Annotated in this window: 56 protein-coding genes (2 of these 56 running past the window's edge); 24 read left to right on the forward strand and 32 right to left on the reverse strand. The window is 37.0% G+C overall.

The genetic code is table 11. The features are described from left to right. Together ACMAWV_RS15160 and ACMAWV_RS15165 are read right to left on the reverse strand one after the other, a co-directional pair. A protein-coding gene (locus ACMAWV_RS15160; RefSeq protein WP_412470076.1) for a hypothetical protein crosses the window boundary here: on the reverse strand, positions 1-592 show its 5' portion. It extends 35 nt beyond the left edge of the window; 592 of the gene's 627 nt are visible here — the first part of the coding sequence; it begins with the start codon at positions 590-592; the stop codon falls past the left edge of the window. A 133-nt stretch (positions 593-725) separates the two neighbouring features. Further along, entirely contained in the window at positions 726-1,199 is a 474-nt protein-coding gene (locus tag ACMAWV_RS15165; protein ID WP_103219175.1) for a CBS domain-containing protein, read from the reverse strand. 97 nt (positions 1,200-1,296) lie between these two features. Here ACMAWV_RS15165 and ACMAWV_RS15170 point away from each other — a divergent pair, with 97 nt between their 5' ends. From ACMAWV_RS15170 to ACMAWV_RS15195, 6 genes are all read left to right on the forward strand, one after another. Next, on the forward strand, positions 1,297-1,734 hold the full coding sequence (locus ACMAWV_RS15170) for a YqaA family protein (protein ID WP_412470075.1): 438 nt from the start codon (positions 1,297-1,299) through the stop codon (positions 1,732-1,734). Positions 1,735-1,812: 78 nt separating this feature from the next. After that, complete coding sequence (gene dnaE / locus ACMAWV_RS15175; RefSeq protein WP_103219177.1) at positions 1,813-5,433, forward strand: DNA polymerase III subunit alpha; 3,621 nt, start codon at positions 1,813-1,815, stop codon at positions 5,431-5,433. A gap of 36 nt (positions 5,434-5,469) precedes the next feature. Further along, positions 5,470-6,867, forward strand: coding sequence for a hypothetical protein (locus tag ACMAWV_RS15180; protein ID WP_412470074.1), 1,398 nt, complete (start codon positions 5,470-5,472; stop codon positions 6,865-6,867). Further along, on the forward strand, positions 6,864-7,787 hold the full coding sequence (locus ACMAWV_RS15185; RefSeq protein ID WP_412470073.1) for a hypothetical protein: 924 nt from the start codon (positions 6,864-6,866) through the stop codon (positions 7,785-7,787). The genes ACMAWV_RS15180 and ACMAWV_RS15185 overlap by 4 nt, the downstream gene beginning before the upstream one ends. Next, the gene (locus ACMAWV_RS15190; protein WP_412470072.1) at positions 7,787-8,827 is read left to right on the forward strand and encodes a quinone-dependent dihydroorotate dehydrogenase; all 1,041 of its coding nucleotides are present in this window, start codon (positions 7,787-7,789) and stop codon (positions 8,825-8,827) included. Before ACMAWV_RS15185 ends, ACMAWV_RS15190 begins: the two co-directional genes overlap by 1 nt. Positions 8,828-8,924: 97 nt before the next feature. Beyond that, the gene (locus ACMAWV_RS15195; protein WP_103219090.1) at positions 8,925-9,746 is read left to right on the forward strand and encodes a hypothetical protein; all 822 of its coding nucleotides are present in this window, start codon (positions 8,925-8,927) and stop codon (positions 9,744-9,746) included. Here ACMAWV_RS15195 and sfsA read toward each other — a convergent pair. Further along, on the reverse strand, positions 9,741-10,493 hold the full coding sequence (gene sfsA, locus ACMAWV_RS15200; RefSeq protein WP_412470071.1) for a DNA/RNA nuclease SfsA: 753 nt from the start codon (positions 10,491-10,493) through the stop codon (positions 9,741-9,743). The two genes, ACMAWV_RS15195 and sfsA, sit on opposite strands and share 6 nt — an antisense overlap. Before the next feature lie 81 nt (positions 10,494-10,574). Here sfsA and ACMAWV_RS15205 point away from each other — a divergent pair, with 81 nt between their 5' ends. Continuing rightward, positions 10,575-11,927, forward strand: a complete 1,353-nt coding sequence (locus ACMAWV_RS15205) for a hypothetical protein (RefSeq protein ID WP_103219088.1) — start codon at positions 10,575-10,577, stop codon at positions 11,925-11,927. On the opposite strand, the gene ACMAWV_RS15210 is transcribed toward ACMAWV_RS15205, so the two are convergent. From ACMAWV_RS15210 to ACMAWV_RS15225, 4 genes are all read right to left on the reverse strand, one after another. After that, a complete protein-coding gene (locus ACMAWV_RS15210; RefSeq protein ID WP_103219087.1) occupies positions 11,924-12,202 on the reverse strand; it encodes a hypothetical protein in 279 nt (92 codons plus the stop codon). The genes ACMAWV_RS15205 and ACMAWV_RS15210 overlap by 4 nt on opposite strands. A 62-nt stretch (positions 12,203-12,264) precedes the next feature. After that, positions 12,265-14,127 (reverse strand): DUF4105 domain-containing protein, encoded by a 1,863-nt coding sequence (locus ACMAWV_RS15215; RefSeq protein ID WP_412470070.1) that lies wholly within the window; start codon positions 14,125-14,127, stop codon positions 12,265-12,267. A gap of 62 nt (positions 14,128-14,189) precedes the next feature. Next, positions 14,190-14,621 carry a DUF3015 family protein gene (locus ACMAWV_RS15220; RefSeq protein WP_103219085.1) on the reverse strand — a complete coding sequence of 144 codons (432 nt, stop codon included), beginning with the start codon at positions 14,619-14,621 and terminating at the stop codon, positions 14,190-14,192. A 130-nt stretch (positions 14,622-14,751) separates the two neighbouring features. Then, entirely contained in the window at positions 14,752-16,116 is a 1,365-nt protein-coding gene (locus tag ACMAWV_RS15225; RefSeq protein ID WP_103219084.1) for a hypothetical protein, read from the reverse strand. Positions 16,117-16,294: 178 nt separating this feature from the next. Here ACMAWV_RS15225 and pyrE point away from each other — a divergent pair, with 178 nt between their 5' ends. The 3 genes from pyrE (at position 16,295) to ACMAWV_RS15240 (ending at position 19,431) form a co-directional block, all read left to right on the forward strand. Continuing rightward, on the forward strand, positions 16,295-16,927 hold the full coding sequence (pyrE, locus tag ACMAWV_RS15230) for an orotate phosphoribosyltransferase (protein WP_103219083.1): 633 nt from the start codon (positions 16,295-16,297) through the stop codon (positions 16,925-16,927). A gap of 130 nt (positions 16,928-17,057) precedes the next feature. After that, entirely contained in the window at positions 17,058-18,329 is a 1,272-nt protein-coding gene (locus ACMAWV_RS15235; protein WP_103219082.1) for a citrate synthase, read from the forward strand. Between the two features lie 70 nt (positions 18,330-18,399). Beyond that, positions 18,400-19,431, forward strand: a complete 1,032-nt coding sequence (locus ACMAWV_RS15240; RefSeq protein WP_103219081.1) for a small ribosomal subunit Rsm22 family protein — start codon at positions 18,400-18,402, stop codon at positions 19,429-19,431. A gap of 25 nt (positions 19,432-19,456) precedes the next feature. Here the strand turns inward: ACMAWV_RS15240 and ACMAWV_RS15245 are convergent, their stop codons facing one another. From ACMAWV_RS15245 to ACMAWV_RS15260, 4 genes are all read right to left on the reverse strand, one after another. Next, the gene (locus ACMAWV_RS15245; RefSeq protein ID WP_103219080.1) at positions 19,457-19,966 is read right to left on the reverse strand and encodes a hypothetical protein; all 510 of its coding nucleotides are present in this window, start codon (positions 19,964-19,966) and stop codon (positions 19,457-19,459) included. A gap of 189 nt (positions 19,967-20,155) precedes the next feature. Beyond that, positions 20,156-20,572 (reverse strand): hypothetical protein, encoded by a 417-nt coding sequence (locus ACMAWV_RS15250; RefSeq protein WP_103219079.1) that lies wholly within the window; start codon positions 20,570-20,572, stop codon positions 20,156-20,158. A 71-nt stretch (positions 20,573-20,643) separates the two neighbouring features. Next, positions 20,644-20,910: a type B 50S ribosomal protein L31 gene (locus ACMAWV_RS15255; RefSeq protein WP_021268340.1), complete on the reverse strand. Its 267-nt coding sequence runs from the start codon at positions 20,908-20,910 to the stop codon at positions 20,644-20,646. 134 nt (positions 20,911-21,044) lie between these two features. Next, positions 21,045-21,341 (reverse strand): hypothetical protein, encoded by a 297-nt coding sequence (locus tag ACMAWV_RS15260; protein ID WP_103219078.1) that lies wholly within the window; start codon positions 21,339-21,341, stop codon positions 21,045-21,047. A 126-nt stretch (positions 21,342-21,467) separates the two neighbouring features. Between ACMAWV_RS15260 and rpmG the strand changes: the two genes are divergently transcribed. Beyond that, on the forward strand, positions 21,468-21,644 hold the full coding sequence (gene rpmG, locus ACMAWV_RS15265) for a 50S ribosomal protein L33 (protein ID WP_021268365.1): 177 nt from the start codon (positions 21,468-21,470) through the stop codon (positions 21,642-21,644). Positions 21,645-21,703: 59 nt separating this feature from the next. On the opposite strand, the gene ACMAWV_RS15270 is transcribed toward rpmG, so the two are convergent. From ACMAWV_RS15270 to ACMAWV_RS15310, 9 genes are all read right to left on the reverse strand, one after another. Further along, positions 21,704-22,207, reverse strand: a complete 504-nt coding sequence (locus ACMAWV_RS15270) for a hypothetical protein (protein ID WP_412470069.1) — start codon at positions 22,205-22,207, stop codon at positions 21,704-21,706. Positions 22,208-22,317: 110 nt separating this feature from the next. After that, the gene (locus ACMAWV_RS15275) at positions 22,318-23,259 is read right to left on the reverse strand and encodes an ABC transporter ATP-binding protein (protein ID WP_392992352.1); all 942 of its coding nucleotides are present in this window, start codon (positions 23,257-23,259) and stop codon (positions 22,318-22,320) included. Positions 23,260-23,274: 15 nt separating this feature from the next. Continuing rightward, the gene (locus tag ACMAWV_RS15280; protein WP_103219075.1) at positions 23,275-24,237 is read right to left on the reverse strand and encodes an ABC transporter ATP-binding protein; all 963 of its coding nucleotides are present in this window, start codon (positions 24,235-24,237) and stop codon (positions 23,275-23,277) included. Between the two features lie 11 nt (positions 24,238-24,248). After that, positions 24,249-25,136, reverse strand: a complete 888-nt coding sequence (locus tag ACMAWV_RS15285; RefSeq protein WP_412470068.1) for an ABC transporter permease — start codon at positions 25,134-25,136, stop codon at positions 24,249-24,251. Next, positions 25,136-26,161 (reverse strand): ABC transporter permease, encoded by a 1,026-nt coding sequence (locus ACMAWV_RS15290; RefSeq protein WP_103219073.1) that lies wholly within the window; start codon positions 26,159-26,161, stop codon positions 25,136-25,138. Before ACMAWV_RS15290 ends, ACMAWV_RS15285 begins: the two co-directional genes overlap by 1 nt. A gap of 3 nt (positions 26,162-26,164) precedes the next feature. Continuing rightward, positions 26,165-27,766, reverse strand: a complete 1,602-nt coding sequence (locus ACMAWV_RS15295; protein ID WP_103219072.1) for an ABC transporter substrate-binding protein — start codon at positions 27,764-27,766, stop codon at positions 26,165-26,167. A 245-nt stretch (positions 27,767-28,011) separates the two neighbouring features. Beyond that, complete coding sequence (locus ACMAWV_RS15300) at positions 28,012-29,253, reverse strand: hypothetical protein (protein WP_103219071.1); 1,242 nt, start codon at positions 29,251-29,253, stop codon at positions 28,012-28,014. Between the two features lie 199 nt (positions 29,254-29,452). Then, entirely contained in the window at positions 29,453-30,562 is a 1,110-nt protein-coding gene (gene ald / locus ACMAWV_RS15305) for an alanine dehydrogenase (protein WP_103219070.1), read from the reverse strand. Positions 30,563-30,647: 85 nt separating this feature from the next. After that, positions 30,648-31,436, reverse strand: coding sequence for an MBL fold metallo-hydrolase (locus tag ACMAWV_RS15310; RefSeq protein WP_412470067.1), 789 nt, complete (start codon positions 31,434-31,436; stop codon positions 30,648-30,650). Positions 31,437-31,502: 66 nt separating this feature from the next. Between ACMAWV_RS15310 and ACMAWV_RS15315 the strand changes: the two genes are divergently transcribed. Together ACMAWV_RS15315 and ACMAWV_RS15320 are read left to right on the forward strand one after the other, a co-directional pair. Then, positions 31,503-32,894, forward strand: a complete 1,392-nt coding sequence (locus ACMAWV_RS15315) for a M16 family metallopeptidase (protein ID WP_103219068.1) — start codon at positions 31,503-31,505, stop codon at positions 32,892-32,894. Positions 32,895-32,913: 19 nt separating this feature from the next. After that, the gene (locus tag ACMAWV_RS15320) at positions 32,914-34,293 is read left to right on the forward strand and encodes a M16 family metallopeptidase (RefSeq protein WP_412470066.1); all 1,380 of its coding nucleotides are present in this window, start codon (positions 32,914-32,916) and stop codon (positions 34,291-34,293) included. Here the strand turns inward: ACMAWV_RS15320 and ACMAWV_RS15325 are convergent, their stop codons facing one another. After that, the gene (locus ACMAWV_RS15325; RefSeq protein WP_412470065.1) at positions 34,294-35,235 is read right to left on the reverse strand and encodes a hypothetical protein; all 942 of its coding nucleotides are present in this window, start codon (positions 35,233-35,235) and stop codon (positions 34,294-34,296) included. It abuts the gene before it with no gap. A 134-nt stretch (positions 35,236-35,369) separates the two neighbouring features. Between ACMAWV_RS15325 and ACMAWV_RS15330 the strand changes: the two genes are divergently transcribed. Continuing rightward, the gene (locus ACMAWV_RS15330; RefSeq protein ID WP_412470064.1) at positions 35,370-35,972 is read left to right on the forward strand and encodes a hypothetical protein; all 603 of its coding nucleotides are present in this window, start codon (positions 35,370-35,372) and stop codon (positions 35,970-35,972) included. 15 nt (positions 35,973-35,987) lie between these two features. Here ACMAWV_RS15330 and ACMAWV_RS15335 read toward each other — a convergent pair whose 3' ends face one another. Genes ACMAWV_RS15335 through ACMAWV_RS15345 form a run of 3 tightly spaced genes read right to left on the reverse strand, consistent with a single transcriptional unit; the run spans position 35,988 to position 38,146 of the window. Beyond that, positions 35,988-36,326, reverse strand: a complete 339-nt coding sequence (locus ACMAWV_RS15335; protein WP_103219064.1) for a bactofilin family protein — start codon at positions 36,324-36,326, stop codon at positions 35,988-35,990. Between the two features lie 9 nt (positions 36,327-36,335). Continuing rightward, positions 36,336-37,073: a hypothetical protein gene (locus ACMAWV_RS15340; RefSeq protein ID WP_103219063.1), complete on the reverse strand. Its 738-nt coding sequence runs from the start codon at positions 37,071-37,073 to the stop codon at positions 36,336-36,338. A gap of 11 nt (positions 37,074-37,084) precedes the next feature. Further along, positions 37,085-38,146, reverse strand: a complete 1,062-nt coding sequence (locus ACMAWV_RS15345; RefSeq protein ID WP_103219062.1) for a L,D-transpeptidase family protein — start codon at positions 38,144-38,146, stop codon at positions 37,085-37,087. 226 nt (positions 38,147-38,372) lie between these two features. Here ACMAWV_RS15345 and ACMAWV_RS15350 point away from each other — a divergent pair, with 226 nt between their 5' ends. The 4 genes from ACMAWV_RS15350 (at position 38,373) to ACMAWV_RS15365 (ending at position 43,056) form a co-directional block, all read left to right on the forward strand. After that, positions 38,373-40,019 (forward strand): hypothetical protein, encoded by a 1,647-nt coding sequence (locus tag ACMAWV_RS15350; protein ID WP_412470063.1) that lies wholly within the window; start codon positions 38,373-38,375, stop codon positions 40,017-40,019. An 8-nt stretch (positions 40,020-40,027) separates the two neighbouring features. Then, on the forward strand, positions 40,028-40,990 hold the full coding sequence (locus tag ACMAWV_RS15355; RefSeq protein ID WP_103219060.1) for a GGDEF domain-containing protein: 963 nt from the start codon (positions 40,028-40,030) through the stop codon (positions 40,988-40,990). 2 nt (positions 40,991-40,992) lie between these two features. After that, a complete protein-coding gene (locus ACMAWV_RS15360; RefSeq protein WP_103219059.1) occupies positions 40,993-42,072 on the forward strand; it encodes a metallophosphoesterase in 1,080 nt (359 codons plus the stop codon). 375 nt (positions 42,073-42,447) lie between these two features. Then, positions 42,448-43,056: a sterol desaturase family protein gene (locus tag ACMAWV_RS15365; RefSeq protein ID WP_103219058.1), complete on the forward strand. Its 609-nt coding sequence runs from the start codon at positions 42,448-42,450 to the stop codon at positions 43,054-43,056. Position 43,057: 1 nt separating this feature from the next. Here the strand turns inward: ACMAWV_RS15365 and ACMAWV_RS15370 are convergent, their stop codons facing one another. The 3 genes from ACMAWV_RS15370 to spt are packed head-to-tail and all read right to left on the reverse strand — an operon-like array spanning position 43,058 to position 46,392. Further along, positions 43,058-44,032: an NAD-dependent epimerase/dehydratase family protein gene (locus ACMAWV_RS15370; protein ID WP_103219057.1), complete on the reverse strand. Its 975-nt coding sequence runs from the start codon at positions 44,030-44,032 to the stop codon at positions 43,058-43,060. Then, positions 44,032-45,159 carry an N-acetyltransferase gene (locus ACMAWV_RS15375; RefSeq protein ID WP_103219056.1) on the reverse strand — a complete coding sequence of 376 codons (1,128 nt, stop codon included), beginning with the start codon at positions 45,157-45,159 and terminating at the stop codon, positions 44,032-44,034. Before ACMAWV_RS15375 ends, ACMAWV_RS15370 begins: the two co-directional genes overlap by 1 nt. Positions 45,160-45,183: 24 nt before the next feature. Next, complete coding sequence (spt, locus tag ACMAWV_RS15380) at positions 45,184-46,392, reverse strand: serine palmitoyltransferase (RefSeq protein WP_103219055.1); 1,209 nt, start codon at positions 46,390-46,392, stop codon at positions 45,184-45,186. Positions 46,393-46,529: 137 nt separating this feature from the next. On the opposite strand from spt, the gene ACMAWV_RS15385 reads away from it, so the two are divergent. Next, positions 46,530-47,468, forward strand: coding sequence for a hypothetical protein (locus ACMAWV_RS15385; RefSeq protein WP_412470062.1), 939 nt, complete (start codon positions 46,530-46,532; stop codon positions 47,466-47,468). On the opposite strand, the gene ACMAWV_RS15390 is transcribed toward ACMAWV_RS15385, so the two are convergent. Further along, positions 47,434-48,165, reverse strand: coding sequence for a PilZ domain-containing protein (locus ACMAWV_RS15390; protein WP_103219053.1), 732 nt, complete (start codon positions 48,163-48,165; stop codon positions 47,434-47,436). The genes ACMAWV_RS15385 and ACMAWV_RS15390 overlap by 35 nt on opposite strands. 139 nt (positions 48,166-48,304) lie before the next feature. Between ACMAWV_RS15390 and pepN the strand changes: the two genes are divergently transcribed. Further along, positions 48,305-50,920, forward strand: coding sequence for an aminopeptidase N (gene pepN / locus ACMAWV_RS15395; protein WP_412470061.1), 2,616 nt, complete (start codon positions 48,305-48,307; stop codon positions 50,918-50,920). A 19-nt stretch (positions 50,921-50,939) separates the two neighbouring features. Then, positions 50,940-51,725, forward strand: a complete 786-nt coding sequence (locus ACMAWV_RS15400; protein WP_412470060.1) for a nitroreductase family protein — start codon at positions 50,940-50,942, stop codon at positions 51,723-51,725. A gap of 3 nt (positions 51,726-51,728) precedes the next feature. Here ACMAWV_RS15400 and ACMAWV_RS15405 read toward each other — a convergent pair whose 3' ends face one another. Beyond that, positions 51,729-51,914 carry a hypothetical protein gene (locus ACMAWV_RS15405; RefSeq protein WP_412470059.1) on the reverse strand — a complete coding sequence of 62 codons (186 nt, stop codon included), beginning with the start codon at positions 51,912-51,914 and terminating at the stop codon, positions 51,729-51,731. 185 nt (positions 51,915-52,099) lie between these two features. Between ACMAWV_RS15405 and ACMAWV_RS15410 the strand changes: the two genes are divergently transcribed. After that, positions 52,100-52,612, forward strand: coding sequence for a hypothetical protein (locus ACMAWV_RS15410; RefSeq protein ID WP_103219049.1), 513 nt, complete (start codon positions 52,100-52,102; stop codon positions 52,610-52,612). On the opposite strand, the gene ACMAWV_RS15415 is transcribed toward ACMAWV_RS15410, so the two are convergent. From ACMAWV_RS15415 to fbaA, 3 genes are all read right to left on the reverse strand, one after another. After that, complete coding sequence (locus ACMAWV_RS15415) at positions 52,599-53,369, reverse strand: sulfite exporter TauE/SafE family protein (protein ID WP_103219048.1); 771 nt, start codon at positions 53,367-53,369, stop codon at positions 52,599-52,601. The genes ACMAWV_RS15410 and ACMAWV_RS15415 overlap by 14 nt on opposite strands. Before the next feature lie 49 nt (positions 53,370-53,418). Continuing rightward, the gene (locus tag ACMAWV_RS15420) at positions 53,419-54,351 is read right to left on the reverse strand and encodes a TIGR01777 family oxidoreductase (RefSeq protein ID WP_103219047.1); all 933 of its coding nucleotides are present in this window, start codon (positions 54,349-54,351) and stop codon (positions 53,419-53,421) included. Between the two features lie 94 nt (positions 54,352-54,445). Beyond that, positions 54,446-55,471: a class II fructose-bisphosphate aldolase gene (gene fbaA, locus ACMAWV_RS15425; protein WP_103219046.1), complete on the reverse strand. Its 1,026-nt coding sequence runs from the start codon at positions 55,469-55,471 to the stop codon at positions 54,446-54,448. A gap of 58 nt (positions 55,472-55,529) precedes the next feature. Here fbaA and adeD point away from each other — a divergent pair, with 58 nt between their 5' ends. Together adeD and ACMAWV_RS15435 are read left to right on the forward strand one after the other, a co-directional pair. Then, on the forward strand, positions 55,530-57,293 hold the full coding sequence (adeD, locus tag ACMAWV_RS15430) for an adenine deaminase (protein ID WP_412470058.1): 1,764 nt from the start codon (positions 55,530-55,532) through the stop codon (positions 57,291-57,293). Next, positions 57,280-57,671, forward strand: partial view of a hypothetical protein gene (locus ACMAWV_RS15435; protein WP_412470057.1) — the 5' portion only. The gene runs 115 nt beyond the window's last position; only the first 392 of its 507 coding nucleotides appear in the window; it begins with the start codon at positions 57,280-57,282; its stop codon lies off the right edge, out of view. The genes adeD and ACMAWV_RS15435 overlap by 14 nt, the downstream gene beginning before the upstream one ends.

A 57,671-nucleotide genomic window follows, 5' to 3' on the forward strand; every position in this document is an offset into this window, starting at 1 on the left:
CGCTTAAAACATTTCTTCTCTTGCTTGATACATCATTCGTTTGAAGAACAAATGTTAAACTCTTCTTTGCACACTCATAATTTCTAGAGAATGTACTTTCTTCGATTAACTCAATAGCAAGTCCTGCTACACGATTTAGCACTGCAATTTCTGTTTCATCATTCTTTGATCTTTCGCCCTCTGTAAGACCTCTTGAAAGAATGTCTTGAACATACTCTCTGTGATTTCCATAACACCAAAGACAAAGTCTTCTAGTAAGTCTGTCGTGAAATTTATTAAGATCACCAATTGCATCTCTTAAGTGTCTTCTTAGGAAGAGAACCTTATGTTCAGGTGAATCGTAAACTTCAGTGCCCTTAATTGCACTTGCAAGAGTTGTGTAAAAATAGAAGAAGTTCTTTTTTGGAGTGCTATCTAGAACAAAGTGTGAGGCATCTAAAAGGATTTCTAATTCCTCTTCATAAGTCACGCTTTCAAAACCTGATACAATTGCGTTCTCTAAAATAAAACTCGTATCTTTACACCACTTGCTAACTTCAGCGTTAGTTGTCAGTGCCAAAAATGTACAAATAAAAACTAATAACTTTCTCATCGAATCCTCCCAGATCGTTTCCAATGGAGGTGTTGTATCGATTTAAAAGTCAAAGTTGAACGCATTTGTACACAAACTGTATCAAAAATGTAAACAGCTCATTTGAATGTCAGTAAGATTTATGTAGTCAGGACTACCAGTTGGTTCCTTTCATATTGTGAATCACTTCAAAAACAGTCGTTCTTTCAATGATTCCAACTACTTTCTCGTTCTCTACAACAGGAAATGCATGGAAAGGATAGTGGAGAAAGAGTTCAACGATGAAGGTGAGGTTGGACTTTGAAGGAATGGTTACAACATTCTCGCTCATATAGTGTTCAACGAGTGAAGAAGGGTGGTTGTAGTATTTTGCATCGAGGCTATATTTGAGGCAGTCTTTTTGCGAGAGAAAACCAACAATATTTTCAAACTCATTAACGACAGGAAGACCTGTAATATTGTGTTTTATGAAGTATTCGCCAGCTTCTTGCATATCCATACTTGTGTGAAGTGGAACGAAAGCTTTGATAACTCGATTTATAATATTATAGCTTGATGTAAAGTGTTCTTCTTTTTCTCTTTGTCTTGGGGCCTTATCGCGTTCGATAGGTGGAGTGTAGTTAACCATTATGCATCCCTTTTTTGTTTAAACCTATCTCAAATTGTATTGTTAAAAGTTGAAAAGATTTTGATTAAATGTAGAGAAATCATCATAATAATTAATAATGGAATTCATTCAAGGCTATGGCATCGTAGGGCTTTTCTTTATAAGCTTTGCCGCCGCAACTATTCTCCCATTCAGCTCTGAAGCATTCTTATTTGGTGCTGTAAAAGCAGGACTTTCAAGAATTGATATTTTCTGGGCCGCAAGCCTTGGCAATTTTCTTGGAGGGGTAAGCTGCTTTTATCTTGGTCACTTGGGCAAGATAAGCTGGTGTGAAAAATACTTAAAGATTAGTAAAGAGCAGATCGTACGTTGGCAAAATCTTATTCAGCGCTTTGGGCCGGCCCTTGCTTTTTTGACATGGCTTCCCATCGTTGGTGATCCCTTGGCCGTAGCACTCGGCTACTTTCGTTGTCGCCCTGCGTATGTTTTCTTATCGATGTATATCGGTAAAGCGTTGCGTTATGTCTTTGTAATTTGGTTAGCAAATAAGTTCTAAGAATATGACAAAACGCCTTGAAAATGGGATACTTAAATAGCACGACACACTGATTAAATAAGACATTTTGAGGACTCCATGGAACAAGATAGTAACGTCGAATCTAGCGAAACGAAATCACTAAAAGAAACTCACCCAGATAGCTTTGTACACCTTCACTTACATACACAGTATTCACTACTGGATGGAGCGATTCGTTTAAAGGATTTAATTCCACAGGCAAAGGAATTAGGTGTTCCGGCAATTGCACAAACTGACCATGGGAATATGTTTGGTGCTATTGATTTTTACACTCGCTGTAAAGCTGCAGGGATAAAACCAATACTAGGTTCAGAAATTTACTTCACACCTGGGTCACGCTTTGATCGTCGTGCGGCCAAGAAGTCTGCTAGTGTTAGTTCACAGGATGCTGAAGAGTCTTCAAGACAAATTCACCATTTGATTCTTCTTGCAAAGAATAATACTGGTTACCAAAACTTATGTAAGCTCCTTTCAAAAGCTTATCTTGAAGGTTTTTACTATAAGCCACGTGCAGACGTGGAACTTCTTCGCGAATATAGCGAAGGGCTAATTTGTACGACAGCATGTCTTAAAGGTGAGGTTGGTTATAACTTCTTTACTGGACAAGATGAGCGTGCCATTCGTGCAATTGAAAAACTAAGAGATATCTTTGGTCCTGATGACTTCTATCTTGAGATTCAAGAAAATGGAATTCCTGAACAGAGAATTGTAAACGAGAAAGTTATCGACTTTGCAAAGAAGAACGATATCAAACTAGTTGCAACAAATGATTCGCACTATATGACACCTGAGGATGCGACAGCTCAGGAAGTCCTTCTTTGTATTCAAACAGGAAAGACATACGCTGACGAAAATAGAATGCGTATGACGTCGCAAGAATTTTATTACAAGTCACCTGAAGAGATGAGAGCTGCATTTCACTATGCACCTGAAGCTTGTGATAACACTCTTGAAATTGCAGATAAGTGTAATGTTGAACTTTCGTGGACTGATGAAAAAGGAAATCAAATTTATCATCTTCCAGACTATGAAATTGATACAGATGAAACTCTTGAAGAATACTTTGATCGTGTAACAAAAGAAGGTCTTCAAGCACGTTTTGATGGACCGCAATTTAGAAATATTGTTAACCAACCGGATTGGGAAGAGCAGAAACCAAAGTATTACGAGCGTCTTCAATATGAGATGGATCTTATTAAGCAGATGGGATTCGTTGGATACTTCCTTATCGTTGCTGACTTCATTCAGTGGTCAAAAGATAATGGGATTCCGGTAGGTCCTGGACGTGGTTCTGGAGCTGGTTCTCTTGTTGCTTATGCTTTAACAATTACCAATATTAACCCTCTACCATACAACCTACTTTTTGAGCGCTTCATTAACCCTGAGCGTATCTCGATGCCAGACTTTGACGTCGACTTCTGCCAGGCGGGACGTCAGCGAGTTATTGAGTACGTAACGCAAAAGTACGGTGAAGATAAGGTAGGGCAGATTATCACTTTTGGTAAGCTTCAGGCCAAGGCCGTTGTAAAAGACGTTGCTCGTGTTTATGACTTAACATTTGCTGAAGCCAATATGATATCAAAACTGATTCCTGATGAAATTGGAATCACATTAGATAAAGCAATTGAAATGGAGCCGAAGCTTCAGGAGCTTATTGAAACTGATCCTAAGATTCGCCAAATCTTCACTATTTCAAAAAGGCTTGAAGGACTTTATCGCCACGCTGGTATTCACGCGGCCGGAGTAATCATTACCTCTGAACCGCTTGTAAACTATTGTCCACTTTTTAAAGGGGCAAAAGGTGAAAAGGTTGTTCAATTTGATAAGGACTTCTCTGAGCTAATTGGACTTGTAAAATTCGACTTCCTTGGACTTAAAACTCTAACGGTAATTGATTACGCTTCTGATTTTATTAAGCGTGACTACGATCCAAATTTTGATATTGAAGCAATCGATTACGAAGATAAGAAAGTATATGACCTGGTTTCTGAAGGGGATACAATTGGTGTTTTCCAGCTGGAATCTTCTGGGATGCAGGATCTTTGTCGTCGTATTTCACCGGATACTCTCGATGATATTACGGCCATCAACGCTCTTTATCGTCCAGGTCCTATGGGATCGGGAATGCACGATGAATTCGTTGAAATCAAGCACGGGCGCAAAGAAGAAAGTTATCCATTCGAATCTCTTAAGCCAATCCTAAACGATACATACGGAATCATTATCTACCAAGAGCAGGTTATGAACATCGCCCGTATTATTGCTGGATATTCTCTTGGTCAAGCGGATATGCTTCGTAAGGCGATGGGGAAAAAGAAAATTTCGGAGATGGAAAGACACAAGCAGATCTTCCTCGATGGTGCAAAAGAGAGAAATTACGATTTAAAAATTGCTGAGACTCTCTATGATCAGATGGCGAAATTTGCGGAATATGGTTTCAACAAGTCTCACGCCGTTGCCTACTCATATATTGCGTATCAAACAGCATACTTAAAAACTTATTATCCGCCAGAGTTCTATGCAGGACTCCTGAGTACGGAACTTTCAAATACAGATAAGATCACAACAATCATTAACGATGCAAGAAATCATGATATTCAAGTTCTTGCTCCTTGTGTGAATGAGTCGCTTTGGCTATTTAACGTTGTTGATGGAAACCTACGCTTTGGTATGGGTGCCATTAAAGGTGTTGGTGAAGGTGGTGTTGAAGAGATGATCCGTGAAAGAACGGAGAATGGCCCATTCGTTGGCTTCATCGACTTCTGTGAAAGAGTAAATCTTAAGAATGTTAACAAGCGAGTTATTGAATCACTTATTCGCGTAGGTGCTTTTGATGGTTGTGAAACAAATCTTAATCGTCGAACAATGCTTGAGAATATGGAAATGGTTGTGGCCTACGCGCAAAAGCGCCAAAGAGAAAAAGAGATGGGACAAACGAATCTCTTTGATATGGCCGAGGCAACAGAAGATACTGGTGCTAATCAGCTTGATATTCAATTTGTTGCTGACTGGGATGACCGTGAAAAACTTTTATATGAAGCAGAGCTAATTGGGGTTTATGTTTCAGGTCACCCGCTAGATCGTTACCAAGGTGTTATTGAACAAATGGCCTCGATGCCAATTGGACAAATCCAAGATATCGATGGAACTTCAAAGAGAGATATGGTTCTTGCGGGGATGATCGTTGAGAGAAAAAATATCATGACGAAGAAAGGGGATCGCATGTGTTTTGCTACCCTAGAAGATTTGTCAGGTAAAATTGAATGTATCATTTTTCCAAAAACATTCGTTCAATACGAAGAGATCCTTGCTACTGATGACCCAATCATTATGACTGGACAGGTAAATTTGGCCGAGGAACCGCGAAAATTCTTCCCTTCAAAGATTCAAAAGCTCAAGGAGCAGGCGGAGGAAAGGGTATCTTCTGTTCGTTTGAATGTTCCAATGACATCTCTAAATGAGGGACGTCTGAACCGTCTTAAGCAGACGATTTTAGGTCACAGAGGAACAGTTCCACTACATATTATTTTTGAACATGATTCAGGTAGAGCAAGAATGCCACTTGGAAATGACTATCTGGTAAACCCAACACCACAAATGGCAGCAAAAATTAATGAGATTTTTGATGCTGATGCGGTGAAGTTTATTATTGATGGAAAAATCAGCGATGTAGGGTAAAATACTTAAAGATATTTTTTAATCTAGGGATGGATAATGAAGAAACTAATATTATTGCTATTATTAGCGACCAATACTCTTGCAGCATCAGTAAGTGCAAGGGGACAGTTCACCTCAAAACCTGGTGACTCTTTATCTTTTATTAAAGAGCAACTCTATGCCAACACGGTTCGCAACGTTCTTGATTCTGAGCTTGAAAAGCTAGGTCTTGATACAAAGACTTTTTGGCAAAATTACGAAACACAATTTGATGAATACTTTGCGCCAATTAAAGAAAATTACGATCGTGAAACTGGTGCAGTTGATGCTGAAGGCAACCCTGTAACTCTAACGGGGAGTGCTCTTGAAAGATACCAAAGGGGAATTCGTAGCAAGAGACTAAAGGCACGCGCTTCTTTTGGTGGATTTAACTCTATTATTTCTTCATACACAGTAAAGAAGATGTCGAAGTCTTTATCACGAGCAGATACACACTATTATAATATCGATGCAAAAGTTAATCGTAAGTTAGTTTCTGAAATTTACTATCGCTATATTGGACAAGGTAAAACACGTAACTTTACAAAACTTTATCTAAATATCAATTACAAGCTTAAGGATCTAACTTGGGAAGAAGTTGGTGTAAGTTCTCAGTCGAAATTTACAGATGTTGTCGAAGATCACTGGCTTAAAGAGTTAGGAGAGAGTGTTGGTGGTGTCTTTCTTGAAGGGATTGAAGTTGTTAATCCATCAACAAGACAAGAAATTTTCGAACACCTAAAGAAGCCTCTTGTTGTCCTTCGTTCAAATGAAGGAGAGATTCTTGGTACTCGTCAGGAAGAGCTTAGAAATTCACTTATGCTAACTCTTGATATCGTACTTGAAAAAGAGTTTAAAGACGAAAAGCAAAAGCAAATTAATATACAGACATTTGGTGGATTAGTTCTTACTGATTTAAGAGATGGTACGATTGTAAACTTCAAAGATTTTGAGGCCAAAGGACAACAGTATTCGACAGTTGATCCACACAAGCAGAGCTCTGATATTGCAAGCTTTGTTTATCAGCTGCCAATCTCAGAAATGAAGGGATTAAAGAGAACGATTAAGGAGAAAGTATCTGTAAAGAACTCTTTTGATATCGTATTAAGAAATACTCATAATATTAATGAGGCATTTGATTTTGCTGGAATGTTAAAAGAAGAAGGTGTTGTTTACTTCTTTGATCCACAAATTACTTCGACTCTTCAAAATGTAGTCAATATTAGTATCACTTTCTCTGGTGATAAAGATAAGGCAATGGATGTCTTGAAGAAGTTTTCTAATACAAAATTATCAGAGCAAGCTTCGATTAAAAGAGATGAAAACCTTCCATTTGTTTTTAATATTATTCATGCTGGTGAGAGTGGAAAAGTTATTAAGGAAGATAAGGAAGCAGCTAAGGCAAAAAGTCTATGATTAAGTTTTTATTACCAATTTTAGTTTTAGTTACAACATCGTGTTCTCTTTTAGTACCACCACAAAAAAGAGATTATCACGGAAGAAAAGAGAGAACGACTCAGCGTCAACATTTTACAGGCGTTAAAAAGAAGGTTGCACTTCTAACTTTCTTTAATGAATCTCCATTTGGTGGCCAAGATTTAGGTGTTATCGCAACAGAAGAGCTTCGCCGTGAGCTTCAAAAGACGGGACAATTCATTGTTGACCCAATGTCAGCTAGATTATTTGGTTCTTCGAAGCAGGTTTACTCACAAGGTGGATCAAAGCTTGTTCAGATGACAAGAAAGGCAAAAGGAGAAGGTGTAAACTTTGTTATTTTTGGTCGAATTATCGAAGCAAGAGTTAGAGAAAAGTCTGATGAAGTAGGTTTTGTTAGAAGCACAAAAAGCTATAGTGAAGCAAAAGTCGAGATTAGAATCTATGACGTTAACTCTAATAAAGAAATCTATACTGATACTCTTGATGGTTATGCAGACGATAGCAGCTACCGCTTCTTTAAGTCTGATCGCGATTCACAAACAAAGTACCGCCAAGATCTTCTTCGCTATGTAACAAAAGTTTCTGTTAGAAAATCAATTCCAAGAATTCTTGATACTGCTCAAAAGCTAGAGTGGATCGGACGTGTTGCAAAAATTATTGGAAATAATATCTATATCAATGCTGGCCGTGACTCAGGACTTAATATCGGTGATGTTTTAAAAGTTGTAACTGAAGGTGTTGATATCTATGATCCTGAAACTGGGGCCCTTATTGGTGTTTCCAAGGGAGAAGTCAAAGGGACTATTGAGATTATCGACTTTATTGGAGCAGATGCTTCAATCGGTATCTTACACTCCGGAGGCTCTGTTCACGAAGGTGACTTTGTTAAGTTGTACTAATGATTTATTCTCTTGCCCGTAACTTCTTATTCAAGTTAGACGCCGAAGATGCTCATGATCTTACAATCGATTTCATGGAGAGATTCCCTGTCCTTTCTGAGGTCTATCCGAGTTATCGCTCTGATAGTTTAAAATTAAGAATTGGTAAGTTAACGTGGGCAACACCTGTTGGGCTTGCTGCTGGACTTGATAAAAATTGTCGTGGATACGAATTTCTTTCTAATCTTGGTTTTGGTGCTATTGAGGTTGGAACTGTAACACCAAGGCCCCAGGGTGGAAATCCTAGGCCAAGACTATTTCGTTATATTGAAGAAGAGTCTATTCGTAACTGCATGGGCTTTAATAATGAAGGTGGAGAGTTTCTTAAGAATCAAGTACGCTTAGCAAAGCGTTCAATTCCATTAGGTGTGAATATTGGAAAGAATAAGGATACACCTGATAATCTAGCATATGAAGACTATGCGAGTCTTTATCAAGATTTTAAAGATCTTGCTGATTATATCGTTATAAATGTTTCCTCGCCAAATACTCCGGGACTTCGTTCGCATCAAACTCGTGAATCCTTAGAGAAGATCTTTGCTGCTTTAGAGCGTAAAGACGGTGAGGCCGATCTCTATTTAAAAATTTCACCAGATATTGAAGAAGATGAAATTGAAAGTATTATCAAAGTCGCAAGTGACTATAGACTAACTGGTATCATTGCAACAAATACGACTATAATGCAAGAGCGTGGGGTAGGAGGTGTTTCTGGAAAACTGCTTCTGGCCAAAGCACGTAGGGTCCGTAAGACATGTCTTGATAAGATGAAGGATTTTCCTCATTTAGAGTTCATCGGGGTTGGAGGTTTTTCTTCGTATGAAGATATTGTTGATTATTGGCGTGATGGTGGAAGGTGTTTGCAGATCTATTCGGCCTTTATTTTCCAAGGGCCTAAGCTTCTCCAAGATATTAATCGATCAATAATAAATGATATGTCCATAAAGGGATTTAATTGTGTTGAACAACTAATTGATCATTATCAAAAAAAATCCCAAATATAACCTATTAAAATTATGTATAAATAAAAACTAAAACTTAATCTTTTCCTAATATTAACCGAAACGAGTAAAAAGGTTGGTTAAACATTTAAGGAAAGAAATGATTAAAGGCTTAGTTCATACTGTCGTAATTGCATCATTAGGCGCATTTGTCTTTTTCACTAGTAGTGATATTGAGAGTACTCTTAAACAAGAGCTTGGTAGTGGTGCAAATCCATACAAGCATGTTAATCGTTCACCTGACTTTGTTAAACGTTCAATTGCATCTTTATCTGATGATGTTACGGCCCGTGAACTAAAAAAGAGAAGAGTTGAGGATATGCATATCTACAAGTCTTACGAGGAGTCGTTATCAAAACTTAAGGGTTGTATGAGAAGTATCTGTCAGGAATACTTCACAAGTGATGAAGTTTCTGAAAATTATGATAGGTATGGGGATTATATTACAGCGAAGATTAATCAAAATATTAATCAGCTATATAACTTTACGTCAAAAAGAGGCTTTCGTTCTCACTCAATTATTACGACAGCACTAGATTTTATCGATCTTTCAAATGAAGAATTAAAGAAGAACTTAGTTTTACTTTTAAGTACGCAAAAGAGTGATCTAAGATCATTAAATGCCTTAGTTAAACTTTCACAAGGTGTTTACGGTAAGGATCTTCATTCTCTTATTATTTTAGAGCTTGAAAAATATGCAAAGTCAGATGATTTTAAAGATAAGGTAAGCGATCAAATAGTGACAACACTAGCTTCAAACGCTAGCAATGAAAACTCACTTATTACAAGAGAGCTATATCGTTTCATCAATAAAGATAATCTTCAAAAGTTTAATCATCTTTTAACAAAGATTCCTAATGAGAGTCGAGTGTATTCACAGCTTGCAAATCATATCGAGAAGTTCGAATCGACAAGCCTATAAAACAATCTTAAGTTTTTTTGCGACAGTGATTTCTTTCTCATTCATATTTAGTTGGTAGGCAAGAATCTGTACTCCAGCTTCTTTGGCCTTGATAAGAAGTCTTTTATATTCTGTATCAATATCACTCACATTAAAGCTCTTAACATCTTCACGAGAAACAATATAGAGCATTGTGGCCTCATGACCTTGCTCCTTAATTGCCATAAGTTCTTCAAGATGCTTTTGGCCTCTGGTTGAGACGGCATCCGGGAATTGGGCCTGGTCGCCAACTTTTAAAGTAACATTCTTTACTTCAACAAAATTGTACTTAAAACTAGGATCCTCAAGTTTTAAATCTTTCTTATCGATCTCTTTATTGCTTAAGAGAAAATCAATTCTACTTTTACCAATTTTTACTTCACTCTTGAAAAAATCATACCCTCTAAGTTCTTCGAATTTTCCAAGTTCTAGACCTTCCTGAACAAGCTTATTTGTAAGGCCTGTATTTACCATAATCCAAGAATCCCCATTCGAAATCATCTGAGCAGAGAATTTAAGCTTTCTCTTTGGGTCATCAGAGTGGGTCATTAGAACTTTCCAATCTGGCTCCCAACATGTTTTCATGCTTCCTGTATTTGCAAGGTGGGCCGTTAGAGTTTGTTCACAACTATACTCTTTAAAGGCATTATCTAATTTAAAATCTAATAAAAATCGTTTGTAGCGTTCAATAATTGTCCCTAAAACCAATTCATTTTCTTTAAATTGCATATTTTTCCTTGTGTGCATGTTGCTAAGCATCTGTAATTATATGTTACAATGACAAATACGATATCATTTTAAGAGGAATTTGTGAAAACTGCTTTAGTAATTTGTGACAATGAAGTTTTAAATTCAATCTACAGTGTAAATCTTAAGACATACACTGAGTTGAATCTGATTTTTACGTCATCACTTGATGAGGCGCTCATTCATATTGAGGACACAGAAGTTCCTATTGATCTACTCGTAACAATGGCCTCAATCGGGGATGAAGATACGGCCCTTTTGGCCTTTCATAATCTTATTGAAAATGATCGCGATATTCCTTCGATTGTTATTGGAGAAGGGGATCTCGTTCCAGATGAGAACTATGTTGTTAAAAATCAATTTGATATCCCTGGCATTCTACAAAATATTTTTGAATGCTTAAAAATTACACCAAAAGAAGTTTTGGCCGTTGTGACAGAAGAGTTATATGAAATGCCAATTCGTCTCTTCTTTCCGTTTAATAAAGCATTTTGCGATACCTACTATATGCTAGAAAATAATGGCGAGAAAGTCCCAACTAAAATATATGACACTGAAAGTGATGTATGGCCAAAGGTAAGAGAATTCTTAGACCAAAATGTTTCACATCTTTTGATACCTGCAAGAGAGCGTTTCGCTTTCACTAAGAGGGTAACTGAGCTTTTAATTGAAAGTATGGAAAAGGTGACTCCTGAAACTCCTCAACAAGAATCTCTTGATTTTGTGGAGCAAAGTATTGATGCCATTGCTGAACAGCTATTTGAAGATGAAGGGGTAACGAAAGAAGTTGTCCAGCTTTCTCAAATGTGTATGGATACGATGGAAGAAGTTATTGATAATGTTCCAGATCTAAAATCTATCCTAAAGGATTTAGCAGCGCTAAAATCTGGCTTTCTCTATAGTCACTCAATTATTGCAGGTTACGTTTCGTCCCATATTCTCGACAACGTTGAATGGGGTGGCCCTGCTCATAAAGAGAAATTAAAATTTGTTCTTTATTTCCACGATATGTACTTAGTACAAGTCTATAAAAAATATCCTGATCTAATGTACGAGGATAAGATCATTTTTGATCCTCAAGTCTCTGAAGAAGATAAGGAAATCATTATCAATCATGCTGCTGAAGCAGCAGATGCAATTAGGCGCTATCCTGCATGTCCACTTGGCGCCGATGTTATTATCATGCAACACCATGGAACATCAAATGGACTAGGTTTTGCGACAAGTTTTAAAGATGATATCTCTCCACTTGCTAAGGTTCTTATTATTGCTGAAGCATTTACAGAAGAAATCTACCAGAGAATTGAAGATCGCCAAAAAATAAATGTTGAAGATGTAATAACTAAGCTACGTGAGCGCTTTACTAAGCACACGTATAAGAAGATCATCGAAACACTTGCGACGATTAAGATTTAAGCAATATCTACTAAATTTTTTATTGTGACACTATCTTGTTCGAGGGTATAGATTGCGTGCCAGCTATCCTTTAATTGAATCTTTCTGATATTATTGATTTCATCAATTTCAATATTGAGAGGCCCATCGTATTTAATCTTGAATTCACGTGCCTTATCGATACCTAGATCTGAAAGAAGATTTATCCAACAACTAATTTCATCTTGAACTTCAATGGGAGTATTCGCTAGTTGTGCTAAGGCTTGTTGTTCAAATTCAATACTTACTTTTTTCATTTTAAAACTATAGCGATCTTACTTGTGTGTGGCAAATGTCATGTTTTTTTGTTTACTTTCGATTAGTAAAAGAAATTTAGTCCTGCCATCGCTCTTTGGTAAACTTCATCATAGTATTGGTAGGCAAGTCTTAAGCTAACATCCTTGGTAAAGTGAAACTTTGCTTCGCTATTCCATTCATGTTGCTTATTTAAGCGAGTGTCATTTCTAAATGAATATTGATAACTACCTTGCCACGAAAAGTATTTACTCGAGTAGATAAGCCTTATTTTTGGCCCATAAGTAAGAGCATAGTCATAGTCTGACTCATAGATATAAGAGTTTTGTGTTGCTATAAATGCTGCTAGTGCGAATACTTCGTTACCAAAAGTGTAACCAAGATCAAAATCTAAGTAGGGATTTAATGTTCGGCTTTGATATGTAAAGCTCTCAGCAAAACCAAAGTTAAATTGCCAACTAAGCTTCTTTGCAAAAACTGTTACAGGTCTTAAGGCATCGATACGAGCAAGCTGTATATCGACTAACCTCAGTCGATCTTCTTGATAGCGATTATAATCTAACTTTATATTAACTAGCTCTGTTGTGGACATGGGAAGATAACCACTTTGTCTATCGAGTAGGTCGTGGAGTGCTCCACGAAACTCAATATTTAGATATTCTCCATTACTATCAAAGCTTGGACCTAGGCTAAAACGATTTGTAGAGTGGCCTTTATCCGGAGATTTAGGCATTAAAAAATCATAGTTAATATCTTGTGATTTTGAAGCTAATTTTGCTCGTTTGCTATTAATACGAAATTTTTGTGTACGGTATTCTTTCTTCTCTTTATCTTTTAAAGACTTCGTTGCATCAACATCAGCATTCTTAAAGTCGATATAAAGATTATAAGTATCTAAGACAAATAGTTCATCAACATTATCTTTGATGTCGCTGATATTCTTAGAATCCTTGATAAGCTTTTTGAAAAGTGCTCCTTGCTTTGGATTCATCTCATCATACCTCGCTTTTAATTTTGTATACGAAGCGGGTCTAACTTTAATATTCTTTACGATATTGTCTTGTTCGAATAAAGCGTAGATTGTATCAACTGGAGGAACTGTAGTATCGATATTATCAATCAGCTTCCAATCTGTTCTAATGGCATCGACAAACGCTAGAATGTGGTAAGAGCAATTCTTAGTGAAGTAGAGATAGTCGAAATAAGCTCGATTCATTTCAAAGAGGTGCGCCTGAAAATAAATAAGATCTTTTCTATCTAAGTTTAATTCATAATCCCAAAGATCTCTCGATTCCATATTATTATATTCTTTAACTTTTACATAATATGGCATCATAGCAAACATGCCTTTAAAGCCACCAAAAATACCTTTGTAGCCATAAACGAGGGGATTACTAGTATCGACTTTCGCACTGAAGTCCACGCCGTAATCTAAGAGATCATTATCTTGGCTTTTAGATGACTTTGAACGAACACGAAAGAATGTGTGACCAAAAGTTGAAGCGGGCTTTTCTATAAAGTAAGAAGAAAAAATAATAGAGACTGAATAGATATCGATTTTCTTTATATAGTCTTGATAAGCAGGACAATCATACAAATTTAATGATTGCTCAATTAGCCTATGTTCTTTTAAGAGCATGAATCTTGCAGGGAAAAGACACTTCGGATGATTATTCATGTCTTTAACAAGAGGGGATTCAACACCTGAAATTGTTTGTTTCAATTCCTCTAGTGGTGATGTCATACCATTTTCAGAAAGAAAATATTCCTTCGCTTTTACTAGGGACTCGTAACCGAAAAGATTCTTTTCATATCGTATGAGCTTTAGCCACCTTTGTGACTTAGAAAAAGTTTCGAGCTCTGTTGATGCCCAAGAAGAATGCCCTAGAGCAAAGAAGAGAAATGTTGCAGTTAAATATTTTTTCATTCTAAAATCAATTTTTGGCGTATTGGAAAAATGGCCTACAACCGAAGTTGTAGGCCAAAGTATTACATCGCTAGTACAGTTTGGATGTTATTGTGGATTGTTTGTGCGTCAGCATTTTCAGCAAAAATCTTATCAAAGTTTTGCTTTAGGTTTGTTTTGTTTGCTGCTGGAGCATTAACTAGAGCAAGGTATGCATCTAGACTTTCACCTTCGCCACGAGCAATATCGCTTGAAAGTGCGATCATGTTGTTTTCAACAAATGATACAGCTGATACACGTGCTGTTTTTGCATCTTCACAACCAAGAGTACCTGTTGACATTGCAAATGTCTGGTTACCTAGGATACCGTTTGTTGTAGCTGCAAGAACGTTAAGAGCTAGTCCTGACTTACCTTCGAAAATTACCGAACCAAGACCACAACCTGCTGGTCCGTGAGCTGCAAATGCTGAAGAAGTAACAACTGTAAAAAGTGCTGCACATAATAGTTTTTTCATCAATAAACTCCTTAATATTGTGATGTTTGTAAAACAATACAAAGAGTTTAACTTAACTAAGAAAAATGTAAATTAAAAATCCCTCGTTTTTGTTTGAGCAAAGGACTCCGCTTTTTAAGAAAAATTTAATTTACAGTATCGTCCTTTGTAGAGCATTAAGTGGGTCTTTGAAGTTACCTTGGTTGTAAACTTCTTTAATTTCTCTAAAGATATTAAGTAAGTTTTTTTTGCCGCCTGTACTTGTACAAAGTTTTAAAATGTAGTTATTTGCTAGGATAAATGCACACGAGTGGGCCGTTAATTTATTTGTACTTAACTTATTAGGGAAGCCATCTCCCTTTGGTTTTTCATGGTGCTGGGCCACGACAAAGTCTGCTTCAGGGTAACCTGTAAAGTACTGTGCAATCTCAGCTGCTTTAAGAGGATGGAGACGGTAGCTTTCTTGCTCACTTTCTTTGAACATTTTAAGCTGTGGGTCTTCTAATGATTGAATTGAAGCAAGGTCTTCATTTTCAAGCATTGAATCATATAAAAGTGAGGCCAGTCCAAGTTTCTTCTTTGATGTCTCAGAGGCCCAGCCAAGAGCTTGTAAAATAAAGTGTGATAAATAAAGTGTCATAATTGATTGAGTGGCAATATCAAATGGCCCTTTTGGAAATAGCGAAAGGACATTACGATACTTCTTATTTTCAAGAATGATTTCACGACTACAAAGAATGACTTCATCACAAAGTTTAATTACATTCTCTGATACGCCAACGGTTTTAACATATTGATGAATCAAAAGAACGGCCTTAATTTGATTTTCAATAACTTCTGAGTCTTTAAGTCTTTTCTTGCTTTCAAAAGTTTTAAGGAGGTTTTCTATTCCTTCTTCTAAGAATTTTAAGTAGTCATTCTTTTTTAGATAAAGGACTTTTATATTCTTTCTCGCATAAGAATGAATTGTTGCGTGAGAGTATTTCTTATTTGCCGATATGATCTTTGTATACTTTGTTTGAGTTAGTTCTAAATAGACATCGTAGGCGAGTGTATCAAATAAATAAAAGCCACGAATCTTCATTGGCAATAAATCGTCTTCTTCAAATTCCTCAATGCTAGAGCCGAAGTCTTCACTTTTAACCCAGGCAAGGGCCTTGTTAACTGCGCCCATAAAATCTTCTTCTTCAATTGGGCGAAAAAGTGCCGAGCTCGATTCACTTCGTGCATAGAGTGCATCTGGAATTTTTTGTTTGATCATGGCCTCCATACCGATAAAGATAAATGGCCTTTGACCTGTAATCGAAAGAATCTTTCCCGCTAGCTGAGACGGATCTTCATTTTTAAGAGCTACTTCAATAATGATCACGGCAAAAGGACCTTCAAAGCTTAAAAGGTCAATTGCATCATCACCACTCATTGCGCAATGAAGTTGGATATCTGGATAACAATTTGAGAAAGAATCTCTAATGTATCCCCATTCATCTTTTTCATCACAAATATATAATGCTTTCAAAAACGTACTCCTTTAATCAACTAATCATTAATTTCTTTTCATATATCTCCCGCATCGGTAAGTTATTGAAATAATAAAATTTAGTTAGGAGAAAAAATTAATAATCAATTGATAATTATACAAGAATTCGACTTTTTAAGATGGATAAATTTGTTTAAACTATTTTAAAGGGGTTAGCATGACAGAAAAGACAATCTCTCTTGTAAAAGAGATGATAAAATTTGGCTTAATTAAAATTTCTCCACAAAATCCATTTAAATACGCTTCTGGTAAGACTGGGCCTATTTACTGTGACAATCGCCTTATGTCTTCTGATCCAAAAATGTGGAAGCTTGCAATTGAGCTCATGAGTGAACTCATTGAAGAGAATAACTTTTCATATGACTTCATTACAGGTGTTGCAACTGCTGGAATCTCTCACGCTGCGGCATTAGCATTTTATCGTAGCGAGCCAATGAATTATGTACGCTCAAAGCCTAAGGCCCATGGCACGGGTAAGATAGTGGAAGGAAAAGTTGGCGAAAATAGTAAATTACTTTTAGTTGAAGACCTGGTTAACCAAGGCTCAAGTATCGAAAAAGTCATTGGACTCATTCGCGATCAGGGCCATATGGTAGACTCAGTGCTGTGTTTGGTCGACTATCAAACTCCCAATGCTAAAAGGGTTGCTAAAGATTTAGGTATTGAGATTTTTTCTTTAATAAATCTTAATCAATTAGCCGATATTTGTTTGTCGCAAAAATTGATCGATGAAAGAGGCCATGAGCTTCTTATGAAATGGCAGCAAGACCCAGATAATTGGGAAAATTAATGCAACGCTGTGCATTTTAGACGCAAGACGTGTCGACAGATTTAGCAAAAAAAGATATGTATCTACTTAATTTAATTCGTGTTTTTTAACGTATTTAAGTTATATCCAACTTAAATTTTGGAGGAATAAAATGGCCGATAGTGCAAAAATTGAAATCAATGGTCAAACTATTGAAGTTCCTGTGATCGTAGGAACTGAAAACGAAGTCGCTTTAGACATCTCAAAGCTAAGAGCAGAAACAGGTGCTATTACTTTAGATATTGGTTTTGTTAACACAGGATCATGTACGTCGAAGATTACTTTCTTAGACGGAGAGAAAGGTATTTTAAGATACCGTGGTTACCCAATCGAACAACTTGCTGAATCTTCAAACTTTGCTGAAGTTTCTTACCTTCTTTACAATGGAAAGCTTCCAACTGTTAAGGAGCTAGATACTTTCAACAGAGAAATTTCAGCTAACAGCAAGCTTCCAGGTGGCGTTGAAAAAATCATCGACCAATTTCCTGGTTCAGCTCACCCAATGGGTGTACTAGCTGCTGCGATCTCATCTCTAAGTGGTTTCTACCCAGAGTTCTTAGATCCAGAAGCAACTGAAGAAATTAAGAACAAGGCTATTGTTCAATTAATGGGACAAGTAAAAGTTATGATGGCGCAATTCTATCGCAAGACGATGGGAAAAAGCCCACTAACTTCAAATGCTAAGCTAGATTACTCAGCAGATTTCCTAAATCTAATGTTTGATGGTGAAGTAGACCAAGACGTAGCAGACGCTCTTGATACACTTCTAATCCTTCACGCTGATCACGAGCAAAACTGTTCAGCTTCAACTGTAAGAGTTGTAGGCTCTTCACATGCTAACGTATTTGCTTCAATTGCAGCTGGTGTTACAGCTCTTTGGGGACAATTACATGGTGGTGCAAACCAAGCTGTACTTGAAATGCTTGAAGAGATTAAGAAAGATGGTGGTGATTACCAAAAGTTCATCGAAAAAGCGAAAGATAAGGACGATCCATTCCGTCTTATGGGATTTGGTCACCGTGTTTATAAAAACTTTGATCCACGTGCAAAAATCATCAAGAAAGCATGTGACACAATTCTTACTAAGCTTAAAATCGAAGATCCACTTCTTGATATCGCAAAAGGTCTTGAAGAAGTTGCTCTTAAAGATGAGTACTTCGTTAAGCGTAATCTATATCCAAACGTAGATTTCTACTCAGGAATCATCTACAAAGCACTTGGAATCCCAACTAATATGTTTACAGCAATGTTCGTATTAGGTCGTTTACCAGGTTGGCTATCTCAGTGGAAAGAACTGAGAGAAGATGGAGCACGTATTTCTCGTCCTCGCCAAGTTTATATTGGTGAAAATGAGAGAGATTACGTAGCACCAGAAAAAAGATAGTATAATCTTTTAAAAAGAATATTGAATTCGGGCCCAAGGATTTCTTGGGCCTTTTTTTTAGGAAGTGGAAATGTTTGAATACGATAAAATTTTAAAGAGTCTCTTAAATCCAAATCTTAATAAGCAGCAACTTGCAAAACTTATTGGGACTCAGTCGACACAATTTACTAGTGAGCGTACTAAGCTTAAGAATAACTACTCTGATGAGGATTTAATCAGTGCCTATACATCTTTCTACTTTCCAACAAATGCTCTTAAGCTTGAGTTTTTAACTGAGCATTTAAGCGAGCAGATGAAGGCCGAAATTTCTAAAACTCACATCTTAGATATTGGAACAGGACCTGGAACTTATGTTTTTGCGGCAAGTGAGCTTTTTTCGGATGCTCTTTCTTTCACAGGAGTTGATGAATCTAAGCTTATGATTGAACAGGCCAATAAGCTTAATAATGAGTATTTTCAAAATCCTAAAATTGGTTTTTCTCAAACTCTACCAAATGTTGACGATGCTCCAAGAACTCTTATTTTTGGTAATTCGATCAATGAAATGGGAATGCCTGCGGCCTTTAAGATTATTAAGCGCTACAATCCTAAATTTATCATTTGTATTGAACCTGGAACAAAAGATGTATTTAAAGACCTTCTTGCTTTAAGAAAGAAGCTTCTCTTAATCGATTATAAAATTCAATATCCATGTATGGGACAGGGGACTTGTCCTCTTGAAGGGATCGATGACTGGTGTCACCAATCAATTAAAACTTCATTGGACTTCGAGCTCGAATCTCTTTCGCAAGTTGCAAAATTAGATCGTAAGGTCATGCCTGCAACAATTCACTTCTATGCATTAAACCAAATTGAAGATAAGAGCGGTAAAGCAAGAATTATTCGTTTAAAGAAAAATGTTAAGCACGCATTCCTTTGGGATGTCTGTGATGAAAATAATAAGTCTGTGACTTTAGAAGTTCCTAAGAAACTCTTTAAGAAGAAAGTTGTTAAGCAATTAGAAGAGATTTCCTCTGGCATTTGTGTTCGCTATACAATTGATAAGGAACTTGAAAATTCTACTGTTCGTGTAAAGACTATTGAAGTTGAAGGTGTTGAATAAGGGAGCATAAGACTCCCTTAGATATTTACTTTTTACTAGCTGGTAGACGATTAAGTGGTGCTGTCAGGACGTCCTGAAGTCTTACGCCTGATCTAAACTCGATTAAATCCATACTTGTGATTTTTTGCTTTCCAATAATATAGGCTTTCTTTGAAATCATATTAGTCATAAAGGCGGTATCAAGTTCACTTAGAAGCGCTTTTTTATTTTTTTCAAGTGAGTCGACGTGTGCTTTCGTTGCATGATAATTTCTTACCTTTGCTCCTTGTGCTCCACCTGCAGGTGCCCAAGCAACTGACAGTGGCCAAAAGAGTAGGTTTACAACACCATTAGGTACATCGCCATTATAGAAATCTCCTACACCTGGCAGGATATTTAAAACTGCGGCCAATGTTTCATCTTTTTCTTTCACTTCAAGTCCTTTTGCTTTCCACTCAGCATACTCTCTTGCTTGATATGAGTTGATAGAAGAACAACTTGCTAGAAGTGATAAAACAGATAGAAGTAGAAATACTCTTTTTAATAATTTACTCACTATTCCCCCTTAAGTGATACATGTTCAGTTTCACTTTATTCGGTAAATATACTTTATTTCTTTAGTCGGGAGAGTGTGTAAGTATTTGTAAACAAAGGGGTTTCTTTAGGCTGTCTTTGGTTAAGAGAGCTAACTTATGAAAATAATGAAATGTAATTTACTGATAAAATAAATAATTTATTTTTAAGATTATTTAGACTTCAGCTCTTTGACTTCGTAGATAATTTTTTCTTTATCCATCTTGAAGTGGGGCATTGTTAAGATTTTTGAAAGGACATCCTTGGCAAGTTTTCTCATTTCCTTTGTTTCAAGAATGGCCATCAGTCGATTCACTTCATTTTCTGTATAATTGGCCTTAATACGTTTTTTTATTTCTTCTTTGATATCAACGAAGCTTGTATTGTCATCAATGATTTTTTCAAGCTTTTTATTGTCTAAGCTTTTTGCAGACTTTTCTATCAGCTGTCTTTTAACAAAGTCTGCACGTTCTTTTGAGTCATTAATTAGGTATTGCTCTTTTAACAGAATGTCGGCGATATAATTGATCTTGTTATCGAGGTTGGCAAAACTTAGCTGTGCAATAAAGATAGTGATTAGAAATTTCATATCTTAAATTATAAATAAAAAAGCCTCGCAATGCGAGGCTTCTTTTATATTCGAAAATTTTGATTCGATAATTACTTTTTCTTCCCAAGTGAAGCGTAAGAAGTACCAAATTTCTTTCTGAATTTATCGATACGACCTTCAGTATCAAGAACTTTAGTTTTTCCTGTATAGAATGGGTGAGAAAGACTTGAGATATCAAGTTTTACGTATGGGTAAGTTTTCCCATCAAACTCTTCTTCTGAATCAGCTTTGATTGTTGATTTAACTACAAATTTTGTGTCTGCAGAGATGTCATGGAAAAGAACGTCTCTGTACTCTGGGTGAATACCTTTTTTCATTTTAAACCTCGTTATCTTTTGCATTGCTTGGTACAATGCTGATTTAGTATTAATTAGAGATTTGAGCAATTTCGCCCATATAGGACCATTTGTCAAGATCTAATGTAGTGCTTCCATAGCTGAGATGGGCATTTTTAATGTGCGCTACAAGAGCTGCAGCCACCTCCAGACTTATCTGTCGGGTCGTTAAATTGCCAATGTCCATATTTTTCATTGATAAAATCAATGGCGCTCTTTAAAGAGCTGAAATCTCGTTGAAAAACCTCAAGATCTTCACCGTCCACAACTGTAACAGAATAGAGGATTAGCTCTTTTATTTGGCCATCAACTTCTTGGATATCTCCAGTCATTCCAATGAATGATTTAAAGTGCTCACTATTGTAGTGGGCGAAGTTCCAATTTTTGAGATTTACAAGATTTTGTGTTTCCATGCTGTATTTTTAGCAGTTGGCCCTTGCCATGACAATGTATTTCTAGTAAGTTTCTAACCTACGAATTGTAATTTGTATAAATTAGAGAAAACAATTTTAAAGTTTTATATATTTTAGGAGGCAGTTATGGCAAAGGGGCCAAGAGTTATTATTACACTTGAGTGTACAGAAGCGAGAAAGAATGGACAAACTCCATCTCGTTACACAACTACTAAAAACAAAAAGACTCATCCAGAGAGACTTGAAGTTAAGAAGTACAATCCTTTCTTAAGAAAGCACACACTTCACAAAGAAATTAAGTAATTTGATTTTTCAAATTTACATATAAAAAAAGCCTCGCATTGCGAGGCTTTTTTTATGAACTAGAGTTCAAATTCACATTCGTATTCAGCTGTTTCCACAGACTTCTTCGAAAAGAGCCTTTTATTAAAAACATGGGCCTTCATCATAGATGGGTCGTCAAGATTAAAATCAACTTCAGTTGTATAACCACGACTAGGGTCTCTGTATGAGAGGTGTGTGTCGCCATTGTCACTAACTTCGATTTTAGCTTTTTCAAACATTTTACCATTTTCAAGAATTGTTGGGATAATACTCAGTCCTTCATAACCCTTTTCAGTATCCCAAAAAGACACTTTATACGTTGTGTTCTTGTATTCCGAGAATTGCTCTTTAATAATTCCAAAACAAGCGCTATCGCCAAGAAGTAAGTTCTTTTCGAGGACATAAGACTTCGCTTTCACGCGATTACATTTTATGACATTAGAAATTTTATTCCCTGGCCAGCTTGGATCAAATAGCGCCTCGTCAGCGCAAAAGCCAGCAAATACGGATGATGTTAGTGCTAGAGTAACGATTAGTTTCATATGTTTATCCTTCAAATTTATTGTTTGAGGATTTATAGCAAATTTAGGATATAAATAGTGTTTAGTTGAAATAATTACAATAGGCTTCCTGACGGAAGCCTTTATCATGATTAATTCTCAATAACTTCGTGACAAAAAACATCTCTGCTGTCGATATGACGACACTCTGGTGCTTTGCTTTTACAATGCTCAACTGCAAGTGGGCAGCGAGTATGAAAGTTACATCCAGCAGGTGGATTAAGAGGTGATGGAAGCTCCACATTCTTAAGTGGTGGGAAGGCCTTGATCACTTCGTTTTCTACCGCGTGGGCCGACTTTAGAAGTGTTTTCGTATAAGGATGCAGTGGAGTCGTAAAGATGACATCACTTTTTCCGTATTCACAAACCTTTCCAAGATACATGACAAGTACCTTGTCCGCTATATAGCGAACGACAGAGAGATCATGAGAGATGAAGATATAAGTGAGATTAAATTCTTCTTGAAGGTCTTTTAAAAGATTTAAAACTTGCGCTTGAACTGAAACATCAAGAGCAGATACTGGCTCATCAAGAATTAAAACTTTTGGTTTTAAAATAAGAGCTCTGGCAATTCCTATTCTTTGACGTTGGCCACCACTAAACATATGTGGGTACTTGTGAGCATGAGCACGACGAAGGCCTACTGTTTCCATAAGTTCACATGCACGCTCAAAAGCTTCTTTCTTTGTTACTTTCTCATTGATAAGAAGAGGATCAGCGATTATTTCCCATGCTTTTTTTCTTGGGTTAAGTGACTCGAGTGGATTTTGGAAAACCATTTGAATGGACTTGTATAGTTCTTTTGAAGAAAGAGTTGAGAAGTCTTTACCACCGATTGTGATACTTCCATCTGTTATTTGCTCAAGTGCCATAAGACATTTTGCAAGAGTCGACTTTCCACAACCAGATTCCCCAACTATTCCAAGAGTTGTTTTTTCTTGAAGAGTGAAGCTTAGGCCATCGATGGCCTTTACAAACTTGTCTGCGACAGGATAGTACTTTTTTAAATCATTTACTTTAATTGTATCAATCATATCTATACCTAATTCTTAATTTAATGGGTGAATACAACGAAGAGAGCGATCATCATGAATGACAAGTTTAGGGAGTAATTCACATTGTTCAGTCGCATATTCACATCGCTTTCTAAACTGACATCCTGTAGGGCGATCACCTAAGTCTGGAACCATCCCTTTTATTGAGTAAAGGGGAGCGTTAATATCATTTGTAAATGAAGGAATTGACTTCAATAGTCCTGATGTATAGGGGTGGCGAGGAGAATTGATGACGGCCATTGTTGGTCCTTTTTCAATGACTTCGCCTGCATACATAACTTGAAGAGTTTGCGTGAAGTCTTTAACGACAGCAAGATCGTGGGAGATAAAGATAACGGCCATGCCTGTTTCTTTTTGAATCTCATCTAGGAGCTCTAGAATTTGCTGTTGAACAGTAACATCAAGGGCCGTTGTTGGCTCATCTGCAATTAAAAGCTTTGGGCTTGAAGCAATGGCCATCGCAATCATCACTCGTTGGGCCATTCCACCAGATAGCTCGTGTGGGTAAGCTTTCATGCGCTCTTTAGGCGCAGGAATTCCAACTTGAATTAATAGCCTTTCAACACGATCCTTACGTTCTTGTTTTGATAAGTTTGGTTCGTGAATGAGAAGAACTTCCTCAATCTGATTTTCAACTGTATAACATGGGTTTAGGCTACTCATGGCATCTTGGAAGATCATACTGATATCACCTCCGCGAATCTGTTGCCACGATTTCTCATTAAGTTTTTGCAGATCCACTCCGTTGAAACTTAATTCTTCTGCTTCAACGACAGCATTATCATCAAGCAGGCCCATTATTGCCATATTCGTGATACTTTTTCCACAACCTGACTCACCAACGATTCCAAGTGTTTCACTCGCTTTAACTTCAAACGAAACATTTCGAACGGCGTGAATAAGTCCTTTCTTTGTTTTAAAGTGTATATTTAAATTCTTAACTTTTAATAAACTCATATATTTCTCTTCTATCGTTTAAGCTTCGGATCAAGTGCATCTCTTAGGCCATCTCCAAAAAGATTCAGTCCCAAAACAACGGCCAAGATACAAAGACCTGGAAGTGTCACAAGCCATGGGGCACTTTGAATGTAAGGTCTGGCATCACTTAGCATAATTCCCCATTCTGGAGTAGGTGCCTGGACACCTAGGCCTAGAAAGCCAAGTGCGGCCGTTGAAAGAATCCCTTCTGAAAGGCCTAGTGTTACTTGAACAATGAGTGTTGCCATACAATTTGGTAGAATTTCTTTAAGCATAATTCGCATAGGTGAGGCACCAAATGTTTTTGCTGCCTGAATGTATTGAAGATTTTTTATTTCTAATACATTTGCACGAATAAGTCGTGTAAACGAAGGTACACTTACTAAGGCAACAGCAAAAACCGCATTCATTAGGCCTGGGCCAATTACAGAAACAACGATAATAGCAAGTAAGATACTTGGGTAGGCCATAAGAATATCGATGAATCTCATGATCACTGCATCTGTTTTGCCTCCAAAGTATCCAGCAAGAAGGCCAAGCATTGTTCCTACTACAGTTGAGATCAAAACAATTGAGATACCAACAAAGAGAGAAATTTGAGCTCCATAGATAAGTCGGCTTAGAACATCTCGACCCAGATCATCTGTACCTAAGATAAATTGCATAGAGCCATCCGCTGCCCAAAATGGAGGTATACGAAGTTGTCCTGGGAAAATCTCGCTTGCTCCATGTGGTGCAATTAAAGGTGCCAGTAGAGCAATGATGATAAAGCTTAAGACAAGAGCTAGACCGAAGAGCGCCCCTTTGTTGTCACTAAAGTGATCAATAAATTCCTTAAAGACTTCCATTGTTGTTACATTTGAATTTTGTACTTCCATTATTTTGAACCTGAAATTTTTGGATTAACAATTGAGTAGATAATATCCACACACATATTGATGAAAATTACCATCAGAGCAATAAAGAGAATTCCTCCTTGGATAACTGGATAATCTCTTGCGTGAATACTTGCAACTAGCCAGCGTCCAATACCTGGCCAAGAAAAAATTGTTTCAGTAAGAATTGCCCCAGTAATAATACTTCCAAAAAGAAGACCGATTACTGTGACAATAGGAATCAGTGCATTTCGTACAGCGTGTTTCCAAACAATCTTTTGATAGCTTTGACCTTTGGCCTTTGCTGTTTGGATATATGGAGCTTTGAGTACTTCAAGTACACTTGATCTTGTCATTCTTGATATAACGGCGAGGGGAATTGTTCCCATGGCAATTGTTGGAAGAATGAGGTGCTTTAGTGCAGAAGTAAAAGGTGCAAAACCATCAAGTGAAATGACCTCTGGGTTTAATGTATCAATTAGCATTAGACCTGTAACTCTTGGAACATCAAAGAGAACATCCATTCTGCCTGATACTGGAGTAATTCCCATGTTAACTGAGAAGATAATGATAAGAATTAAACCCCACCAAAATATTGGCATTGAGTAGCCAACAAGTGAAGTACCCATTAAGAAATAGTCCATAAAAGAATTGCGCTTTAATGCCGCATAAACTCCTGCTGGTATTCCAATCAAGATTGCAAAGATCATAGCACAAATTCCCAACTCTAAAGTCGCTGGAAAACGCGAAAAGAACTCATTAATGACAGTTTGCTTGGTCACAATGGAAACGCCAAAATCACCTGAGAAAATATTCTTCATATAAATGAAGTATTGCTCTAAGATGGGGCGATCAAGGCCAAGTGTTTTTTGCATGGCCGCATAGACTTTGGGATCTGCACCACGCTCTCCTAAGAGAAGTAGGACAGGATCACCAGGAACTAAACGGACAACGATAAAAGAAAATAAGCTAATCCCAATAAGTGTTGGGATTAGCTGTAGAAAGCGTTTTTGTAAAAATTTTTTCATATATTATTCTAATGAAACTTTATCGAAGATATCATTTCCTAATGGGTGAATCTTAAATCCTTTCACATTACTTCTCATTGCACGGTGTACTGTTGAGTGAAATAGTGTGATCCAAGGAACTTCTTTTTTGAATACTTCTTGAGCTTTCATGTAGTGAACAGCTCTTTCTTTCTTGTCACTTAAGCGCTTGGCCGCAATAACTTCGCTATCGTATTCTTTATTACACCAATTAGCATAATTTGATCCTGCCTTTGCTCCTTCACAGCTTAGTAGCATATAGAGAAAGTTGTCAGGGTCTCCATTATCTCCCGTCCATCCCATCTGTAGCATTGCGTGTTCACCAGCGTGGGCCTTTTTCAAGTAAGTCGGCCAGTCATAAGTAACGAGCTCAACTTTAATTCCAACTTTTGCAAGATCTTCTTGCATTAGTTCACCCATCTTCTTTCCATTTGGGTTGTAAGGACGTGAAACTGGAAGAGTCCAAAGAGTCGTGCTAAAGCCATCTGGTAACCCTGCTTTCTTTAGTTCTTCTTTTGCCATCTCTACATTGTAGTCATAGTCTTTGATATCGTTGTTATATCCCCAGATTGTTGGTGGCATTGGGTTTTTAGCAACTGTTGCATACCCAAGATAAATTGGCTCAACATATGTCTTTCTATTTAATGCATAATTAATCGCGCGTCTTACGTGAATATTATCAAATGGCCTCTTTTGAGTGTTAAGAGCAAGATAACCAACATTTAAGCCTGGCCCTGAAAGAACAGTGATATCTTTGTTCGCATCAAGTGCTGCGATATCTGTAGGTGCAGGTTGAGTCGCTAAGTGACATTCTCCGGCCACTAGCTTTTGAGTTCTAACTGATGGGTCTGGAGTGATTGAGAAAACCATTCGTTTAATTTTAGGTACGCCATTAAAGTATTCTTTATTGGCCTCATAGCGAATCATTGTATCTTTCTGATAAGACTTAAAGATAAATGGTCCCGTTCCAACTGGATTACGATCAAGAACTTCAGGAGTTTTGGCCGCTAGCATTTTTTCACCATACTCACGAGAGAGAATACTTGTGAATGCCATTGCAAAGTTTGCAAGTAGGGGGGCTTCAGGGTGATGAAGAGTAATTTGTAATTGGTGCTTATCTGTCTGGTTGATACTTTTGATGATATTACTCATTCCCATACCATCCCAGTACTCATAAATACCGCCACTAACTTTGTGGTAAGGATGATTCTTATCGAACATACGATTAAAAGACCACACAACATCACTTGCATCGAGATTACGAGTCGGTTTGAAATCTTTTGTTGTATGGAACTTAATATCTTTTCTGATATTGAAAGTATAAGTTAGTTGGTCTTCAGAAATTGTCCAGCTTTCAGCAATTGATGGAATGATATTTGTCGAGCCTGTCTCAAATTTTACAAGTCTGTTATATAGAGGATAAACGGCCGCATTATGTGATGGGCCATCTGTTAAGAATTGTGGGTTAAACCCAGAAGGTGAGCCTTCTGAACAATAAACAAAGGTTGATTTATTTGCGCTGCTCTTTCCCGAGCACGATACGACAAGTGCGGCCATGATTAATGTGGCCATTAAACTTTTAAGCATTATTCTCTCCCTTTACTTAAAATGTATTAATTTTTATTTAGTTAAAATGATACGTAGCATTTAGCGCTCCGTAAACAATGCCTAGCGACATTTTGACTAAATATAACTTCTTTTAACTAGATTATTGTGAGGAGAAAATAATAGAAAAACCCCCTACGCTCAGTAGAGGGTTTCTTTATTATAAGTGGCCTTCATCAATTCCCTAATATTGAAGAAGGCCCTTATATTAAATAAGGGCCAATTTATTAAAACTTAGCTTTTGTATTTAGTGTGTGTGTCACTGACTTAAGTTCTTGTCCCGGTACTTTTGATACTAGAGGAAAGAATGTAAGTGTAACCTTTAACTCACGTGCCTTTTCAAATGGCCCAAGAGCAAATTTCTTAATCTTTTCAAATCCGTGCTTTTTCAATTCTTCTGTAAATAGAATATTTCCATTATCAAGAAGAGTTTTATTAAAAGTTAGAAGATTGATTGTTTTCTTAAAATGAATCTTCTTCTTTTCTTTGTCATAGATAACAATTTCTGCACTTAGCTCTTGCATGCCTTCTGTAAAGTTTGAAAGCTCCAGTTCGAATTGACCTTTAACTCCAACTTTTACGTTTTCAGGGTTTACTAGAATAGGAGCTTTCGCCTCATCTAGGTCAAAGAATTCTACTTTAAGAGTTGACTCATAATTGTAATCAGAAACTTTTGTAAAGTCTGAAACTTGGAAATTAATTTGAGTTGCTTCTTTATTTAAGTTTTGTACAAGTGTATCAAAGCTCTTAAGTTCGTTGCTAAACTCAAGCGTGAAATTTGCATCAGCTTTATCAACTGCACCAAGGTATTGTACCTTTACTTTGTGAGTTACATTTTCCATTTCTTTGTATGCAACTGTACGAGTCTTTGTACATGAGTATGGTTCTGAGCGGTACTTTGTTACATCACGACAAACATATTTTTGGTAAGGAACATTGTCACATACATTACGTCCTGGACGAGTGTGACATCTTCTTACTGGTACATTTCCACATACACGATCTTGATATGGGATTGAACGACAAGTTTCGCGCCCTGGGACTGTCTCGCAAACACGACGGCTATCACGTTGACGACATTCTTGTCTTCCATTCACTGTACGACAAATTCTTTGTCCCGGAACTGTACGACATTCTTGTCTCGAAGGACCTCTCGTACACTCACGACGATATCTCGTTTCATAACGGCATTGGTAATCATATTCAGTTTCACAAACCTGACGGCCTGGTTCCCAACGACATTCTCTTCTATAATCTGTTTCATAACCACACTCATTTTCTTGATATGGTATTTGGCGGTAACATGTCCCTTCGTATGGCTCTTCCTTGTACTTAGTAACTTCAACTTCCTTAGCTAGTACTTGTACATCATTATCTCCACCATTGAATGAGAAGTTTAATTGATGATCGCTTGCATTCGCAGCGAGAGTGTAACATGCGAGCATTAGCCCGATTAGAATTTTTGACATTTCTCCCCCTTAAAATATAACAGTTGATAATTTCTATCGAGTTTTAGGTGAAATTGAAAAAAATACGTCGGTAAATTTTAAATTAACCTCTAAATGTAAGATATTTTGAGAAAAATAACACTGATTTAGTAAGGCAATTTAGATGGTAAATGATTTTTGGTAAGAAAATGGCCCCAGGTAGGGGCCAATATTTCAAATCTTAATTTAGATTTAGTGGAGTGTATTCAAGATTTAGATCTTCAGCAACTTGCTTGTACACAAGTTTACCTTTGTAGATATTGATCCCTTTCTTAAATGCTTCATCCATCATCGCTGACTCTTCAACACCGTATTTTGCGATCATACGAGCGTACTTAAGAGTTACGTTTGTAAGTGCATAAGTTGAAGTTTGAGCAACTGCACCTGGCATATTTGCAACACAGTAGTGAACAACACCATCTACTAGGAAAGTAGGGTTTTGGTGAGTTGTTGGCTTACATGTTTCAATACAACCACCTTGGTCAACAGCGATATCAACAACTACTGAACCTTTTTCCATTTTAGAGATCATTTCTCTCGTTACAAGCTTTGGAGCTTTTGCACCTGGAACAAGTACTGCACCAATTACAAGGTCCGACTCTTGAACTGATTTTTCAATATTGTCGATATTTGAGAATAAAGTTGTAATTCTGTTATCAAATAGGTCATCAAGCTCAGCAAGACGCTTAGTTGATAGATCGATTGCAGTTACGTCTGCACCCATACCCATTGCCATTTTAATTGCGTTTGTTCCTGCAACACCACAACCAATAACAGTTACCTTTGCTCTTCTTGTACCTGGTACACCACCAAGTAGAATACCTTTACCACCATGATCAAGTTGAAGGTAAGCGGCACCAATTTGAGTTGCCATTCTTCCTGCTACTTCAGACATTGGAGTTAGAAGTGGAAGAGATCCGTCTGCAGGTTGGATTGTCTCGTATGCAATACATGTCGATCCAGACTCCATAAGACCTTTTGTTTGTGGCTCATCTGCCGCAAGGTGAAGGTATGTGTAAAGAATATGGTGTGGTTTTAAAAGAGCAATTTCTCTTGGTTGAGGCTCTTTAACCTTAATGATCATTGTCGACTTTTCAAATACTTCTTCAAGTGATGGAAGAATCTTTGCTCCAGCTTGAATATATGCTTCGTCAGAAATACCAATTCCAACTCCTGCATTTGTTTCTACGTATACTTCGTGACCATCGTGGATAAGTTGTCTTACACCACCTGGAACTAGACCTACGCGATTTTCGTTATTTTTAATTTCCTTAGGAACACCAATAATCATAAAAACTCCATTGAATTGAAGGCGTTAAAATACTCATAAAATATATGAGGCAAATATAATTGTTTTCAAATGCTATTACAATAAATTAAACCTCGAATTTTAGCCCGTCATAAGCAACTTTGACACTTCCATCTGGAAAGTGAGCATCGCACTCTTGTTGCAATAAGTCGTGATCAAGTTCGTGGCCCATGTGGGTTAGGTAATTATGATTGGCCCCTATTTGTCTAATGTAATCAAAGCTTCTTTCGACATAAAGGTGAGCTGGGTGAGGCTTGTGTCGCACACAGTCAATAATGAGAGAATCTAATTTGTAAGAGCGTAGCTTTTCTATTTCATCTTGCGGGATCTCATGGCAATCTGAAATGATGGCAAGCTTTCCAATAATAAGACCTAAGCTTGTCCCATTGCCATGTGGCAGACTTATGAACTCGCAATCTAAGTCGCAAATCTTACTTATGGTATTTTGCCGTATTTCGTTGAGTAAAAGCCTCGGACTTGATCCGATGTGACCAGGATTATTTCCAAAGATATAGCTAAATCTTATATTCATAATATTTGCGCTATTTTGGTCTGTATAGAGGTTAATAGGGTGTTTAAAGGTGAATGGCCTTATATCATCAATGCCGTTCAAGTGATCAGCATGGGCATGTGAAATAATAACTGCACTGATATCCTTTACGCCTTCACGCAATAATTGCGTGCGAAGATCTGGCCCCGTATCAAAGAGAATTGTGGTATCATTTTGTTGGATTAAAAATGAAGTACGCAATCGTTTATTGTGTTTATTAGAGCTTGTGCAAACTGGACAGCTGCAGCCTAACATTGGAATACCTGTACTTGTTCCGGTTCCTAGGAACGTAACTAATAAATTCATAACTTTATATTGCCAAGAAAATCATAAGTTTTTAAGCTATTTATATTAACTTTTATTGGAGATTTGATGTTTAAAGCAATTAATTTATTTGTCTTTACAGCCGCAGCTCTTATTCTAAATTCATCGTGTTCATCTACAAATGAAAATCAACATTCTAATAAGGACCTAAGCCTAGGTTCATTAGAACTAAATATTGATGTTCAGAAACACACTTTAGAAAATGGCCTACGCTTACTACTTGTTCGTGATTCGAAATTACCGATTGCCTCGATCTATACTTTTTATGATGTAGGTGGACGCTATGAGAGAAAGGGGACAACTGGAGCGACACACTTTCTAGAGCACATGATGTTTAAGAAAACGAAGAACTATCCAGCAGAATACTTCTCTGACTATATCGAAACTTATGGGGGTAATTCTAACGCTTATACAACATTTGATAATACTGTTTACTACGAGAATATCGCAGCTCAGACAGTTGAGAAAATGATTGAACTTGAAGCGGAGAGAATGGCAAATCTCATGCTTGAAGAAGTTCCTTTTGAAAAGGAAAGACAAGTTGTTCTTGAAGAAAGAAAGATGCGTTATGAGAATAGACCAAGTGGTAAGATTCACCTCGCTATGATGAAGGCCATGTTTAATGGAACTCCTTATGGAGGGTCTGTCATAGGGGACGCAAAGGATGTTAAAGAGTTAGATCGCAAACAAATGCTTGAGTTCTATCATGACTTTTATGCTCCAAATAACGCCATTATGGTGATCGTTGGTGATATTAATCCTTCGGCAATTCTTTCAAAGGTTCAAGATACTATTGGTAAAATTCCAATGAATAAGACTCTTGATACAAAGAAGGCAAAGCTTGATGATGCTGGTAGATATAAAAGAGAAGGTAAGCTTCCATATGTAAGAAGTCTAAAAGGACAGTCGAAAAACCCAATGTTTAGACTTGCATTCCCTTCTGTTTCAGTTACTCACGAAGACACTTACGCTCTCGATTTTCTTTCAGATATTCTGGGAACAGGTACAAGCTCTTACTTAGTAAAGAACTATGTTGTTTCGAAAAACCCAAGACTCTCTAAGGTTTACTCATACAACTACAACCTAAAAAATGGTGGTATTTTTGTTATTGGAGGAGAGTTACTTCCGAAGAAAGGTATCAAGGACACTCGTCGTAAACTTCTAAAGTCTTTAAAGGATTCATGTGAAAAGGCCATTACTCCAAGAGCAGTTCAAAAGACTAAGAATATGCTTCTTAAACAATACTATGAAGCAATTTCGACTAATGATGGCCTAGCTAGTTTCCTAGGTTCTTCTGAATTCTTTAATGGAGACTATAGAGAATATAAGAAACAGCTTAAGAGTTATAGTGAGATGAATGTTGATCAAGTTCGTGATGTTTGTCGTCGCTATATTTCTGGAAACGATTATGTTTTCTTATCAATTTGGGATCGTAACTAGGATGAAGGGATTAGTAGCTATGAATAAAATTTTAAAATCAATAATCATTGCATCGACTTTCATGAGTGTTAATGCCAATGAACTAGTCGATAAAATTGAAAAATTTAAATGGGAAAATATCGATGTCACTTATATTCAAGATGATAAATTCCCTACTTATAATGTAACGATATTCTTTGCTGATGGTGCAATTAAAGATGGCCGTACTAAAGGTGTAACTAAGATGATGTTTGATCTACTTGAGAGTGGAACAAATCGTTTTAGCCTTAATGAAATTGCAGATAACCTAGAATTCTATGGGGTTTCAACTTCTTCAAATGTAACTCACGAATTCTCAAGCTATTCATATAATGGACTTGCTAAAGACATTATTCCTACTACAAAGAAAATTTGTCATATCTTTAGAGATGCAGTTTACCCTGCTCAAGAACTATCTAAAGCTAAGAAATCTCTTACTGCCCAAAGACAGAATCTTGTTTCAGATCATGGTGAATTAGCTTCTACAGCATTTCGTACTATAAGCTTAAAGGGGACTCCATACGTATCAGATGTAAGGGGAAGACTTGCAGATATTAAGAGAATTAAAAGAAGCTATCTTCAAAGTCGTCTGAAATATTTTAGAGATGATGTTAAAAAGAAAGTTTATATCACTGGTCCACGCTCAATCCTAAAGATTAAAAATATTGTTACTAATGAATGTGGTTTTGATTCTAAAGCAAGCTTTGTTAGAAATTTAGATACTGAAGTAAAAGAGATCAAGAAGTTCAATCCAGAAAAGCCACTTATTCACTTTGTTGAAGTTCCAAAAGCGAACCAAGCGCAAGTTAGAGCTGGAATTTACATGGCCAAGAAAGAAGATCCAGGCTTTGAGAATTTAGAGTTTATGTCTCAATACTTAGGTGGTGGTTTCACTTCAATTCTTGTAAAGGAACTTAGAACAAAAAGAGGATTAACTTATTCTGCATGGGCAACAGCTGGTATGCAAAAAGACTATGGCCGCTCAATTCTTTCAACTTTTACAAAAGAAGAAACTGTTAATCAGATGGTTCAAGAAGTAATCAAAATTCTAAAGGACAATTCTCAGGCAGAGAATATTTCGATGGAAGAAATTGAAAAGGTAAGAAAGGCCGTAAAAGGTGGATTTGCTTTTCAATTTCAAAAGCCATCAAGCTTTATGAGACAGTTAGTAAGCCTTGATAATTCTCAAGTGGATATTAAGCGTTTTCTAGAGTACACGAACTCAGTTGATAAAATCACGCAAGAGGATGTTGCAAAGACTATTTACTCAGCATTTCCTTATGACAAGGTTCAAATAGTTGTTCTTGGTGATAAGAAGATGATGAATGCCCTAAAGAAGATTGCAAAGATCAAAGTTTATTCTTACAAAAACTTTTTATAATTAATAATCTGGAACAACCAGAATATGGGTAGGGCCTGAGAGGCCTTGCCCAATTATCCTTACAAGAGAATAATCACTAATATCAATTTCCACTAAGTGATTAAATGAATAATCTGAAACAATAATATTACCACTTTGTAGCTGGGCAACACCTCTAGGATTTGTAAGGTAAGTCGTATTGCTATAACTTGCTCCAGTTGCTGTTAAAGAGCTATCATATTCGATCACTTGATCAGTTGCACCACTCCAAATACCCACAATATCACCATTATCAAGCTCTATAGCAAAGTAGCCATCAGTTGCACCTGCTGGCCCTGCGACACTATTTTGTTGAACACCATCTTCATCATAAGTTCTTATTTGATCAGAGCCACGTGAGCTAATAATGAAGCCACCATCACTTAGTGATGCCATGCCTTGTCCTGTATTGATGATATTTGCAATAGGAAAGCCTGAAGTCTCTCTTTGATGTCCATCTCCAAGTGGAGTAAATAACTCGAGGGCGTTGGATTCAAGAACTGCGATATTTCCATTTGCTAGCTCTGTTACACCTCTTAATGCACCATTTAGTCCCGTGTGCACAATGACATCAGAAACCTTGCCTGTGTAGGCATTTATACCAAGTACGCGGTCATTGCCATCAGTAGTAAAAAGAAGTTGATTTGTCTCACTCGACCAACCAAGGGCCATCAAAAGAACACTGTTGCCAGTTGCTTGATAGATCGTTCTTTTAAAAAACCCATTACTATCAAGTTGAACGATAGAGTCAGAAGTATAATTCATGACAATGATATCTCCAGGTTCAAGATAATTGCCACTTGGTGCAGGTAAGGGTTCCGCCTTGATAACAGATTCTACTTCCTTACATGAGGCCATACCAAAGAGTAAGCTCATAAAAAGTGTTAAGGATAAGATACATGTATTTAGCTTTGTCTTTTTCATGCCTAAAGAATCGGGCCATAGTTAAAATAAAGTTAATTGGGTAATTAAATAGATAAAATTGAGAAAAAACTTCCACTTATCTTGATTCAGGAAAATTTATTTTCTTTTTGTTACAATAGCTTAGAGGTGGTTAATTGAGCTTAGCTAAATATTTAAAACTATTCACTTTATTATTTCTCTGTCTTCAGGTAAATGCCGATATATCTTATTTAAGGTTTGATGGTGTTTTTGGAATTGGGACAAATGATAAAATGGACCAATATGATACGGCAACTACAGGTATTGGCTATAATTTGTCCTATGGGGTAAGAAATCGTGTTACTGGAATCGAGGCATTCTATACAAGAATTGATTTAAGCGGCGACATTAAACATGGTGGTGTTGATAGAGTGGCAGTTCAATCGCTTGCCATCTATGGACTTGAGTTTCATTTTTATCCAATTCAGAGACTTGCTGTAAAATTAGGGTATGCCCTTGTTTCATTTAATGATTTTATTGAAGGAAATTCTGATGGAAATATCTTTGCTGGAGCGGCCAATACTTATGGCCTTAGAAGAGATACAACACTAGGTGGATTAAGAATTGGTATTGGTTATGATTTTTTTCGTATAACCAGAAAAATTAATTTTCATACAAGCTATGTTTACCAAGAAAATGGTAATGGACATGAAAATCTAATTTCATTAGGTCTTGTTTTTAAATTTGAACGTGGAATTATCGATCGGCTTATACGCTAACTAGTAAAATCACTTCTATGATTCTAAAGTATGCCCTTGCATATTAACCTTTGCTCCTGGAGCAATATTAATATTCTTAGCGACAATCTGTCCCTTAACAGTTCCTGTAGGGAAGACCTTAACTTTTCCTTGAGCAGTTATGTCTCCATTTACTACACCATAGATATTTAAGTCCCCACAGCGAATACGCCCTTGGACATTTCCTTGTGGCTCAATTGTTAGTTGATGCTTTTCATCAATTTGAATATCGCCTTCGATAGTCGAGCAAATATGAGAAGGGCCATTTAATACAATATCACCCTTAATAACTGAGCCAATTCCAACGAATGTAAAATTTTGATCTCTTAAATCCATAGTAAGGCCCTACTTAATTTCTTCTCTAAATAATTGCTGATGAACAATATCGCCAAGACGGTTGAAAATAAAAATCTTAAACATAACTGTTTTATTCTTAGGCATATCAAACTTAGCTGTTACAGGACGAAAGCGTGATGTTGCAAATGATTCACCCTTTGTGTAGTTAAGTGAGAAATTTCTAATTGAGTCACCGCCCTCAGGGTAGTGGAAGTAGTTATTCCCATCGAATAAGAAAATATGGATATAACCAGAAACCCTATTATTATCTTTTGTGATATTGATAATATTAAAGTTAAGTTCCGCTTTATCATCTTTCTTAGTTACTTTTAAGTCTTCGATATTAATGCTGGCCGGACTCGTTAGGTCTTTTTGACCTTTTACTGGAGCAATAATATTAAGTGAACTTGCACTAACTGCACTAATCGTTTCATTGGCAAGTCGATTTGTTAGGTCAAGGTTCAGAGTTGTTAACTCAGTATTCTTTTGTGCCAGAGTCGAGTTCTCATCTCTTAGATTTTTTATAATTAATGGCTCTTTGGCCTTGATAAGCTTTTCAATATTCTTCGTGTAGAAGTATGAGCCAGCTAAGGCAAATATAGAAAATACAGTAAGAACAACTGGTACATAAATGATTGCTTTATACTCGCGAGGAGAAAGCTGTAAGTATCTTGGTACTTTATTATTTTCATAAAGAATGAAAGACAAATTATTCTTTGCCTTTGAACTACTTGATGGTGTGGACATCCCGTTCCCTTTTAATTTTCGCTATACGGTCTCGTTAAAGTGAGATTCAGTGTGAAAATTTGTTTTGGGTCTTGCGAAGTAAAGAACCTCTGTGAAGGTTCAAAACTTAAGTGCTCCCTCTCGTTTGTAATATCCATTGGAATACGCTGCCATCTCTCCGCGACAATCTTCCACTTATAATAAGGGTCACGCTTTAAATAGAGCGTTTTCTTTCCAATATCGTTAATTGTATTACTAGTGTAGTCTTGCTTGAACGTTACGACAACATAGTCATCAGCTTTTAATACAGTTAAATCTTTTAACTGAATTGAAGGAGTCCCTGGGTTTGCAAATACGGCCTTCTTATACTGTGCAAATGAATTGTAACGTCCACGAGTTGGATCGATAAAATCTGTGCGTGAGTAGAAGCTTAAGTAGTCATTGATATTCTCTGTTGACCAAGCTGTTAGCCAACCATTTACAGTATCAAGGACTTCATTCTTTTCTTTTTCCCAAGTTTCCTTGTTAAAGAATTTTAAGTTATGAACAACGACAATATTTGTCTTATTAATTTCAATAAATTTTGAAATATCAATTAGGTTTACATTGTGAGCAACAAGGCAACCTTTTGAGTCTAGGCCTTTGTCAATTCTTGGCTCGTTGTCTGTTGAGTGTAGCCAAATTCCGCCACCTGTTTTTCCTAGCGCTTTATCAATTGGGTTAGGGTAGTTAAGAACAAATGCTCCAACCCCATATTGAGCTCCAAGCTCACCATGCTTTCTAATTAAATCTTTATGTTCAATGAATTGCTCAAAATGATAAACACCTTCTGGTGTTCTACGATCACCTTGAAATGATTTATTTCCAACTTTCTGACCTGTGGCCATTTGATATGTCTTAATTAAACGTGGCAGGCCATTATTATTTTCATATAGGTAGATTGTATGAGTCGACTTTTCTGCAACGATCACATGATGAGCGAAGTAATCATTTAATAAAAGTAGACTCGATGGAAAAAATTCTTGAGCAAAGCTACTTACTGAAAAAAAAGTAGATGTAAAAATAGTCGATAAAAATAATAGTTTTTTAATCATGAAAAGCCTTTATATTTGATAACTACCTAATATTGTAGAACATTTTTTAATCACTTCTCAAGTCTTTATGCCTCAAAAAGTAAAATAACTTTCGATAAAATAACTTTATGCGTTGTAAGTACTCAACTTTTTTCGAAAAAAGGCGAAAAGTAGATGGTAAGGATTTAAGAAAAGGCCATATTTAAATAAATTTCATACGTTTTGCATGGCCGCGATGGGGAAAATTATGTCAGCAGAAAAGAAGCAACAGGAAGAATTACTCGCTGAAAGTGAGAAAATTCAAAATGCGGTTGATGAAGTTCTTGGAAGCGATACTGATAGTAGCAGTGACGCACAAGAGAAGACTTCTCTAACTCTTGTTGATACTAATATTGACTTCTCTCAGCTAAATAATGAAGACAGCTCCCCACTGGATGAAGGTATTGAGCTAGATTTTGATGATGTCAGTGCCATCGATCTTTGTGGTGATGATGATATCGTAGAAAATGCTCCAGTAAATGCAGATTCTCCAACTGATCTTGATATGGATTTTTCATCTAGTATTACCATCAACCTTACTCAAGAAGGGGATACTATTCCAAATGCTTCTCTAGATGCAGCTCGTGAAGATGACTTGGATCTGGATAATAACCCGATTATTGTTGAAGATAAGCTAGAACAAGTCGATGAAGAAATTGATGCCGTAGAGGCCAGTGCTGAATCTGAAATAGAAACAGCTGATGACTTTTCAGTAAACCTTGAAGAAGATTCAGGTGATATTTTAGATGAGGACCTTGATGATCTTGAGATGTCACTAGGTGAAGATTTAGATGATGAATTAGATTCACTTGGTAACCTTGATAATTTAGGTGAACTCGATGATATGGGAGATCTAGATGACTTTGATAGTCTTGATGCAGATCTCGATTCCGAGCTTGATGATCTCGACGCCGATATTGATATGTCGCTAGACGATGATCTTGATCAATTTGATGATGAAACAACTAATGAAGTGGAACTTCCTTCTGTTGGCCAAGAAGATACAATGGCCCAACTTGATGGAATGGTTGATGCAAATCACCAGCAGTATAATTCTCCAGATGAGACCTTAACTGTAACGGCAGTTTCACCAACTGAAGAAACTGGCAATATTGATCTTGGGGGATTTGATTCGGTTGAAACTCCTGCTGCTTCTGAGCACCATGATTTCGTTGCATCGGCACCGGCCGCTCCAGCATCGAATCACGTTAGTGCAAATATTAACTTTCACCCTGGGCACATTTTAAGCTCCCTAAGTGAAGAGCAGCTACTTGATTTAAGAGTAACTGTTACAGAGTTAAAAGAAGATCGTATTAAACTTTTAACTGAACTAAATGAATTAAAAACAATGATTGAGCTTCTTAAGAGAGATTCGTTAAGCTTAAGAACAGAAGTTGATGAAAAAAATATTGAGCTTTCGATTGCTAAAAAGCGACATGCAATTGAAGTTGAGGAAACGAAATCACTTCTTGATAAATACAAGCATGGGCTAGAGCTTAGTGAAGCTAAGAATAAGGCCATGAGAGAAGAGATGGCCGAAATTGGGACACGCTTAAAAATCGATCATACAAGTGTTAGAGCACGTGAACAAGAGCTAGAAAGTCAATTAGAACTTATGGCCATCGATAGTGATAATAAAATAAAAGCAAGAGATGAGAAGATTTTAGAGCTTAAGCGAAAAATTGATACTCTTGAATTTAATATGGAAAACGTTGCAATTAATGAGAGGCAAGCAAAGAAGGAAAGAGTTTTAGCTGAGCAAAAACTTGAACGCCTTATTAGTAATCTAAGAGGCTCTTTGAATGTAGTTGCTGATACATTAGAATTAGATGATGAACTAGAACTGGATGATTAAAAATTAGTATGTTGGAAAAACAGTATAAAGCACTTTTAGAATTTATTTGTCAAAATGTTGAAGAGCATAATTTCAATATCGTATTGAAGTCTTTTCGCGATTTCATTAAGACAGAGTTTGATTCAAAAACGCCACTCGTTTTTGCGACGTTAGATAATGAATCCTCAAATCCAATCATTAGAGATTTCTATAATAATAAAGTTATTGAAGAGTATCCAAGTAAGGTCTATCAAGAACTAATGGGTGCATTAAAGACACAAAAGCTTCATCTTGAAATAGAAGGTGATAAGTATCGCTTTGTCGAGGTCGGCTTCAATGGAAGTCAAAGTCTATATCTTGTATTGAATGGAGAGTTTCCTTCAGATATCTTTAGACAATTAGAAAACTATATTCAATCGAAGTTTAGAAGTCTTTTACAAGTAAAAGAACTTCAAAGACTACAGGCCCTTGCTCACGTTGATGATGTAACAGGTCTTTATAATCAAAGAAAATTTAAAAGTGATATTGATGCTGCTATTAGAGAATATGATGCACTAGAACGTTCATTCTCTCTTATCTTCATCGATATTGATTACTTTAAAAGTATCAACGATGGCCATGGCCATTTGATTGGAACAAGCTTACTTCAGCAGGTCGCAGAAACAATTCGTTCTACTGTAAGAGAGGATGATCTTTGTTATCGTTATGGGGGAGATGAGTTTGTCGTTCTTGCTCCATACTCTTCGTTAGAAGATGCTAAGATGATCGGACAAAGAATTCTTAGTCGAGTTAAGTCTACTGTTTATAAAATAGAGGCAGAGCTTGAAATCAATACTCATGAGGATGAAGATGTCCAATTGAGTGTCTCAATTGGTGTTGCCAATTACCCAACTAACGCTTCAGGACGTAATGAAATTATCGGAATGGCCGATAGAATGATGTATGAAGCAAAAAAGTCTGGACGTGGCAAGGTCTGTGTTGCAGACTCATAAATATGAAGTATCTAATCTTATCTGATCTCCATTTAGGCAAAGGTAGTTACCTGCAAAACGGTGAATTTAATATCTTAGAAGATTTCTTTGAAGACAATCGCTTCTATGAATTTTGCGACTACTTTTCAACGAATGAATATTATTCGAAACCTGTAACAATCATCATGAATGGAGATATCTTAAATCTCATTCAAATCGATTCAGATGGTGTTTTCACTCATGTCGTCGATGAGGCAATGACTATTAAACAGATTGAGGATATCGCTAAAGGACACCCTCGTTTTTTTGCAGGTCTTAAAAAGTTTTTAAGAGCGCCACATAAGCGTGTTGTCTATGTTGTAGGAAATCACGATGTTGGTATGCTTTTTAAAGGTGCACAAGAGAAGTTTTCAAAAATCTGTGGTGATAATATTATCTTTACTGAAACTTTTTTAGAAAATGGCCTACACGTTGAACATGGGCATCGATTTGAAGCTGTAAACACTGTACCAAAGGCAAAACAATTTATTCGCGGACCTGGTGGCAAGGATATATTGAACTTTCCGTGGGGTTCTCTTTTTTGCATTAACGTTCTACCAAAGCTTAAAAAAGAGCGTCCTTATATTGATAAAGTAAGGCCTATGTCTTCATATGTTAAATGGTGTCTTTTTAATGATACAAGATTCTTTTGGCGCCTATTTATCACGTGTATTAACTATGTCATTAAGACTCACTCGAATTATTACACACGACAGAACTCGAATTTCAAAACAAACTTAAAAATTCTTCAACAGATCACAATTTATCCACGCTATGAGCGCATGGCCAGAAGGATTCTTGATCGCGATAGCTCGATTCATACTGTTGTTATGGGGCATACCCATTTACAAGAGTGGAGGCGATTCCCAGAAGGTCGTTATTATTTCAACACTGGAACTTGGAATAATATCCCATCGATTGATGCTGGAAAGCACCAAGATACGCTAAGTCTTACTTATTGTAGTGTAAATGTACATCCAGAGAGTAATTCACTAGTTAATGCGTCCATGAATCAGTGGATGGGCCAATGGAAACCATATATTGAAGAAATTAGAACGAGTTAAATGATTATTAAGATTGATTGAGATGATTTTGAAAAAAAACGACGTTCCTAAAAAGTCCTTTCCCGAAACGCCGAAGTGTCTTTAATTTTTTGTCTCTGCTTATTAATAAGTTTATTCGATTTTACAGAAACCACAAGAGATTTTTTCTTACAGTAGCTCGCAGCAAAAATTAACTTAGTCCATTATTCTATCTCCCTTGTAGTAGGGTATTTACACACTCTATAAAATATGTTTTTCTACTTTCTGACATCACAAAAATTTATTACTTTTGAATTCACGTTCATATGGGTTAAAGCTGGACATTTTAGGTCGCTAAAAGCTGACTTGAGCGAGTTTTTTTGGTAGAAATAGAGGATATTTAATCAGGTAGAAGTTGTGAAAAAGTACGAATCAATTAGAATATTTAAAAATCCAATTCTTGAGTCATTTACCCATGTTCATCCAATTGTGCCACTAGTGCTTTGGGCGCCATTTATTGGTTTTCTAATTTATCGTTCATATTTTGAACTTGGTTACACTCATCTACAAATGATTCTATGTGCAGTTAGTGGTTTAATTATTTGGACTCTTACAGAATATCTACTTCATCGTTTTGTTTTCCATTTAAAGCCTATTGGGCCACTTTCAGAGCGATTTGTGTTCTTGTTTCATGGGCTACATCATGATGACCCTAATGATCCGACAAGGCTTGTTATGCCGCCTGTGCCAGCGATCTTGATCATGGGGCTGATTTGGCTATTCTTTTCACTTTTTATTCCAGCTTTTTATATGCCAGGTTTTATGGCCTTCTTCACAATAGGCTATCTTTGCTATGACTATATTCACTATGCAACTCATCACTTTAAAATGAGTGGAAAGGTGGGGCGCTACTTAAAGAAATTTCATCTTCAGCATCACTTTAGACATGAGAAAGCTAAGTACGGTGTAAGCTCACCATTATGGGATTATGTTTTTAGAACTGTGACAGGACCTAAGGAAGACTAAGTTAGAGCCATTTACGCTCTTTGTAGTCCTTCGCTGTCATCTCAATTGTGTCCTTTAAATTATAATTAGGGACAAAACCAAGTGCCTTAATCTTTGAGTTACTGCAAAGCCAAGCATCTTGCTCCAATTCATTGATCTTATCTCCAGTAAGAGGTAGGTGAATTGGAAGAGTGTAGATAATTCCCGCAACTATTCTTAGTAGCCAAATTGGTAATGCCATAAACATAACCTTTTGAACTCCTAGAGCGTTCGAAATTTCATTGATTAATTCTTCAAAAGTTACTTCATCTACGGAAGTTACAAAATAAGTTTCTTGTTTTGTTTGCTCTTGAGATGCACAAAGAATGATTGCATCGACTAGGTCAAAAACATTAACGACACTATATTTCTTCGTTCTAAAGTTAAGTCCTGGGCCTGTAACAATACGCCCCTTAACCATTTTGAAAACATCTAAAACGGCACTGTCACGTGGACCTATCACCATTGGAGGTCGGATTATTGTGGTATTCCAACTCTCTGGAGAAAGTTCTCTGACTGCAATCTCTGCAGCAAGCTTTGAGTGACCATAGGCCGAAACAGGTAAGCATTCGATGCTTTCATCAACTAATTGCGATGAAGGACCGGCCGCAGCTTGTGAAGAAATTAGCATAAAATGAATATTTTCAAATTTTACTTTTAAGCGATTTATTAAATTCTCTGTGGCAATGTGATTTGTCTTTGCAAAAGTAAGAGAGTGTTTTGCTGAAACAATTCCCGCAGTATGGATAACGCAATCTAAGTCTTTTGGTAGGTCGCTTACCCATGATTTGATTGAGGCCTCTTCAAGGCTACCTTGGATATATTCGCCAGGTAAGTTTAAAGACTGAGCCTTTTGAGGATTTCTCACAAGAGCAAACACCTCATGTCCTTGTTGATTTAATTTGTCACAAAGATGTGAGCCGACAAAACCAGTTGCACCAGTAACTAAGACTTTCATTATAACTCTTTTTGAAAAATTCGATATGTTCGGTAAGGAACAGCATTCATGCGAATGAGTGGTTTATTCATATTGATATTATCTTCTAGAATCCAGCTCATCTCTACATTCTTATATTTTTTATACTGTTTAATATTCTCATGGCATCTGTAATAAAGAATTGATTCAAGTCCATACAGACGATACTTCTTTTTCACACCCATCGTAATAACTCGAACACCATCTATAAGCTTTGGTGCACGAAGAACTTGAAAAATACCTTTTGGAAATAGCTTTCCATCTGGAATTTTATGTAGGACTTGATTGAAGTCTGGAAGGGCCACGATGAAACCGGCTTCTTCACCATTAACCATGGCAAAGAGAATTAGTTTTTCGTCAGCAACAGTTTTAAGGTCTGCTGCCATGGCGTAGAACTCATCCTTTGTCATTGGAACAAAGCCCCAGTTCTGCTCCCAAGCATCATTGTAGATGCTATACATAAGATCAATTTCTTTCGCCCAATTTTTCTTAGAAACTGTACGATAAGTAATATTGGCCTTGTCTTCCGCTCTTAAGGCAATCTTTCTGATTACTTCCGGCATCTCGAAATCCGCCTTCATATGGTAGGCCAGGAGATCTTTTGCTTTCGTAAAACCAAGCTCATTTAAGTATTGATGATAGTATTCATAATTGTACATCATCATGAGAACTGGAATTTCATTATGACCTTTAATCAGTGTTCCACATTCATAATTTGTTGATGGATTAAATGGCCCAATAAATCGCTCAAGGCCAAGTGATTTTCCCCATTCCATTGCACAATTGAAAAGAGACTTAAAGACTTCGATATCATCGATGGCCTCAAAGAATCCCCAGTGAGCTTCTTGTGTGCTATGGAACTGGTTATAGTTGTGATTGTTGATGGCCATGATTCGGCCCACATCTTTTCCATCTTTAATTGCAATGTAAAAGGCACTTTGCGCTGTTTGATAAAAAGGATGTTTTTGATTAAAAAGTTTATTGAGTTCCATGCGTAGTTGTGGAACCCAATACTTGTCTTCTTTATAAATATTAAATTGGACGTCAATAAATCTTTTACGGGCCTTTTTATCGTTTAAGATATCAACTTTTTCGATATAAATGGCCATAGACTTATCTCCTTAAAAATATAATTAGTGTCCCATTGTCGAAGGGATATCAAACTCTTTCTTTGCTCTTGCAAAAACTTCTAGAACTTTTGTTAGCTCACTCTTGTTGTGAGTGGCCATGTAACTTGTTCTGATTAATGCTTCACCCTTAGGAACTGCCGGTGGTACAACTGGAGTTGCAAAGACACCATTTTCACCTAGAAATTTAGTTACAAGCATTGATTTAACATCATCACCAATAAAGATTGGAATAATAGGAGTTTGAGAGTTGTATGTATAGAAACCGATTTCCTGGAAACCATTTCTCATGAATTTAACATTGTCCCATAGGCGATCGTGAATTGTATCGTCAGAGTTAATAACGTCAATACATGCAGAAACAGTTGCTACAGCAGATGGTGCCATTGAAGCAGAGAACATGAAAGATCTTGCTAGGTGTTTTACATAGTTGATTGTTTCAGCATCACCTGAAAGAACTCCACCAATTGAAGCAAATGACTTTGAGAATGTTCCCATGTTTAAGTGAACCTTATCAGTTACACCAAAGTGGTTCATTGTCCCAGCGCCTTTTTCTCCCATAACACCGATACCGTGAGCATCGTCGACGTAAATATAAGCACCATACTTTTCAGCAAGTCTAACCATCTCTGGTAGGTTTGCAATATCACCAGTCATTGAGAAAACACCATCTGCAACGATGATTACTTTTTGGAAGCGATCAATATTTGCTTCAAGTTGCTCTTCTAAAGACTCCATATCGTTGTGGCGATACTTAAATGTCGTTCCCATTGCTAGGCGAGAGGCATCGATAATTGAAGCATGATTTTCTGAATCAAAGAGCATACAGTCTCTTGGGCCACAGATAGCAGAAAGAGCACCAAGATTTGTTTGCATACCAGTTGAGAAGATAAGAGCTTTTTCGTGTCCTAGGTAACGCGCTAGCTTTTCTTCAAGTTCTTCGTGAATTGTTAGGTTACCGTTTAAGAAACGAGATCCTGTACAACCAGTTCCATATTTTTCAATGGCCTTAATGGCCGCTTCTTTTACGTGAGGGTGATGTGTTAGGCCTAGGTAGTTATTTGAACCGATCATGATTTGATCTTTTCCATCAATCTTTACTATCGTTCCTTCTGAGTCACCAATTTGGCGGAAAAAAGGATAAAGATCTTTAGATTTTAGCATTGCTGCCATGTCCATCAAGCGGTCAGCTGCGCTAGAAAATTTTAGTGCCATATTTCACATCTCATTCGAATTGTATTAATAATAGAGGTAAGCTTGAATTTAGCTAGATTGAGTTGACAAGTCAACAAATTATACGCACAGTGACAGCGCCTATGGTACTTAAATTATTCACTTTTAAAACATGCATCATGTTTATTATCTTAACTGTTTTTGCTTCGTGTCAGCAGCAGAATATTCAAGATGAAAAAACACAAATTGAAGTTTCTGATTGGAAACCTCCTTGTGATTTAAATACTTTTTGTGATCGAAAAGAAATCCTAAGCTCTCTAAATGGGCCTATTGAATACCGAAGTTCACTTGTAAGTATTTTAAATCGTTCAAAGAAAGAGTTCAAAAGGTATCACGTTCATTATGGAGATGATATCTACTATATTTGTGGCAAACTTATTTCTGTTGGCGGCTGCTCTCATCTTTCACTTGAAGAAGGGGAGATGAGCACAGTTCAAGTCGAAATGTACTTAGCGGCAATGGCCAATTGCCATCACTATAAGTGCTATGATTATTTCCAAAATCTTAGAGGAAAATTTTTAAAATTAGTTAATGCTACAAATTCTGACAAGGCCAAAAAGTCTTTCTATCTCATGGCCATCAAGCTTCCTAGGCCTTGGTTTGAGAAATCGGGAGACTTGAGAATGTTTATCCACTTACTTGAAAAAGATCAAGGCAGCATTGCTTACAAAGATCTTGGTGCCTTGATAAGTGCCATTCCGAATCATGAAGATCTCAAGGATTTTGTTGCAAAAAACTTCTTTAAAATTGATTCACATAAAACTGGAATATCTGTTTATCTGGCCCGCTACCTCGAGGCCTGGCACGATAGAAATTATAAGCGCTTTCTCACTGAGGGCATTAAGCAAGAAGATATTAATGCCTTCATTCTTAGTATGCCAATCGGGTGCCCTAAGCTTGAAACAATTCTTGCTTTCAAGGATTACTTTTCTAAAGGTAATGAGAGGGTATTAAAAGATATTCTCAAACAAATTGAGTTAGATACTTACTTCAAAGAATTGAATTTAAAAGAAAATAAAAGCTCTAAGTGCCTTTCTTCATTGCCGCCTGCTTCCTAAGCTCTTCTCCGCGGGCCTCTGAATTAATTGAAAGCACAAGATCTTCTTCGACTTCTTTGTCCATATTCATAAAGGCGATACCAATACCCATTGGTGTTTCTTCATTATTTTCAATTGGCCAAGTTGCTGCAATTTTTACTTGTGGAATTTCAAATCGTTTCGACGCAAGTCTTACTGTCGCATTATCAAAAATTGATTCTTTCTTGAATTTATCAGCGAAGTCTTTTGGGCAGTTAAAGCTAATTCCACCGGCCGAGATATCGTTGCAATCAAAGACATCTTCTTCGATTTTAATCTGAATAGGGATGTAAGCATTTGCATGCAAGCGGTAGTTAGATCGTTGCTGACTCTTATAGACGGGACGATCAACTTTAAGCTTATAAACTTCTTCTGCCGCAATGAAGCTTAGGTATGAACTCGAAAATAAAATAACTGATTTAAACTTAATTTTTAGAAGAACTTCATTGTCCTTGTTTTTTGAACCTGCCAATTTCGCAATTAGGCTTGCGTCAAAGTCTAGAGTGAATTCGAGTTCACTTTCATCAAAAGATTTAATTTTGAAGCTTTCGACTTTGTCTTTTTCTTGTCCTTTGCGCCAGATTTCAATGATTAATCCATCGCTTAGGGCCCTTTTTAAAAAACTTATCTTCTCTTCAAAGGGAATTTCTGAGAAATAAAATTTCTTATTCGCATCCATCAAGTTCTCACTTTAATAATCTCTAAATTAATTTAAGTGTTTAATATTAAATATATTCTAATCAAAGTTTTCATTCAGTTCAAATTGTGGCAAATTCTACAAATAAATACTCAAAATTATAGGAAATAACGAGGTATATATGAAAAGCGAAACTCCTGTGGTCAAGTATTTGGCGGATTATCAAGCGCCAACTCACAAAATCGAGACAGTTAATCTTGAATTCCATTTAGATGATACAAAAACTCAAGTATATTCAACGATGGAAATTGTCCCATTAAGCGGTCAGACTCTTGAACTTAATGGTGAAGAATTAATTCTAAAATCTGTAAAAGTTAACGGCGAAGAATTTAAAAACTACAACGAAGAAAAAGAGATCTTAACTCTTAGTGCACTTCCAACAGAAAAGTTCACTCTTGAGATTCACAATGAAATTAACCCAAAGGCCAACACTGCTCTTGATGGTTTATATAAATCAGGTGGAATGTTTTGTACGCAAAATGAGCCTGAAGGATTTAGAAGAATTACTTACTTTATCGATCGTCCAGATAATTTAAGCATTTTTACAACTAAGATCGTTGCAGACAAAGCAGCATACCCATTTCTACTATCTAACGGAAACCTAATTGAACAAGGCGATCTAGAAGGTGGGAAGCACTTTGCTGTGTGGAATGATCCTTTTGCAAAGCCTGCATACCTTTATGCTCTTGTCGCTGGAGATCTTGCTCTAATTGAAGATGCATTTACAACAAAGTCAGGCCGTGAAGTTAAGCTTCAGGTTTTTGTTGATAAAGGAAATGAAGATAAGTCTCACCATGCAATGGAATCACTTAAGAAGTCAATGAAGTGGGATGAAGATAGATTTAGACTTGAGTACGATCTTGATATCTATATGATTGTTGCCGTTGACTCATTCAATATGGGTGCAATGGAGAACAAAGGTTTAAATATCTTTAACTCTGCTTACGTTCTTGCTTCAAAAGAGACAGCAGAAGATCATAACTTCTTTGGTATTGAATCAGTAGTTGGACACGAGTACTTCCACAACTGGACAGGAAATCGTGTAACTTGTCGTGATTGGTTCCAGCTAACTCTTAAAGAAGGTCTTACTGTATTTAGAGACCAAGAGTTCTCTGCAGATCTAAACTCAAGATCAGTTTGTCGTATTAACGACGTTATTAATCTTAGAGCAGCTCAGTTCCCTGAAGATGCTGGCCCGCAGTCACACCCAATTCAGCCAAAGTCATACATTGAAATGAATAACTTCTATACCATGACTATTTATGAAAAAGGTTCAGAAGTCATTCGTATGTATCACACACTACTTGGAGAAGAAGGTTTCCAACGTGGTATGGATAAGTATTTTGAGCTATATGATGGGCAAGCGGTAACGACAGCAGATTTCACAAATGCAATGAGTGTCGCCAATGATAATTACGATTTCTCTCAATTTAGAAGATGGTATGATCAAGCGGGAACACCTGTTCTTGATGTAACGACTAGTTACGATGAAGCGGCAAATGAATTTACTCTAACTGTAAATCAATCAACGCCTGCAACTCCAGGGCAGCCAACAAAAGAGCCATTCCATATGCCATTTGTTATCGGACTTCTTGATAGCAAAGGTGTTGATATGAAGCTTGCTCTGAAAAATAGAGACGATCAAGCTGATCTTGGAAGAGGACTTCTTCATATTAAAAAAGATTCAGAAGTATTCGTATTTGAAAATATCACAGAAAGACCAGTAGCATCTCTAAATAGAAACTTCAGTGCACCTGTTGTTCTGCGATCGGATCTAACAGATGGAGACTTCATTTTCTTAATGGCAAATGATAATGACGATTTCAATCGTTATGAAGCGGGACAAGCACTTGCTCTTAAAAATATCCATGCACTTCTTAGTGATTCAAATTACCAAGTTGATGAGAATTTTATTCAAGCATGGGGGGCAATCCTTAAGGATCAAAATATTGATGAAGAGTTTAAGGCCGTATGTCTTGGGCTTCCATCAATGACTGATATTGCTTCAACAATTACTATCCCAGATTATCGCGCTATCGATGAAGCAAGAGAAAAGTTATATACGCTACTTGCGAGTACTTTTGAACAAGATCTAGTTGCTATTTACAATGATCTTAGTACGGAAAGAGAATTCAAGGTAGATGCTAAGGCAATGGGTGAGAGAAGGTTAAGAGGCTTTACTCTTAGTTGTCTTGCTAAAATTGATGGACACCAAGCTCTTGCTCGTAAGTGTTTTGAAACTGCGACAAATATGACTGATATGATGAACTCTCTAGCTGTTATCGTTCACGAAAAGCTTCCTGGTGCTGCTGAGTCTTTACAAGAGTTCTATACACGTTTTAAAGATCAAACACTTGTTATGCAAAAGTGGCTAAGTGTTCAGGCAAGTTCAAGTGATGACTCAACTTTTGATCGCGTACAAGAGTTAATGAAAGATGAAGTCTTTGATATGAATGTACCAAACTTAGTATCGTCACTAATTGGAACATTTGCTCGTAATAAAGTTCAATTCAATCACGAAAGTGGACGTGGACTTAAGTTCATTGCTGAAATGATTAGAAAGGTTGATGCAATTAACCCTCAATCAGGTTCTCGACTTGCTGGTGCATTTAATGATTACCGTAAGATGCCAGCTGATCTTAAAGAGATTGCACGTCTTGAGCTTGAAGCAATCGTTAATGACGAAAAGACTTCGAAGAATGTTTTTGAAAAACTATCTAAAACTTTAAATTCATAGTTAACGAAGGGAGACTGGCGTGAGTGATAATATTTTTACTGAAGAACTTGAATTAAATTATACGGAAGTTGCTCCGGAAATTGATTTTAAAGAATTCGAAAAAGTTGTCTCTTCACGCCGCTCTGTTCGTGTCTTTGGTGATGAAGAAGTTCCGGATGAGGTTGTTCAAAAGGCAATTGAGCACGGTCTGCTTGCACCAAATTCATCTAATCTTCAACCTTGGGAGTTTCACTGGGTTAAATCTGAAGATAAGAGATCAGAACTTGCAAAACTTTGTTTTGGTCAAAATGGTGCCAAAACAGCAAAGCATCTAATTGTCTGTGTGGCAAAGACTGGCACTTGGAAGAAGAATTGTGAGCGCATGCTTGCTTCTCTTGAAGCCGCCTCAAAGAAAGATGGCATTGAAGTTCCTAAGGCCGTAAAAGCGTACTATTCAAAGATCGCCCCAATGGCCTATGGTTATATGGGACCTTTTGGTATTTTTTCACCTCTTAAATGGGCTTTCTATAATACAATTGGCCTATTCCAAGTGATCTTTCGTGAGCCAATGTTTCCATCTGAGCTTAGAACTTGGGCGCATAAGACAACGGCACTTGCCTGTGAAAATATCATGCTATCAATTCGCGCTCAAGGTTATGACACGCTTCCAATGGAAGGCTTTGATGCTAAACGCGTAAAGAAGCTATTAGGTCTTGGATGCAAGGATCATGTCACAATGGTACTTGGAGTAGGAAAGCGTTCTAGTAAAGGCGTTTACGGCCCACAGTTTAGATTTCCAAAAGAAGATTTCATCATTAAGCATTAAGCACTATGCGATCATGTAGCGTGGAATGAATGGATAATAAAGAAGGCCTCTTCTTGTATTCAGTCGAATACGAGAAATAAAGTTGGCCTGTTTGCTTTTGTTCTTAATTGAATTTCCCCCTTGTCCTCTCAATTCATTATTAGGATTCGTCAATAATAGGCAAAGAGTAAGAATTGAAAAATATTTCATATACACATCCTTAGTACATTCTCATTCTATCTGTCCCTAAGTTGAACGAAGTCAGCGCCTTGTAAAGTTCTTGTGATTTGTTACATCTTTAAATTTTTTTATTGATGTAAGTTTTGCTTATTTGCTCATAATTTAATTGTCACCTAAAATGGTAGCTAAGTTATAAAAATGAAAAGGATTTTCACATGAAATACTTATTAAGCTTACTTGTTACAGTAAACCTATTTGCAATCACTCCTCAAGAGCTATACGGATGTTTTGAAACAATTGAACATAATCAGCAGTCTGTTCCACATGGACCTGATTATGAGAGAAATCTTACCACTTATGAAGATTATAGCTTTTCTCGAACTTATAAAAATGTTGAGACTAATCGTATTGAGCCAATCAATGTTTTCAATTTCTTTACTGGTGTAAGAGATGATGTGTATTACTCGTATTCACCAATTATTCTCTTCCAAGACCTAGGTGAATATTCTTGGAGTGAGAATTCGCTAAGCTATGAGGTTGATGAGGATATTTATATGTATCGTTCGCAAAAAGAGATGTATGAGAAAGTTGATCACCGCCTAAAGCTTTCAATTAATAAAGTTGGAGCTTTCTTTGAGGGAAGTGTTGAACTAAGATCTCAAGCTCGCAATATCGATCGCGCTTTCACATTTAAACTTAGAAAAGTTTCTTGTCCTACATCGTACTAATATCGTAAATAGACTTAAATAAAAGGCCCACAAGAACAACATTAAATGCTGTTGTGACTGTGGCCTTATTGCCATTAATAACTTGGCTTGAGCCGAGGTAATTCCCAAGAAGTCCTGCCGGCAGGGCGATTGCAACAATCTTCCACATAATAGCACCCTTGATTAAGAACGTAATAAAGGCCGCAATATTACTTACGTAGTTCATAAATGCCGCATGAGGTGAGGCATCAAGTATGTCGAAATGAAGAAAGAACATCATTGAGATGATAAGAAATGTTCCGGTTCCTGGGCCGAAGAAGCCATCATAACCACCAATGACTAGTCCAATAAGAACTGAGCGAAAAAGAACCTGCATCTTTTCAAGTGGAGAGTGATCCATTAATTCTCTTTTCTTCTTTAGATGGTTCATAAAGAAGATGATTGGAATGATTAAGATTAAAATATAGACCATGTGCTTTGACTCAAGGATAGTGCTAAGTTGGGCACCAATTAAAGAAGCACTAAAAGTTGCAATTGTTGGAGGTAGAATAAATTTAAAGTCAATCTTGCCACGCTTCACATAGCGAATGATTGAAAGTGATTTTGAAATACATGAAACACATTTATTTGTACCAAGCAGAAGGTGAGCAGGGACACCTGTTGCAATATAAGTAGGGATTGTTATTAGGCCACCACCTCCGGCCATGGAGTCGATAAATCCTGCGAAAGTAATGAGAGTAAAAATAATGAGAGCTTGAACTAATGTGAAATCTTCCATTCGGAGATTATCTCTCTTTTTGAAATAGAAAGATAGTAGAGGATGAAAATTATTCGCTATGATTCTTTAGGGTATCTCTTAGAGCAGCCTCAAGAAAATTAAATGAGTACTCAAAGCCACAGGCCTTATTCTCCTCACATGAAACTTTTTGACTTGCGAGCATAATCTGAGACATTTCACCAAAAATTGTTTTAGCTGCAAATTCTGGCAGCGGAATAAAAGTAGGACGGTGAAGAACTCTTCCCAGTGTTTGTGTGAAATCAATATTTTCAATTGGGTTAGGTGCTACTCCGTTTATGACTTGTTTTTCGGTGTCATGTTCGATTAAGAAGCAGTAAAGGTCACAAAGGTCTCTAATGTGAATCCAGCTCATGTACTGATGACCGTCGCCAATGCGTCCTGCAAGACCTAAGTTAAATGCGGGGAGCATTTTTGCAAGTGCACCTCCTTCACTTGAAAGAACAATTCCAACTCTGATAATTTTGACATCAATATCTAGGTTTTGAATTCTTAGTGCGCTGGACTCCCAGTGCTGACAGACTTCGGCTAAAAAATCACCGCTGATACTGCTGTCACTTGTGAGCTCTTCATCGGAGCGGTCGCCGTAAATACCAATTGCCGAAGTACTAACAAATTTTTTCGGCAGAGGGAGTCCTCTTGTTCCAAGCTGTTTTAATTTGTCGTGAAGTAAGTTTGTCGCGTTGATACGTGAGTTATAGATCTTGTCTTTCTTTTCTTCGCTCCAACGGGAGTCTGCGATATTTTCACCAGCAAGGTTAATGACGGCATCTACTCCCATAAGGGCCGCCATATCCATTTCGCCTTTTTCCACATCCCACTTGTAATACTTTACTTGCTCATTGCTTTGTTTATTTGAAATATCGCGTGTGAGTATGCGCACTTCCTCGTGGCCGTGTTCAAGCAAAGATTGTGTTAAATTTGTGCCAATAAAACCTGAACCACCACTAATTAATACTTTCATATTTTTAGTATATGGATGAATTGTGAAGAATTTATTAATGAAGTATGAGTGGGTACCACGAGTTTCGTAATACCCACTCTTTAGAATTTTTTAATTAAAGGTTGATCGACTTTCCATCTGACTTTAAGTCACGACAAGCTTGTGCAATACGTTCAGTCATTGCGTTTTCAGCTTTTTTCATCCAAGTTCTAGGATCGTATTGTTTCTTGTTTCCAACTTCACCTTCGATCTTTAGCATCTCATCGTAGTGCTTGAACATGTGATCAACTACTGGACGAGAGTATGCATATTGAGTGTCAGTGTCGATATTCATTTTTACAACACCATAGTTTAGTGTTTCGTGAATTTCAGATAGCTCACTTCCTGAACCACCGTGGAAAACTAGCCAGTTTTCTGCATCTGCTCCAAGCTCAGCCGTAACAGCAGCTTGTCCGTCTTTTAAAACTTGTGGACGAAGCTTTACGTTACCTGGCTTATAGACGCCGTGAACGTTACCAAAAGTGGCCGCATACATAAACTTACCAAGAGGGCGAAGTGCTTTTGTTACTTCAACCATCTCCTCTGGTGTTGTGTATAATTTATCTGCTGGTGCATCTTCATTATTAACACCATCTTCTTCACCACCAACAACACCTGTTTCAATTTCAAGAATAATTTCACTCTTAGCACATCTCTCTAAAAGCTTCTTACTCATTTCAATATTTTCAGCAGTAGGTAGAACTGAACCATCAAACATATGTGAGTGGAAAAGGTTTGGTTGACCTTGAGCTCTTCTTTTTTCTGTTTCTTCAATAAGAGGAATTAAAAAGCTATCAACTTTTTCTGGGTGACAGTGGTCAGTATGTAGAGCAATAAGTACATCGTACTTTGCAGCAACAAGGTGAACGTGTTGAGCTAGAGAGATTGCACCTAGGACTTCATCTTTCAGGGCCTGGCCTGAAGCAAATGAACCACCTCCAGTTGAAACTTGGATAATTCCATCTGATTTCATATCAGCGAAGGCCTTGATGGCAGCATTTGCTGTTGAAGTAGATGTTACGTTAATGGCCGGATATGCGTATCCGCCTTTTTTAGCGCTATCTAACATATCGCAGTATTGTTCATAAGTAGCTATTGGCATCCAGTGCTCCTTTTAGTTATAGTAGGATTAAGATTCCACAACATTATAGAGGTCAAAGATGTCACTTGCAAATAAGGAAACACAAAAATTATCACCACAAGAATTAAGAGAGGTTTTGAAGACTGCTCGCGGCGATGGTGAGATTGATTTACTTATTAAAAATGTAAAGATTTTAGATCTTGTTAATGGGGAAGTGGTTGAGAGCTCAATTGCCATCTCTGGAAAAACTATTGCAGGAATTGGTAAGGAATACGATGAGCAGCCTGCTAAGCGTATTTATGACGCTGGTGGAGCGACAGCGGTTCCTGGCTTTATTGACGGCCACCTTCATGTTGAATCTTCAATGATGCACCCATTTGAATTTGAAAGGCTAACTCTTCCTCTTGGAACAACTACTGCCATTTGTGATCCACATGAGATTACTAATGTTATGGGTGATCGTGGTTTTTCTTGGTTTCTAAGATGTAGTGAACTGATGGATCAAAACCTCTTTGTTCAGGTGAGTTCGTGTATTCCTGCTCTTCCTGGCTTTGAAACAAACGGTGGTCAATTTGATATCATTGATATGAAAAAATATAAGGAGCATCCTCGTGTTCTTGGCCTTGCTGAAATGATGAATTTTCCAGGTGTCATCAATGGTGTGGAAGGTGTACTTGAAAAAGTTGAAGAGTTTGCAGAGCTTAATCTTGACGGGCACTCGCCAATGCTTCGTGGAAAACAGCTTAATGCTTATATCGCAGCAGGAATTCAAAATTGTCACGAGACAATCTTTGCAGATGAAGCAAAAGAAAAACTTCAAAAAGGTATGGGACTTATTATTCGTGAGGGATCTGTTGCCAAGAACTTAAAAACTCTGGCCCCAGTTGTTAACGAGTTTAACTCTTGTCAGTGTCTACTATGTACTGATGATAGAAACCCATATGAAATTTTTAATGAAGGTCATATTAACTATATGATCAAGAAAATGATTAATGAGCTTGGAACACCTGCACACATTGCTTATAGGCTATCAAGCTTCTCGGCCGCCAAACACTTTGGTTTAAAGAAACTAGGTCTGATTGCTCCTGGTAAACAAGCTGATATCGTTCTTGTTGGAAAACTTGAAGACGTTGATGTGAAGGAAGTATTTAAAAAAGGTAAGCTTGTAAGTGAGCTTGATTTACCTGCAAAGGTTAATGAGAAATTAGAAAAGTCTCAGCCGCCAAAAGAAAATACGATTAAGAGAAATTTCTTAGCACCTACTGATTTTAATTATGACCTGACACCAGGAACATATAACGTGATGGAAATTGTAAAAGATGAAATCATCACAAATCACTTAAAAGTAAAATTTGATGGTGAAGAATTTGAGCAAGATGATATTTCATTTATAACAGTTATTGAAAGATACGGACAAAATCGCAAGCCTAGTTTGGGCCTTGTTAAAGGTATGGGGCTAACTCGTGGAGCGATTGCTTCAAGTGTTGCTCACGACTCTCACAATATTGTCGTTATTGGAAAGACGCCTCAAGATATTGCAACAGCTGCTAATGAAGTTATTGAGAATGCTGGTGGCTTCTGTGTTGTGGATAAGGGGAGAGTCACTGCATCTCTTGCGCTTCCAATTGCAGGTCTTCTTAGTTTAGAGTCTGCTGAAACAATCAATGAGGGGATCATAAGACTTAAGGCCGCATGTAAAGAAATTGAAGTTGCGGTAAGTGAGCCTTTTATTCAAATGGCCTTCTTAGCTCTGCCTGTTATTCCAACTCTTAAAATAACAGACATGGGATTAGTTGATGTGACAAAATTTGAATTCATTGATTTAAAATGTGAAGAAGCTTAGTCAGTTAATTGAAGCAATTCCTGGGTGGCTATTTCTTACAATCACTGTGGGGGTGATTGCCTTATTTCTTGATCCAATCATGGGGCTTTTACAAAAGAGGGTTACTCAAGTTGAACAAGATAAACTAAGAGGTGATGCTCATACGGTATGTTTCCGTGACGATTTTTCTCAAAGTCGTCAACTTCAGGCCTGTCTCGATGGTAGAGAACTGGCAAAGTTAGACAATAAAAAGCAGCTAGAGTTGAAATATATTGAACGACTTTGTGAGATTAATGATGCGTCATCTTGCTATGAGTTAAGCCAGATCAAGAAAAAATTATTGCCTAAAGATGATTACAAAAGCCTTTTAAATAAGGCCTGCCGGCAAGGTCGCGGTGG

Origin of the sequence: Halobacteriovorax sp. RT-1-1, from assembly GCF_047085455.1 — a bacterium.
In the GTDB taxonomy this organism is placed as follows: Bacteria; Bdellovibrionota; Bacteriovoracia; order Bacteriovoracales; family Bacteriovoracaceae; genus Halobacteriovorax_A.

Coding starts and splice junctions, on each gene's coding strand:
- ACMAWV_RS15165 (WP_103219175.1), bottom strand. CDS start 1,199: ATGGTTAACTACACTCCACCTATCGAACGCGATAAGGCCCCAAGACAA.
- ACMAWV_RS15170 (WP_412470075.1), top strand. CDS start 1,297: ATGGAATTCATTCAAGGCTATGGCATCGTAGGGCTTTTCTTTATAAGC.
- dnaE (WP_103219177.1), top strand. CDS start 1,813: ATGGAACAAGATAGTAACGTCGAATCTAGCGAAACGAAATCACTAAAA.
- ACMAWV_RS15180 (WP_412470074.1), top strand. CDS start 5,470: ATGAAGAAACTAATATTATTGCTATTATTAGCGACCAATACTCTTGCA.
- ACMAWV_RS15185 (WP_412470073.1), top strand. CDS start 6,864: ATGATTAAGTTTTTATTACCAATTTTAGTTTTAGTTACAACATCGTGT.
- ACMAWV_RS15190 (WP_412470072.1), top strand. CDS start 7,787: ATGATTTATTCTCTTGCCCGTAACTTCTTATTCAAGTTAGACGCCGAA.
- ACMAWV_RS15195 (WP_103219090.1), top strand. CDS start 8,925: ATGATTAAAGGCTTAGTTCATACTGTCGTAATTGCATCATTAGGCGCA.
- sfsA (WP_412470071.1), bottom strand. CDS start 10,493: ATGCAATTTAAAGAAAATGAATTGGTTTTAGGGACAATTATTGAACGC.
- ACMAWV_RS15210 (WP_103219087.1), bottom strand. CDS start 12,202: ATGAAAAAAGTAAGTATTGAATTTGAACAACAAGCCTTAGCACAACTA.
- ACMAWV_RS15215 (WP_412470070.1), bottom strand. CDS start 14,127: ATGAAAAAATATTTAACTGCAACATTTCTCTTCTTTGCTCTAGGGCAT.
- ACMAWV_RS15220 (WP_103219085.1), bottom strand. CDS start 14,621: ATGAAAAAACTATTATGTGCAGCACTTTTTACAGTTGTTACTTCTTCA.
- pyrE (WP_103219083.1), top strand. CDS start 16,295: ATGACAGAAAAGACAATCTCTCTTGTAAAAGAGATGATAAAATTTGGC.
- ACMAWV_RS15235 (WP_103219082.1), top strand. CDS start 17,058: ATGGCCGATAGTGCAAAAATTGAAATCAATGGTCAAACTATTGAAGTT.
- ACMAWV_RS15240 (WP_103219081.1), top strand. CDS start 18,400: ATGTTTGAATACGATAAAATTTTAAAGAGTCTCTTAAATCCAAATCTT.
- ACMAWV_RS15250 (WP_103219079.1), bottom strand. CDS start 20,572: ATGAAATTTCTAATCACTATCTTTATTGCACAGCTAAGTTTTGCCAAC.
- ACMAWV_RS15255 (WP_021268340.1), bottom strand. CDS start 20,910: ATGAAAAAAGGTATTCACCCAGAGTACAGAGACGTTCTTTTCCATGAC.
- ACMAWV_RS15260 (WP_103219078.1), bottom strand. CDS start 21,341: ATGGAAACACAAAATCTTGTAAATCTCAAAAATTGGAACTTCGCCCAC.
- rpmG (WP_021268365.1), top strand. CDS start 21,468: ATGGCAAAGGGGCCAAGAGTTATTATTACACTTGAGTGTACAGAAGCG.
- ACMAWV_RS15270 (WP_412470069.1), bottom strand. CDS start 22,207: ATGAAACTAATCGTTACTCTAGCACTAACATCATCCGTATTTGCTGGC.
- ACMAWV_RS15275 (WP_392992352.1), bottom strand. CDS start 23,259: ATGATTGATACAATTAAAGTAAATGATTTAAAAAAGTACTATCCTGTC.
- ACMAWV_RS15280 (WP_103219075.1), bottom strand. CDS start 24,237: ATGAGTTTATTAAAAGTTAAGAATTTAAATATACACTTTAAAACAAAG.
- ACMAWV_RS15285 (WP_412470068.1), bottom strand. CDS start 25,136: ATGGAAGTACAAAATTCAAATGTAACAACAATGGAAGTCTTTAAGGAA.
- ACMAWV_RS15290 (WP_103219073.1), bottom strand. CDS start 26,161: ATGAAAAAATTTTTACAAAAACGCTTTCTACAGCTAATCCCAACACTT.
- ACMAWV_RS15295 (WP_103219072.1), bottom strand. CDS start 27,766: ATGCTTAAAAGTTTAATGGCCACATTAATCATGGCCGCACTTGTCGTA.
- ACMAWV_RS15300 (WP_103219071.1), bottom strand. CDS start 29,253: ATGTCAAAAATTCTAATCGGGCTAATGCTCGCATGTTACACTCTCGCT.
- ald (WP_103219070.1), bottom strand. CDS start 30,562: ATGATTATTGGTGTTCCTAAGGAAATTAAAAATAACGAAAATCGCGTA.
- ACMAWV_RS15310 (WP_412470067.1), bottom strand. CDS start 31,436: ATGAATTTATTAGTTACGTTCCTAGGAACCGGAACAAGTACAGGTATT.
- ACMAWV_RS15315 (WP_103219068.1), top strand. CDS start 31,503: ATGTTTAAAGCAATTAATTTATTTGTCTTTACAGCCGCAGCTCTTATT.
- ACMAWV_RS15320 (WP_412470066.1), top strand. CDS start 32,914: ATGAATAAAATTTTAAAATCAATAATCATTGCATCGACTTTCATGAGT.
- ACMAWV_RS15325 (WP_412470065.1), bottom strand. CDS start 35,235: ATGAAAAAGACAAAGCTAAATACATGTATCTTATCCTTAACACTTTTT.
- ACMAWV_RS15335 (WP_103219064.1), bottom strand. CDS start 36,326: ATGGATTTAAGAGATCAAAATTTTACATTCGTTGGAATTGGCTCAGTT.
- ACMAWV_RS15340 (WP_103219063.1), bottom strand. CDS start 37,073: ATGTCCACACCATCAAGTAGTTCAAAGGCAAAGAATAATTTGTCTTTC.
- ACMAWV_RS15345 (WP_103219062.1), bottom strand. CDS start 38,146: ATGATTAAAAAACTATTATTTTTATCGACTATTTTTACATCTACTTTT.
- ACMAWV_RS15350 (WP_412470063.1), top strand. CDS start 38,373: ATGTCAGCAGAAAAGAAGCAACAGGAAGAATTACTCGCTGAAAGTGAG.
- ACMAWV_RS15355 (WP_103219060.1), top strand. CDS start 40,028: ATGTTGGAAAAACAGTATAAAGCACTTTTAGAATTTATTTGTCAAAAT.
- ACMAWV_RS15360 (WP_103219059.1), top strand. CDS start 40,993: ATGAAGTATCTAATCTTATCTGATCTCCATTTAGGCAAAGGTAGTTAC.
- ACMAWV_RS15370 (WP_103219057.1), bottom strand. CDS start 44,032: ATGAAAGTCTTAGTTACTGGTGCAACTGGTTTTGTCGGCTCACATCTT.
- ACMAWV_RS15375 (WP_103219056.1), bottom strand. CDS start 45,159: ATGGCCATTTATATCGAAAAAGTTGATATCTTAAACGATAAAAAGGCC.
- spt (WP_103219055.1), bottom strand. CDS start 46,392: ATGGCACTAAAATTTTCTAGCGCAGCTGACCGCTTGATGGACATGGCA.
- ACMAWV_RS15385 (WP_412470062.1), top strand. CDS start 46,530: ATGTTTATTATCTTAACTGTTTTTGCTTCGTGTCAGCAGCAGAATATT.
- ACMAWV_RS15390 (WP_103219053.1), bottom strand. CDS start 48,165: ATGGATGCGAATAAGAAATTTTATTTCTCAGAAATTCCCTTTGAAGAG.
- pepN (WP_412470061.1), top strand. CDS start 48,305: ATGAAAAGCGAAACTCCTGTGGTCAAGTATTTGGCGGATTATCAAGCG.
- ACMAWV_RS15405 (WP_412470059.1), bottom strand. CDS start 51,914: ATGAAATATTTTTCAATTCTTACTCTTTGCCTATTATTGACGAATCCT.
- ACMAWV_RS15410 (WP_103219049.1), top strand. CDS start 52,100: ATGAAATACTTATTAAGCTTACTTGTTACAGTAAACCTATTTGCAATC.
- ACMAWV_RS15415 (WP_103219048.1), bottom strand. CDS start 53,369: ATGGAAGATTTCACATTAGTTCAAGCTCTCATTATTTTTACTCTCATT.
- ACMAWV_RS15420 (WP_103219047.1), bottom strand. CDS start 54,351: ATGAAAGTATTAATTAGTGGTGGTTCAGGTTTTATTGGCACAAATTTA.
- fbaA (WP_103219046.1), bottom strand. CDS start 55,471: ATGCCAATAGCTACTTATGAACAATACTGCGATATGTTAGATAGCGCT.
- adeD (WP_412470058.1), top strand. CDS start 55,530: ATGTCACTTGCAAATAAGGAAACACAAAAATTATCACCACAAGAATTA.